The organism is Rhodocaloribacter sp. (assembly GCF_056451265.1).
Window position 1 is genome coordinate 1 of the sequence record NZ_JBWOPL010000011.1, and the last position, 57,671, is coordinate 57,671.

At 65.7% G+C, this 57,671-nt stretch carries 40 protein-coding genes and 2 tRNA genes (1 of these 42 running past the window's edge); 21 read left to right on the forward strand and 21 right to left on the reverse strand.

Annotation, left to right across the window (positions count from 1 at the left end; all coding sequences use genetic code 11):
- The 5 genes from AC1HIY_RS00960 to AC1HIY_RS00980 form a co-directional block, all read left to right on the forward strand.
- A partial coding sequence (locus AC1HIY_RS00960) for a spondin domain-containing protein (protein ID WP_479574828.1) occupies positions 1-1,512 on the forward strand: 1,512 nt, incomplete at its 5' end.
- A 153-nt stretch (positions 1,513-1,665) separates the two neighbouring features.
- A complete protein-coding gene (rodA, locus tag AC1HIY_RS00965) occupies positions 1,666-2,925 on the forward strand; it encodes a rod shape-determining protein RodA (RefSeq protein WP_479574829.1) in 1,260 nt (419 codons plus the stop codon).
- Complete coding sequence (locus AC1HIY_RS00970; RefSeq protein WP_479574830.1) at positions 2,900-4,354, forward strand: TldD/PmbA family protein; 1,455 nt, start codon at positions 2,900-2,902, stop codon at positions 4,352-4,354. The genes rodA and AC1HIY_RS00970 overlap by 26 nt, the downstream gene beginning before the upstream one ends.
- Before the next feature lie 200 nt (positions 4,355-4,554).
- A complete protein-coding gene (gene argS / locus AC1HIY_RS00975; protein WP_479574831.1) occupies positions 4,555-6,243 on the forward strand; it encodes an arginine--tRNA ligase in 1,689 nt (562 codons plus the stop codon).
- A gap of 54 nt (positions 6,244-6,297) precedes the next feature.
- Positions 6,298-7,845 (forward strand): lipopolysaccharide biosynthesis protein, encoded by a 1,548-nt coding sequence (locus AC1HIY_RS00980; protein WP_479574832.1) that lies wholly within the window; start codon positions 6,298-6,300, stop codon positions 7,843-7,845.
- Here the strand turns inward: AC1HIY_RS00980 and AC1HIY_RS00985 are convergent.
- Positions 7,820-8,143: a hypothetical protein gene (locus AC1HIY_RS00985; protein WP_479574833.1), complete on the reverse strand. Its 324-nt coding sequence runs from the start codon at positions 8,141-8,143 to the stop codon at positions 7,820-7,822. The two genes, AC1HIY_RS00980 and AC1HIY_RS00985, sit on opposite strands and share 26 nt — an antisense overlap.
- 314 nt (positions 8,144-8,457) lie before the next feature.
- Between AC1HIY_RS00985 and AC1HIY_RS00990 the strand changes: the two genes are divergently transcribed.
- From AC1HIY_RS00990 to AC1HIY_RS01000, 3 genes are all read left to right on the forward strand, one after another.
- Positions 8,458-10,884, forward strand: coding sequence for a T9SS type A sorting domain-containing protein (locus tag AC1HIY_RS00990; protein ID WP_479574834.1), 2,427 nt, complete (start codon positions 8,458-8,460; stop codon positions 10,882-10,884).
- A gap of 58 nt (positions 10,885-10,942) precedes the next feature.
- Positions 10,943-12,646 (forward strand): T9SS type A sorting domain-containing protein, encoded by a 1,704-nt coding sequence (locus AC1HIY_RS00995; RefSeq protein ID WP_479574835.1) that lies wholly within the window; start codon positions 10,943-10,945, stop codon positions 12,644-12,646.
- 116 nt (positions 12,647-12,762) lie between these two features.
- Entirely contained in the window at positions 12,763-13,197 is a 435-nt protein-coding gene (locus tag AC1HIY_RS01000; protein WP_479574836.1) for a hypothetical protein, read from the forward strand.
- Positions 13,198-13,331: 134 nt separating this feature from the next.
- Here the strand turns inward: AC1HIY_RS01000 and AC1HIY_RS01005 are convergent, their stop codons facing one another.
- A complete protein-coding gene (locus AC1HIY_RS01005) occupies positions 13,332-14,129 on the reverse strand; it encodes a hypothetical protein (RefSeq protein ID WP_479574837.1) in 798 nt (265 codons plus the stop codon).
- Between the two features lie 282 nt (positions 14,130-14,411).
- Between AC1HIY_RS01005 and AC1HIY_RS01010 the strand changes: the two genes are divergently transcribed.
- The 3 genes from AC1HIY_RS01010 to AC1HIY_RS01020 all read left to right on the forward strand — a co-directional run bounded on the left by AC1HIY_RS01010 (position 14,412) and on the right by AC1HIY_RS01020 (position 17,628).
- Positions 14,412-14,975 carry a YqgE/AlgH family protein gene (locus AC1HIY_RS01010; RefSeq protein WP_479574838.1) on the forward strand — a complete coding sequence of 188 codons (564 nt, stop codon included), beginning with the start codon at positions 14,412-14,414 and terminating at the stop codon, positions 14,973-14,975.
- 186 nt (positions 14,976-15,161) lie between these two features.
- Positions 15,162-16,235: a cysteine hydrolase family protein gene (locus tag AC1HIY_RS01015; protein ID WP_479574839.1), complete on the forward strand. Its 1,074-nt coding sequence runs from the start codon at positions 15,162-15,164 to the stop codon at positions 16,233-16,235.
- Positions 16,236-16,266: 31 nt separating this feature from the next.
- Positions 16,267-17,628 (forward strand): nicotinate phosphoribosyltransferase, encoded by a 1,362-nt coding sequence (locus AC1HIY_RS01020; RefSeq protein ID WP_479574840.1) that lies wholly within the window; start codon positions 16,267-16,269, stop codon positions 17,626-17,628.
- A gap of 62 nt (positions 17,629-17,690) precedes the next feature.
- Here the strand turns inward: AC1HIY_RS01020 and AC1HIY_RS01025 are convergent.
- Positions 17,691-17,764: transfer RNA gene (locus AC1HIY_RS01025), tRNA-Met, on the reverse strand.
- 203 nt (positions 17,765-17,967) lie between these two features.
- Between AC1HIY_RS01025 and AC1HIY_RS01030 the strand changes: the two genes are divergently transcribed.
- Both AC1HIY_RS01030 and AC1HIY_RS01035 read left to right on the forward strand, forming a co-directional pair.
- The gene (locus tag AC1HIY_RS01030) at positions 17,968-19,143 is read left to right on the forward strand and encodes a DNA polymerase III subunit (protein WP_479574841.1); all 1,176 of its coding nucleotides are present in this window, start codon (positions 17,968-17,970) and stop codon (positions 19,141-19,143) included.
- A 229-nt stretch (positions 19,144-19,372) separates the two neighbouring features.
- Complete coding sequence (locus tag AC1HIY_RS01035) at positions 19,373-20,371, forward strand: PSP1 domain-containing protein (protein ID WP_479574842.1); 999 nt, start codon at positions 19,373-19,375, stop codon at positions 20,369-20,371.
- A gap of 14 nt (positions 20,372-20,385) precedes the next feature.
- Here the strand turns inward: AC1HIY_RS01035 and AC1HIY_RS01040 are convergent, their stop codons facing one another.
- From AC1HIY_RS01040 to AC1HIY_RS01050, 3 genes are all read right to left on the reverse strand, one after another.
- Positions 20,386-20,775, reverse strand: coding sequence for a co-chaperone GroES (locus AC1HIY_RS01040; protein WP_479574843.1), 390 nt, complete (start codon positions 20,773-20,775; stop codon positions 20,386-20,388).
- A 674-nt stretch (positions 20,776-21,449) separates the two neighbouring features.
- The gene (locus AC1HIY_RS01045; RefSeq protein ID WP_479574868.1) at positions 21,450-22,481 is read right to left on the reverse strand and encodes a 2-oxoacid:ferredoxin oxidoreductase subunit beta; all 1,032 of its coding nucleotides are present in this window, start codon (positions 22,479-22,481) and stop codon (positions 21,450-21,452) included.
- A 241-nt stretch (positions 22,482-22,722) separates the two neighbouring features.
- On the reverse strand, positions 22,723-24,594 hold the full coding sequence (locus AC1HIY_RS01050) for a 2-oxoacid:acceptor oxidoreductase subunit alpha (protein WP_479574844.1): 1,872 nt from the start codon (positions 24,592-24,594) through the stop codon (positions 22,723-22,725).
- Between the two features lie 319 nt (positions 24,595-24,913).
- Between AC1HIY_RS01050 and AC1HIY_RS01055 the strand changes: the two genes are divergently transcribed.
- Entirely contained in the window at positions 24,914-25,756 is an 843-nt protein-coding gene (locus tag AC1HIY_RS01055; RefSeq protein ID WP_479574845.1) for a BtpA/SgcQ family protein, read from the forward strand.
- 140 nt (positions 25,757-25,896) lie between these two features.
- Complete coding sequence (apaG, locus tag AC1HIY_RS01060; protein WP_479574846.1) at positions 25,897-26,280, forward strand: Co2+/Mg2+ efflux protein ApaG; 384 nt, start codon at positions 25,897-25,899, stop codon at positions 26,278-26,280.
- A 9-nt stretch (positions 26,281-26,289) separates the two neighbouring features.
- Here the strand turns inward: apaG and AC1HIY_RS01065 are convergent, their stop codons facing one another.
- Positions 26,290-26,550, reverse strand: coding sequence for a hypothetical protein (locus AC1HIY_RS01065; protein WP_479574847.1), 261 nt, complete (start codon positions 26,548-26,550; stop codon positions 26,290-26,292).
- 159 nt (positions 26,551-26,709) lie between these two features.
- Here AC1HIY_RS01065 and AC1HIY_RS01070 point away from each other — a divergent pair, with 159 nt between their 5' ends.
- The 4 genes from AC1HIY_RS01070 to AC1HIY_RS01085 all read left to right on the forward strand — a co-directional run bounded on the left by AC1HIY_RS01070 (position 26,710) and on the right by AC1HIY_RS01085 (position 35,323).
- Positions 26,710-27,603 carry a thymidylate synthase gene (locus AC1HIY_RS01070; protein ID WP_479574848.1) on the forward strand — a complete coding sequence of 298 codons (894 nt, stop codon included), beginning with the start codon at positions 26,710-26,712 and terminating at the stop codon, positions 27,601-27,603.
- A 42-nt stretch (positions 27,604-27,645) separates the two neighbouring features.
- A complete protein-coding gene (locus tag AC1HIY_RS01075; RefSeq protein ID WP_479574849.1) occupies positions 27,646-28,194 on the forward strand; it encodes a dihydrofolate reductase in 549 nt (182 codons plus the stop codon).
- 563 nt (positions 28,195-28,757) lie between these two features.
- Positions 28,758-31,151 (forward strand): T9SS type A sorting domain-containing protein, encoded by a 2,394-nt coding sequence (locus AC1HIY_RS01080; protein ID WP_479574850.1) that lies wholly within the window; start codon positions 28,758-28,760, stop codon positions 31,149-31,151.
- Positions 31,152-31,525: 374 nt separating this feature from the next.
- On the forward strand, positions 31,526-35,323 hold the full coding sequence (locus tag AC1HIY_RS01085; RefSeq protein ID WP_479574851.1) for an FG-GAP-like repeat-containing protein: 3,798 nt from the start codon (positions 31,526-31,528) through the stop codon (positions 35,321-35,323).
- A 103-nt stretch (positions 35,324-35,426) separates the two neighbouring features.
- Here AC1HIY_RS01085 and AC1HIY_RS01090 read toward each other — a convergent pair whose 3' ends face one another.
- From AC1HIY_RS01090 to AC1HIY_RS01110, 5 genes are all read right to left on the reverse strand, one after another.
- Entirely contained in the window at positions 35,427-36,851 is a 1,425-nt protein-coding gene (locus AC1HIY_RS01090; RefSeq protein WP_479574852.1) for an endonuclease I family protein, read from the reverse strand.
- A 136-nt stretch (positions 36,852-36,987) separates the two neighbouring features.
- Positions 36,988-37,629, reverse strand: a complete 642-nt coding sequence (locus tag AC1HIY_RS01095; protein WP_479574853.1) for a class I SAM-dependent methyltransferase — start codon at positions 37,627-37,629, stop codon at positions 36,988-36,990.
- A gap of 127 nt (positions 37,630-37,756) precedes the next feature.
- A tRNA-Pro gene (locus AC1HIY_RS01100) sits at positions 37,757-37,830 on the reverse strand.
- Positions 37,831-37,971: 141 nt separating this feature from the next.
- The gene (locus AC1HIY_RS01105) at positions 37,972-39,861 is read right to left on the reverse strand and encodes an AMP-dependent synthetase/ligase (RefSeq protein ID WP_479574854.1); all 1,890 of its coding nucleotides are present in this window, start codon (positions 39,859-39,861) and stop codon (positions 37,972-37,974) included.
- 207 nt (positions 39,862-40,068) lie between these two features.
- Positions 40,069-41,169, reverse strand: a complete 1,101-nt coding sequence (locus AC1HIY_RS01110; protein ID WP_479574855.1) for a quinone-dependent dihydroorotate dehydrogenase — start codon at positions 41,167-41,169, stop codon at positions 40,069-40,071.
- A 118-nt stretch (positions 41,170-41,287) separates the two neighbouring features.
- On the opposite strand from AC1HIY_RS01110, the gene AC1HIY_RS01115 reads away from it, so the two are divergent.
- The gene (locus AC1HIY_RS01115; RefSeq protein ID WP_479574856.1) at positions 41,288-42,109 is read left to right on the forward strand and encodes a PhzF family phenazine biosynthesis protein; all 822 of its coding nucleotides are present in this window, start codon (positions 41,288-41,290) and stop codon (positions 42,107-42,109) included.
- A gap of 84 nt (positions 42,110-42,193) precedes the next feature.
- On the opposite strand, the gene AC1HIY_RS01120 is transcribed toward AC1HIY_RS01115, so the two are convergent.
- The 6 genes from AC1HIY_RS01120 to AC1HIY_RS01145 all read right to left on the reverse strand — a co-directional run bounded on the left by AC1HIY_RS01120 (position 42,194) and on the right by AC1HIY_RS01145 (position 53,194).
- Entirely contained in the window at positions 42,194-45,283 is a 3,090-nt protein-coding gene (locus tag AC1HIY_RS01120; protein WP_479574857.1) for a peptidase S9, read from the reverse strand.
- 744 nt (positions 45,284-46,027) lie between these two features.
- Complete coding sequence (locus AC1HIY_RS01125) at positions 46,028-48,175, reverse strand: alpha-ketoacid dehydrogenase subunit alpha/beta (RefSeq protein WP_479574858.1); 2,148 nt, start codon at positions 48,173-48,175, stop codon at positions 46,028-46,030.
- 273 nt (positions 48,176-48,448) lie between these two features.
- The gene (locus tag AC1HIY_RS01130; RefSeq protein ID WP_479574859.1) at positions 48,449-49,912 is read right to left on the reverse strand and encodes a sensor histidine kinase; all 1,464 of its coding nucleotides are present in this window, start codon (positions 49,910-49,912) and stop codon (positions 48,449-48,451) included.
- A 142-nt stretch (positions 49,913-50,054) separates the two neighbouring features.
- Complete coding sequence (locus AC1HIY_RS01135) at positions 50,055-50,765, reverse strand: response regulator (protein WP_479574860.1); 711 nt, start codon at positions 50,763-50,765, stop codon at positions 50,055-50,057.
- A gap of 93 nt (positions 50,766-50,858) precedes the next feature.
- Positions 50,859-52,013 (reverse strand): alanine racemase, encoded by a 1,155-nt coding sequence (gene alr / locus AC1HIY_RS01140; RefSeq protein ID WP_479574861.1) that lies wholly within the window; start codon positions 52,011-52,013, stop codon positions 50,859-50,861.
- Between the two features lie 29 nt (positions 52,014-52,042).
- A complete protein-coding gene (locus AC1HIY_RS01145) occupies positions 52,043-53,194 on the reverse strand; it encodes a porin (RefSeq protein WP_479574862.1) in 1,152 nt (383 codons plus the stop codon).
- 220 nt (positions 53,195-53,414) lie between these two features.
- On the opposite strand from AC1HIY_RS01145, the gene AC1HIY_RS01150 reads away from it, so the two are divergent.
- On the forward strand, positions 53,415-55,691 hold the full coding sequence (locus tag AC1HIY_RS01150; protein WP_479574863.1) for a S9 family peptidase: 2,277 nt from the start codon (positions 53,415-53,417) through the stop codon (positions 55,689-55,691).
- A gap of 88 nt (positions 55,692-55,779) precedes the next feature.
- On the opposite strand, the gene AC1HIY_RS01155 is transcribed toward AC1HIY_RS01150, so the two are convergent.
- The 3 genes from AC1HIY_RS01155 to AC1HIY_RS01165 all read right to left on the reverse strand — a co-directional run.
- Entirely contained in the window at positions 55,780-56,295 is a 516-nt protein-coding gene (locus AC1HIY_RS01155; RefSeq protein WP_479574864.1) for a carboxymuconolactone decarboxylase family protein, read from the reverse strand.
- Between the two features lie 45 nt (positions 56,296-56,340).
- On the reverse strand, positions 56,341-57,090 hold the full coding sequence (locus tag AC1HIY_RS01160; RefSeq protein WP_479574865.1) for a glucose 1-dehydrogenase: 750 nt from the start codon (positions 57,088-57,090) through the stop codon (positions 56,341-56,343).
- Between the two features lie 225 nt (positions 57,091-57,315).
- Positions 57,316-57,671, reverse strand: the 3' portion of a protein-coding gene (locus AC1HIY_RS01165) for a TetR/AcrR family transcriptional regulator (protein ID WP_479574866.1). 256 nt of this gene lie beyond the right edge of the window; the window shows 356 of its 612 coding nt (coding positions 257-612); its start codon lies off the right edge, out of view — the gene reads right to left on this strand; its stop codon occupies positions 57,316-57,318.

Sequence of the window (57,671 nt, forward strand, 5' to 3'; positions counted from 1 at the left end):
CTGCGCGCCGTGCCGCTCGCGCCGGGGCCGGGGGTGGCGCACGCCGGCACTGCGCCGCTCGACACCGACGGCGAGGCGGATCGCGGCGACGGGCTCGCAGCGGTGGCCGAGGACGGCGACCCCGGCGCGCTGGCGCACGCGCTGGCTCTCGACCCCGCGGCGACCGGCGCCGCTTTCCTCGTGCCCGACGGCGCCGAGGCCCCCGGACCGCTCACCCCCGGCGGCGCGTATACCTTCACCGTCGCCGCCATGCCCGGATCGAGCCTCTCGCTCGCGACGATGTTCGTGCAATCGAACGACCTCTTCGTCGCCCCCGACGAGATGGGCATCGCGCTGTGGGATGAGGCGGGCAATCCCCTCGACGGCGACGTGACCGATCAATTCATGCTGTGGGATGCGGGCACGGAAGTCAATGAGAAACCCGGCTTTGGCAGGGACCAGGCGCCGCGCCAGTCCGGGCCGAACACGGGCGAGGACGAGGGCGGCGTCGTGCGCCTGGTCGACGACGGCTTCACGTATCCGGCGGTGAACGAGATCGTTCGCATCACCGTCACACCCTTGCCGACGATGCCGTTCACGGTGCGCGTCGAGAACGTGTCCGAAGAAGGCACGCTCGTCACCTCGACGGGGCAGATGCTCGCCGTGCCGCTCGCGCCGGGGCCGTGGGTGGTGCACGCCGGCAATGCGCCGCTCTTCACCGACGGCGAGGCGGATCGCGGCGACGGGCTCGAAGCGGTGGCCGAGGACGGCGACCCCGGCGCGCTCGCGGGCTGGCTCGCGGGTAAGGCGGGCTATGAGAGCGGGGCCTTCACGACGCCCGTGGGCATGAACGACCCCGCCGCCATCGGACCCGGCGGCGCGTACGAGTTCACCTTCGACGCCGCTCCCGGCACAAGCCTCTCGCTCGCGACGATGTTCGTGCAGTCGAACGACCTCTTCTATGCGCCCGACGAAAACGGCATCGCGCTGTGGGATGAGGCGGGCAACCCCGTCGACGGCGACATGACGGACCGGTTCATGCTGTGGGATGCGGGCACGGAGGTCAACGAGGAGCCGGGCGAAGGCGCGAATCAGGCGCCGCGCCAGTCCGGGCCGAACACGGGCGAGGACGAGGGCGGCGTCGTGCGCCTGGTCGATGACGGCTTCACGTATCCTCCCACGGACGCCGTCATCCGCGTCACCGTCACGGCGGTCGTCACCGGCATCGAAGAGGCGGGGGCGGAAACTCTGCCGGATCGGTTCGCGCTTCGGCAGAATTACCCCAACCCCTTCAATCCCGAGACGGTCATCCCGTTCGAGCTTCGGGAGCCGGGCATCGTCTCGCTGAGCGTGTACAACGTGCTCGGGCAGAAGGTGGCGGACCTCGCGCAGGGGGCGCGTCCGGCGGGCGCATACACGGTGACGTGGCAGGGCCGCGACCAGAACGGCCAGGCCGTGGCGACCGGCGTGTATTTCTACCGCCTCACGGTTGGCGGCGCGAGCGTGACCCGGCAGATGGTGTTGCTCCGCTGAGGCGGCGCACCCCCGCTCCGGAAATCCCGAAAACATGGAACAAGCCCCGGCGTCCGCGTTAGAAGCGGCGTCGGGGTTTGGTCGCTGTATGGGTCGTTCGCCCCGGCTCGTGTCTCGGACAGGGGACCCCCCCACCCATCGCTCGGGCGTTTCATGCGCACCTGGTATCGAAATCTGGATTACGTCGCGCTTTTTCTCTGGATGGCCCTCGTTGCGGTCGGGCTTACGGCGATCTATAGCACCACGCACGGCCCGGCCTCGGAGTTTTTGCTCGAGAGCGTGCAGAAGAACTTCGAGCGTCAGATGGTGTGGGCCGGGATCAGCCTTTTCGGCATCGTCGTGGCGCTTTTGTTGCCCGTCCCGTTTTATCAGAAAGCCGCCTACCCGATCTATGCGCTGACGGTGCTTTTGCTGGTGGCGGCGCTCGTGGCCGGGCGCGAGGTCAACGGGGCGAAGTCGTGGTTGTACCTCGGGCCTATCGGACTTCAGGTCTCGGAGCTGGCAAAGGTGGGGACGGTGCTGGCCGTGGCGCAACTGCTCTCGTCGCGGCGGACGCAGACGCACAACGTGCGGTATGCCCTGTTTGCGGTGGCGCTCGTCGCGCTGCCCGCCGCGCTCATCGTGCTTCAGAACGACATGGGGACGGCGCTCGTCTTTTTCGGCCTCATGCCGATCTTGCTGTACTGGAGTGGGTTGCCGCTTCACACGCTCGTGCTCATGACCTCTCCGGCCCTCGCGGCCTATCTCGCCATCGTCTACTGGCCCGCCGCGATCGCCTTCGCGGTGCTCTTCACCCTGGGCATGCACTGGCAGATGCGCGAGCGGTACGTGACGGCGCTCGCGGCGCTGTTCACCGGCGGAACCGTCGCCGCCGTGTCGCTGGCGCTGACGAAAGTTTTGCAACCCTATCAGGTGGCGCGCATCCTCTCGTTCACGAACCCGGAAGCGAAGGAATTCCGGGACAACGTCGGGTTTCACCTCGTGCAGTCGAAGGCTGCCATCGGGTCGGGCGGATTGCTGGGCAAGGGGTTCATGGAGGGCACGCAGACGCAGGGCGCGTACGTGCCGGAGCAATCGACCGACTTCATTTTCAGCGTCATCGGGGAGGAGTGGGGCTTCATCGGGGCGATGGTCGTGCTGACCCTCTTCGCGCTGTTTCTCATCCGCCTCGTCGTGCTCGGCACGCAGATCAAGCATCCTTTCGGTGTGATGGTGGCCTCGGGGGCGGTCGGCATCTATCTCATCCACATCTTCATCAACGTCGGGATGGCGACGGGCTTGCTCCCGGTGATCGGCATCCCGCTGCCTTTCCTCTCGTACGGCGGCTCCGCGCTGCTGGCGAACACGGCTATGTTTGCCATCGCCCTGACGCTTCACATGCGGCGCGATGATTTCTCCATCTACGGATACTGACGCCCTTTTCCGGGCCGAAGCCGCGCGTCTGCTCGAAATCGCGCCCGCGCTCTTTCGCCGCGCCCTTCGCACCGGCGGCGCGTGGGCGGACCTCTTCGCCGAGCGCACCGTGCATCATCGCCTTTCGATGCGGGGAACAGCCTCGGGCGGGCGCGTGCGTTTCGGGAAGCCGGTCGTCGCGGCGGATCTCGTGGCCGGGACGGGGTTGCGCGTGGCGCGTGGCGCGGCGTTCGGGTATGCGTCGACGGAGACGGGCGAGCCGGCGGCGTGGCGCGCGATGGCCGAAGCCGCCGCCGCGCGCCTGAAGCCGGGTGCGGCGCGCGCGGAATGCGTCCCGTGCGAGATGCCGGATCTGCCGGACCTGCCGCCCGACGCGCCCGACGTCGTCGCCGTCTCGGAAAAGGCGGCCCTCCTCGAAGCCGCCCTCGAAGCGGCTTTCGCCCTCGACGACCGGGTGGTGAGCGTCTCGGCGGCCTACCACGACCGGACGCGGCGCACGGTCGTCTGCGCTTCGGAAGGCCATGCCTCGGCGACGGCGACGATGCTTCTCGGCCTTCGGGTGGAGGTGACGATGGCCGCGGCGGGACGAAGCGTGAGGGCCTTTGCCGTGACCGGCGGCGCGTACGGCTTCGGGCATTTCTTTGCGCATCCGGCGGAGGCGACGGCGCGTGAGGCCGTCGAGCGGGCGCGGAGGCTCCTCGATGCGCGGTCCCTCGCGCACGGCGCGATGCCGGTGGTGCTGGCGGGCGGATGGGGAGGCGTCTGGCTTCACGAAGCCGCCGGGCATCTCCTCGAAGCCGACCTCGTGGCGGCGGGCGCCTCGCCGTGGGGCGGACGCCTCGGCGAGACCGTGGCGGCTTCGTGCGTCACGCTCGCCGACGACGCCGCGCGGACGGGCGGGCGCGGCTCCGCACCCTTCGACGACGAAGGCACGCCCACGGCGCGGACGACGCTCGTCGAAGCCGGCGTGCTCCGGAGCTTTCTCACCGACCGACGGCACGCGGAACGCCTCGGCCTTCCGCGCACGGGCAACGCCCGCCGGCAAGATTACCGCCACGCCCCCGCGCCCCGCATGACGAACCTGACGCTGGCTCCCGGCGAGGCTTCGCCCGAGGAACTCATCGCCGGCGTCCGGGACGGGCTCTACGTGCGGACCGCCGGCAGCGGCGTCGTGCGGCCCGGAGAAGACCGCTTCTCGTTCGAAGTGATCGAAGGCCGGCGCATCGAGCGGGGACGGCTCACCCACCCCGTCGCCGACGTGCGGCTCGAAGGGGCGGCGACGGGCGCGCTCGCGGGCATCGCCGCCGTCGGGAACGACTTCCGCCTCGACACCGCGCGCGGCGTGTGCGAGAAGGACGGGCAAAGCGTCCCCGTCTCGGTCGGTATGCCGACGGTGCTCCTGGACGGGCTGACCGTCAGGGGCACGTAACGTTTGGAGGCGCAACCGCCCCGAAAGACGGCGAGCGCGGGGAGCCCCGGATTTTTCACGGAATTCGTCGGGCGAGCGATGGCGGCGGGCTCGTCTTTGCCAAGAAGGGAGTATCTTGCGCATCCCGCTTCGGGAAGCGTCGCGTCCGGCCCGGTTTCGCACGCGCGCCCCGTCCTGTGAAACCAAACGCCCGCGCATCGATGGAAGCGTACCTCGAAGAGCACCTCCGCGCCGTACTCGCCGACATGGGCGGTGTGCCGGACGACTTCGCCATCGCGTTCGAGAAGCCGAACAACCCCGAGCACGGCGACCTCGCCACGAACGTTGCGCTTCGGCTGGCGCGGCATTTCCGCCGCGCCCCGCGTCAGATCGCCGAGGAGATCGCCGCGCGTCTGACCGAGCGCGTGGATCCCGGGCGCGTGGCCGCCGTGGAGGTGGCCGGGCCGGGCTTTCTCAACTTCCGCTTCGCCGGAACCTACCTCACCGACCGCCTCGCCGACCTCCTGGCCGCCGGAGAAGACTACGGAAAGACCGATGAGGGGCGCGGCCGCCGCGCGCTCGTCGAGTTCGTCAGCGCCAATCCGACGGGGCCGCTCACGGTGGGTCACGGGCGCAACGCCGTCCTCGGAGACACCGTCGCCAACCTGCTCGAATGGACGGGATGGGCCGTCACGCGCGAATACTATTTCAACGATGCCGGGCGGCAGATGCGCGTCCTCGGCGAGAGCGTGCGCGCCCGCTACCGGGCCCTCGTCGATCCCGACCTGCCCGTGAAGCGGATCAAACGCGGCGAGGACGACTTCGTGGAGGTCCCCGAGTCGTTCCCGGACGACGGCTACCTCGGCGACTACATCATCGCCATCGCCGAGGCGCTCTATGCCGAGCACGGCGCTTCCCTCTCGGAGGAGGACGTGGAGCCGTTCAAAAAAGCCGCCGAGGAGGTCATCTTCGCCGACATCGCGGCCACGCTCCGGCGCCTCGGCATCGAGATGGACACCTTTTTCAACGAACACACGCTCTACGAGAACGGCAAGGTGTGGGCGGTCGTCGAGGCGCTCCGGGAGAAAGGGTACGTGTATGAGAAAGACGGCGCGGTGTGGTTCAAAACGACCGCGCTCGGCAAGGATCAGGACACCGTGCTCATCAAATCGAGCGGCGAGCCGACGTATCGCCTGCCCGACATCGCGTACCACGTCGACAAGTTCGAACGCGGCTTCGACCGGATGATCGACGTCTTCGGGGCGGACCACATCGCCACGTATCCGGACGTGCTGGCGGCCGTGCGCCTGCTCGGATACGATGCGGACCGGGTGGAGGTGATCCTCTATCAGTTCGTGACGCTCGTGCGCGGCGGCGCGCCGGTGAAGATGTCTACCCGGAAGGCCACGTACGTCACGCTCGACGAGCTCATGGACGAGGTGGGCGAGGACGTGACGCGCTTTTTCTTCCTCATGCGCTCGCCCCACACGCACCTCGAGTTCGACCTCGACCTGGCGAAGGAGGCGAGCGAGAAGAACCCGGTGTTTTATCTTCAGTACGCCCACGCCCGCATCTGTTCGATCCTGCGGAAGGCGGAGGAGGTGGGCTTCACGTTCGGGGAGACGCCGGACCTGAGCCTGCTCCGGCACGAGGCCGAGACGGGCCTGATGAAGACGCTCTTCGAACTGCCGGAGGTGCTCCGTCGGGCGGCCGCGGCGAAAGAGCCGCATCGCGTGGCGAACTACCTCCGCGAGGTGGCCGTCGCCTTTACGCAGTTTTACGGGCATTGCCGCATCATCGGTGAGGAGCGGGCGCTGGCGACGGCGCGGATGCACCTGGCGCAGGCGGCGCGGCACGTCCTCCGCAACGGCCTGACGGTGCTGGGCATCTCCGCCCCCGAACGCATGTGACCCGCCGGGCGCCCGAGCCACACGACGCCGCGCCTCCGATCTCCCCCGCATCCCATGAGTTTTTTCGTCCGGATCAAACAACTCGCCTCGGAGACCGCCGTCTACGGGGTCGCCTCCATCGTGGGCCGGATGATCGGGTATGCGCTCTTCCCGGTGTATTCGCACGTCTTCCTCCCGGATGAATACGGCATCGTCTCGGTAGTGTATACCGCGTTCATTTTTCTGAACGTGCTCTATCAGTACGGGATGGAGGCGGCGTACATGAAGTTTGCGGCGGACCGAGCGCCGGAGGAGCGGGGGACGACCTTCAGCACGGCGATGGGGTCGCTCTTCGGCACGTCGGTGATGCTTTCGGCGGCGATGCTCGTGGCGCGCCGTCCGGTGGGAGCGGTCGTCGGGCTGGAGGCGGACTGGCTGTTTCTGCTCTATTATGCCGCGCTCATCCTCGTGCTCGACACGCTGGCGGTGGTGCCTTTCGCCGAACTGCGCCTGCAGAACCGTCCCTGGCGTTTCGCCTCGATACGGCTTACGAGCGCCGTCGTCAACGTGGGGATGAACCTGTGGCTCATCTTTGGCCTGCGCATGGGGATCGAGGCCGTCTTCCTCGCCAACGTGGTCTCTTCGGCGACGGCGCTCCTTTTGCTCGCGCCCACGTTCGTCGGTTCGCTTCGCCTGCGCTTCGACCGGGTCCTGTGGCGGCGGATGCTCGGTTTCGCGCTGCCGTTCGTGCCGGGCGGGCTGGGCTATGCCGTCACCGAGCGGGTCAACATCTTCTTCCTCGAAAGCATGCCGCCGCACCGGGTGCTGGCGCTCTATGGCGACCGCCTGTCGCCGGAGACGCTCGCGGCCCTTGCCGCCGCCCCGGAAGGCGCCTACGGCGACTACGTGGTGGGGGTCTTCAGCGGTTGCCTGAAGCTGGCCGTCTTCATGATGCTCGTGACGCAGATGTTCCGGTATGCGTGGCAGCCGTTCTTCCTTCAGCACGCCCGCGACCCCGACGCCCGCCCGCTCTTCGCCCGCGTCTTCACGCTCTATACGGCGGTGGGCCTGTTCGTCTTCCTCGGCGTCTCGTTCTTTGCGCAGGAGCTGGTGGCGTTTCCGCTTCCGGGCGGGCGAAGGCTGGTGGCCGAGAGTTACTGGCTCGGATTGTTCATCGTGCCGCCCGCCCTGCTCGGCTATGTGTTTCAGGGGTGGTACTACAACTTCTCGGCGGGGGCGTACATCGAGAAACGGACGAAGTATTTCATCCACTGCACGGCGGCGGGCAGCGCGGCGGCGGTGGGGCTGAACCTGTGGCTGGTGCCCCGGTACGGGATGCTCGCCGCCGTCTGGGCCACCACGCTCTCGTACGCGATCATGGCCCTCATGCTGTATTTCATCGTGCGGCGCTTCTATCCGACGCCGTACGCCTGGCGTCCGGTGCTCGGCATGGGCGCGCTCGCGGCGACGATCTTCTTCCTCTGGGACGCCGTGCCCGCGCTCCGGCACTGGTGGGCGGAGGCGCTGTTGCTCGGCGGGTATCTCGTCGGGTTGCTCGCGCTCCGGATCGTCTCGCCGGAGGCGGCGCGGCGGGTGTTCACTCGATCCGCTCGACGCGCATGACGCGGAGATGCGCGAAAGGCCGACTGTTCCAGTCGTCTTTGTAGAGCCGTCCCGTGATGCGGTACCGGTACGACACCGAGAGCTTCGGCGCGGGCTGTTCATCGAAGGTGAGGATGTACAGGTTGTGCTCCGGAGTCTCGAGCATGAGGGCCGTGAACGGCACGTTGCCCCGGCGGCTGACGCTGCCCTCGACGGTGATGACCTCGCCGGGCGGCGGAGCCGTGGCGGCGCATCCGGCAAACAGCGCGAGAACCGGAACGGCAAGCGTGAGACGGAAGAGAAAAGACATCGCTTTCATGAGAAAAGAGGATGGGCGAAGGTGTGCGAAACGTCGGCCCCGGCACGCGCACGAAAACCGTGCGAGCGGCGGCGCTTTTGAAAGACGAGGCGAACTTCGTGCCTGAAACTAAATGATCCCTCCGGCCCGACGATACCGGTAAAATGGGGGAACGTCGGGAACGGGAATGATTTGTGCCTGTTTCTCTGAACTAAGATTTTTTTGATTTGCCACAGATTCCGGAACGACGGCGGCCTCGGCCCGCGACCTGCCGGGAGGATTCCTCCCTTCCCGGCGCTATCGTCACCCGCTCACGCATTCACAGGTGTCCATTGATGAAATATGCCGCCGCTTCGCTACTGCTGACGCTCTGCTTGTGCGCGCCCGCTCTGGCTCAGACGCCGGTGCAGGGACGCGCTCTACAGGCCCTCACCCGCCCTTCCGACGGGCAGGGACCGGCGCGACCGGTGCACATCACGGATGACCTCGTGTCCTCGCCGGAAGGGCAGGAGGCCCTGCGCGCCTTTCATGCGGCCAAAGCCGCCGGGCTGCTCCCCCGCCGCAAAACCACCGCCTCGACGTGCACCATCGGCGAGACGAAGAGCTTCAACGTGCTTACGAACCTGCTCTCCTCCGGCTCGACGTGGGTGGCGAAAGACTTCCAGTGTCAGGCCGCCAACGCCATCGCCAACGTGTGGGTGGAGACGAGCCAGCTCGGCGTGGTCCCGGAAGACGACATCGCGGCGCTCGACGATGCGCTCCTGACGAGCACCCCCGAAGGCTCCTTTAATCCCGACCAGGGCATCATCGCCAACGACAACGAGGTCTTCGGCGCTCCGCCCAACTTCGACGGCGACGGCATCACGGACGTGCTCATCTATGACGTGGACGAGGGGCCGGACGCCGAGGACGGCGTCTTCGTGCTCGGCTTTTTCTCCCCTGCGGACATCAACCCGAATGCGCCCCCGGGAACCGGCAATCAGGCCGACATCCTCTATCTCGACACCGACCCGCTCATCACCGATCCCGGTCGCTTCGGGCGCGACCAGAGCTTCGTTCAGATCACGGCGGCGCACGAGTATCAACACCTCATCCACGCCAACTACGACCTCCTCGAATCCTCTTTCGTGAACGAGGCACAGTCCGAGTGGGCCGAGTACATGAACGGCTATCAGGGACGCTTCATCACGTATCTCAACGACCCTGCCGAGCATAACCGCTCCTTCTTCAACTTCGATGACGGGGGCGGCCTCATCGACCGGCAGCGGGGCAGCCTGTTCCATAACTATCTGGCCGAACAGAAAGGCGTGCTCATGACCGGCTCGATCACGCGCGATCCGGGGCGCAATCAGGTCGGCTATGAAGATGTGTTCGGTGCGGCCGCATTGAAGGACCTCGTGGCGGATTTTCATACGGCCAATTATCTGAACGATCCTTCCCTCGATCCGCGTTTCGGCTATCAACGCGACAAGCTTCAGGGGATTCGGGCCACGCCGGCAGCGGTGGTGGACGGGCGTTCGGCGAATGAGACGCCTCCGGTGCAGTTCTCGTTGAACAAGGGCGGTGTGCGGTACCTGGCATGGGATGATGTGGGGGACTTCACGCTGAACGTGGACGCGGTCGACGACGGCACGGCGAGTATCGGGACGCTGCGTTCGTGGCTGCGCCCGCGCGTGGTGCTCGAACGCACCGACGGCACGGTCGAGGTCGTCTCGGCGCCGGCGCAGGCCGAAGCGCACACCTTCACCGGCCCCTTCGCGCGCGTGACGCTCATCGTGCCGCATATCGAACTGGGCGACATCGCCGCGCCGGTGCTCTTCTCGTACTCCGCCTCGTGGACGGCCTCGAGTGCGGGCCTGACGACCGTCGCCTTCCAGTTCGATGACGGCAACATCCATGCGAACGACGCCAACGGCAACGGACAACTGTTCTTCAGCGGAGCCGACGCCGACGGCGCGTTCGCCAACCGGTTCCTCGTGCCCGAAGGCGCCGTCGCGCTCGACAAGGTGTGGATCGCACCCTTCTTCGACAACCAGTTCTCCGGCTCGACGCAGCCCCCCGGCGCTCCCCGCGACGTGGCCGTGACCGTCTGGAGCGACGACGCCGGCCTCCCCGGCGACGAACTCTTCTCGACCGACGTGAACCTGGGGACGGGCTATTTCGCCATCGACCTCTCGTGCGACCTGAGCGACCCGTGTCCCATCACGAATTTTTTCGAGGTGGATCTCTCCGCGCACGCCAACGAGCTTTCGGATCTGCCGCCGGTGATCCACGTGGGGTACAAGGAGACGGGCACGGACACGAACTATCTGGTCGTCGCGCCTTCCGAGTACACCGTCGAGAACGTGTCGGCCATCGTGCTCTCGAACGGCGCGTGGACGCCGCTGTGGAATATCGGCCTGTCGAACGGGGCGGACCTGACGAACGCCTCGATCCCCATCCGCGCCGAGTTTCTCGTGGATACGGCCACGCCCGTGGAGGCGGCGGACGAGCTGCCGGCACGCGTGACGCTCGAGGCGAACTATCCGAACCCCTTCAACCCCGTCACCACGATCGCGTACGGCCTCGACCGCGCCGCCGAGGTGCGGCTGGCGGTGTACGACGTGCTGGGCCGCCACGTGGCCACGCTCGTCGACGGGCTGATGCCCGCGGGTCGGCACGCCGCCGTGTTCGACGCCGCCGGACAGGCGAGCGGCCTGTATTTCTATACGCTGGAGACCCCTGCCCGGAAGCTGACGCGGACGATGCTCTTGCTCAAATGATCGGCTCCTTGCCGTCGGCGTGCGCCGGCGACGGAACGACTCCCAACCCCCTGCTCCCGTGAAGTGGATCTCGACGCTTTTTCTGTGGACCCTCGTGGCCGTGGCGGGGGCGCAGCCCGGCCCGCACCCCGGCCCGCACTCCTATTGCGGCGTCGATCACGCGGCGGCGTTCTCGGGCGCGCAGGCGTTCGTGAAGGCGCGCGCCGGGGGGCGGCTGCCCGTCGCGCGGAAGAGCCTCTCTCCTCCCGAGATCGGCGACACGCGCACGTTCAACGTCTCCGAAGGAACCTGGGAAGCGCGCACCTTCACGCTGAAGGACAAGACCGACGCCTATTACCTGTGGGTCGAGAACGGCGAACTGGCGAACGGGCACGTCTCCGACGGTGAGATCGAGGCGCTCCGCTCGGCCATGTTCGAAGAGACGCCCCCGGCCTCCTTCGACCCCGACGCGGGCATCCTGGCAAACGACCACGCCGTCTTCGGCGCGCCCCCCGACTACGACGGCGACGGCCTCGTCGACATCCTCCTCTACGACATCGGCAATGCGGGCACGCTCGGCTACGTCTCCGGCGCGGATCTCGACCCGGACGCGCCCCCCGGCGTGGGCAATCAGGCCGACGTGCTCTACCTCGACGCCAACGAGGGCACGCGCGACATCACCACGCTCTCGGTCATCGCCGCGCACGAGTACACCCACCTCATTCATTTCAATTACGGGTTCGACAAGTTCACCTTCATCTCCGAAGGACTGGCCGAGTATGCGATGGTGATGAACGGCTATTTCTGGCGCGGCATCGACTATCTGAGCATCACCAGTGAGTATGCCCTGCCGCTCTTCGAATGGCGGGACGGCGGCGGGCCTGCCGCGCGCGACTATCAGCGGGGCGGGCTTTTCTTCACGTACATCGCCGCCCGCGTCGGGCCGCTCGCCACCGGCTCGATGGTGCGCACTCCCGCCGACCGGAAGGGCTCGGCGGGGCTCGACGACGTCCTCAGGGCGGAGGGACTCTCGCTCGCAGAGATCGTCGAGGGCTTTCACCTTGCCAACTACCTCAATGACGTCAACGTCGACGCGCGGTACGGCTATCCGATGCCGGAACGGCAGGGACTCCACGCGCCGCCTTCCCGGGTGATCAACGGACAGTTCAGCTTCAAATCGAAAAAAGACACCACCGAAGTGCAGGGCGGGTCGGTGCAGTACGTCGCATGGGAGCATGTGGCCGACTTCGTGCTCTCGGCGGACGCCGTCGGCGCGGACGTGCTGTTGCCGACGCTCCGGGCGCGGCTCCGCATGCAGGTCGTCCTCGAAGCGGAGGACGGGACGGTCGCGGTCGAAAGCATCGAGCCGGGAGCGGCGTTCCGGCTCTTCCGAGGCGCGTTCGACCGGGTGACGCTCATGACGGCGCACGTGGAGCCGGAGGTCGTCGTCACGAAGGTGGGATACGAGGCGGACTGGAGCGCGGAGGCGACGCCCGTCGAAGAGGCCGAGACGCTCCCGGCCCGCGCGACGCTCGAAGCCAACTACCCGAACCCGTTCAATCCGGCGACGACCATCGCGTTCAACCTGCCGACGGCGGGTCCGGCGCGCCTCACCGTGTACGACGCGCTCGGACGCCTCGTGGCGGCGCCGGCGGACGGGGTGTTTCCGGCCGGCCGTCACACGGTCGTCTTCGATGCCGAAGGGCTGGCCGGCGGGCTGTACCTCTATCGCCTGGAGACCTCCGGCCGCACGCTCGCGCGGACCATGCTCCTGCTCAAATGACGATTTTTTTTCTCCGGACGTTTGCGCTTGAAAATGCGGCTCCGCTAACTTGGCGCGGACGCCGGAGCCGCGAGAGCATCCGGCGGAGTGTAGGGATCGCGTAAACCGAAGAAGGGATGAGCCGGATCATCAGGACGGGATCGACGCCGGCCAAGCGCCGCCACGCCTACATGCGCTCGTGCGCCGAAGTGCTGCGTCTGCTCGCACAACGCCCGCGCATCGACGATGAAGCCAGGGACATGCTGGCGTTCCTCGTCTTCAACCTGCGCGACATCTATCGCACCATCGACGAGAGCGCGCACGCCTGGGACGAACGGAACTACTGGAAAAAAGCTGAAGCGCTCCGTGAGAAGTGGCGGTGGACGCGCACCGCCGCCGACCGGCTGGAAGCGCTGATCCATGCCGAGCGATGGAACGACGCGCCCGAAATGCTCCTCTCGCTCGTCCCGCATTTCCAGGGGGTCACCGTCACGAGCATCACCCGTGACGCCGACTGGTGGTGCGGCGCGCACCGGGCGCTGCAACGCCGGGCACAGAAGAAACAGGCCTGACCCTCGTTCGACCGCTCCCCCAAACGTTTCCGCGCACCCGTGAGAGCGGCGACATACCCTTGCGTGGGAGGCCCGCATCTCTCATGGGTGCGCGTGAAACGATCTCATGCGCGACCAGGGAACCGGCTGCGCGATTATGAACGCCAGGGCCACGACCAGCGTCGAGCGCCGTTGCTTTTCGTCTGGTCTTCTTCCGGCGATGAAGGAGCGTTTGCCGGAGCCGTCTCGTTCCTGTCGGAAGCCGTCGTCGAAGACTCGTCCTCCACGGTCGGCATGGGGATGGTCAGGGTGGGCATTACCTCGGAGGTCGGCTTTTCGTCCGAAGCGGGTGCGTCCGAAGCGGGTTCATTCGGTTCGGCGGCGGTGGGCCACATCGTCCCGGCGTTCGGTTCGTCGGACCGGGACATCTCGTGCGCGGCGGTTTCGGGTCCGTCTGCGTGGTCGTGCCGGGTGGTCTCTTCGGTCGTATCGGGGAGGCCGTCGTGCCAGAGCATTTCCTCCGGGGATGCGTCCGCGTGGTCGTGCCGGGCGGTCTCTTCGGTCGTGTCGGCGGCAGGGTCGTCTCGGTGCATCTCGACGTTCGGCACGTCCGTTCGGAACGTCTCGTACGCGACGGTTTCGGGTCCGTCCACGTCGTCGTTCCACGTCGTCTCGGCAGGCGTTTCGGGAGCGTCCTCGGGCGAGGTCGTGGCGGCGTCGTTGGCGCTCGCAGACGGAGCTTCTGCGGCAAGCGTCGCCGGGGGCCTGACGTACCGTCCGAGCGCGCGCGCCATGGCTTGCGGTCCGGCGGTGACGATCGAGACGTACTCGTCGAGCGAGAGCAGGGGGGGCGCCTCCGTGGGGCGGGTCGGAGGGGCGCTCGCGTGGTCGGAGGAACGGGGGCGACCGGGACGAGCGGCCGACCACGGAGTCGATGCGGAAGGATTGGGCATCATGTTCTATCGTCAGTTAAACAGGCTGTGAGGATGAAGGCGGTGAACAAAATGTTGCCTGATCCGTCAACGTTGTCCTTCATCCGGGGTGAGGGTCAAGGCCCGTCCGGTTCATCCGAAAGCTTTTGTGAGGATCTCGGGGAAATAAGAGACCGGTTGCCTCCGAAGGATCGGCTTGTCCGGCGTATAGTTTAATTTGGGCGTAAAATCGCAGGTGCGAGCGGGGGGAAGGCCGGGAGCGGCCGTGAAGACATCGAGGCCTGCCGAAGCAGACAAAGGGATATGATGCAGCCCGACATAAAGCCGGAACCCGGCGTTTTTCTGATTGCGCCGCCGATGTTGTCCGACCCGAACTTCCGGCGGACGGTGGTGCTATTGTGTGAGCACAATCCCGAGGGCAGCTTTGGCCTGATCCTCAACCGCCCCCTCTCGCTTCAGCTGGGAGAAGTGCTTGACGGGGTCGACGCCTATGCCGATCCGCTTTTCTTCGGAGGGCCGGTGCAGCCGAACACGCTCCACTTCCTCCACCGCTACGGAGACCTCGTGCCCGGCGCCGTCAGCGTCGGCGACGGGGTGGCGTGGGGCGGCGATTTCGAAGTGATGAAGACGCTCATCGAAGCCGAAAGGCCCACCGCGCGAGACCTCCGCTTCTTCCTCGGATACGCCGGGTGGTCGCCCGGACAACTCGACGAGGAGATCCGGCAGGGCGGGTGGTTCCTCTCCGAAGCGCTCGGCGAAGACGTCTTTTCGGAAGCGCCGGATCGCCTGTGGCGCTCGGTGCTCCGAAAGAAAGGCGGCGACTATGCAATCCTCGCCAACTTCCCGGACGATCCGCGCCTGAACTGAACGGGGCGTTTTCGGAGCATGGCGGGTCGGGCCGGATCATCTTTTCGGTACGTTCTTACATTGAGAGACCGATCTCCGGGTCGTGTGCGGCGGCCTCCGAGCGTTTGCCTGCGTGCGCATCGAGGCCCGCGACGGCGCCCGGAGGAGACCGTTTCCCGGCATATGTTCACCATCGTTTCGACGCTCATGAAACCGCAAGCATTACCGATCCCGGAGCACTTCGACCCCGGCGCGGTGGGCGCGGTGTGGCGGGTGGCCTATCAGGAGCGGGCCGCCGAGGCGCGCGCCTGGGCCGAGCGGCACGGCATTCCCCCGGCGAGCGAGGACGCTTTCCGCATCGCCCTCGTGCTCATCGATGTGCAGAATACGTTTTGCATCCCCGGCTTCGAGCTCTTCGTCGGCGGAAGCACGGGCACGGCGGCGGTGGACGACAACCGGCGGCTGTGCGCGTTCCTTTATCGCAACCTGCACCGCATCACGCGCATCACGGCGACGATGGACACCCACCGGGCGATGCAGATCTTCCACAGCCTCTTCTTCGTCGACGAGGCCGGCCGGCACCCCGAGCCGTTCACCGTGATCACGGTCGAGGACGTGACGGCGGGGCGGTGGCGCTTCAATCCCGCCGTCGCGCCTGAACTCGGCATCACGCCCGAGTACGGCCGGCGACACCTCGAACATTACGTGCGCCGCCTCGCCGAGCGTGGGAAATACGCGCTGACCGTGTGGCCGTATCATGCCATGCTCGGCGGCATCGGGCATGCGCTCGTGCCGGCGGTGGAGGAGGCCGTCTTCTTTCACACCGTCGCCCGGTATGCCCGGCCGGAGTTCGTGATGAAGGGCACGCACCCGCTGACGGAGCACTATTCGGCGCTCGCGCCCGAGGTGAACACCGGCCCCGACGGCGAGCGGCTCACGGAGCCGAACGAGGCGCTTGCTCGCCTCATCGAAGCCTTCGACGCGGTGGTCGTCGCGGGGCAGGCCAAAAGCCACTGCGTGGCATGGACCGTCGAGGATCTGCTTCGGGGGTTGCGCGATCCAGCGCTCGCGCGAAAGGTGTATCTCCTCGAAGATTGCACCTCGCCCATCGTCGCGCCCGGCGCGGATTTCACGGAGGCGGCCCGTGCGGCCTTCGAGCGCTTCGCCGGGGCGGGCGTGAACGTCGTCCGATCCACGGACCCGCTCGAAGCGTGGCCGGGCCTCCCGCGCGATCGTTCCCGGAAAACCGCGCCCGCGCAAACCGGGACGACCGGCGCATGAACCGACTTCCCCCTCGAAACCGGAGGCTTCCATGGCGACGACCTGGGTCAACGACGACAACGCGGCGCTGTTCACCGATCTGTATGAACTGACCATGCTCCAGGCGTATGTGCGCGAGGGCATGGACGAGGAAGCCGTCTTCGACCTGTTCGTCCGGCGCCTGAAACACCGGAATTTCCTTCTCGCCTGCGGGCTCGACACCGTGCTCCATTACCTCGAAACGCTCCGCTTCACGCCGGAAGCGCTCGACTACCTCGGCACGCTCGGACTTTTCGGAGACGATTTTCTCGAATACCTCGCGGGCTTCCGTTTCACCGGAGACGTGTACGCCGTCGCCGAAGGCACGCCCGTTTTTGCCGGCGAGCCGCTCCTCGAAGTCGTCGCTCCCATCGGGCAGGCGCAACTCATCGAGACGTTCGCGCTCAACCAGATGACGTTTCAGACGGGCGTGGCGTCGAAGGCGGCGCGTGTGGTGCGGGCCGCCGGGGATCGCGCCGTGGTGGACTTCGGCATGCGGCGGATGCACGGCGGCGACGCGGCGCTCAAGGCGGTGCGCGCCTATCACATCGCCGGGGTGCGGGCGACCTCGAACGTGCTCGGCGGGCGCGTCTTCGGCATGCCGGTCACGGGCACGATGGCGCACAGCTATGTGGAAGCGCACGACCACGAGGAGGACGCTTTCCGGGCCTTCGCCGAATGCTATCCGGAGACGACGCTCCTCGTCGATACGTACGACACGCTCGAAGGCGTCCGCAAGGTGGCGCGTATGGCGCGGGAGATGGGCGAGGCGTTCCGCGTGCGCGCCATCCGGCTCGACTCGGGCGACCTCGCCGCACTCGCCCGCGAAGCCCGGAAGATCCTCGACGACGCCGGGCTCGAACGGGTGCGGATCTTTGCTAGCAGCAGCCTCGACGAATACACCGTCGCCCGACTGCTGGCGCAGGGCGCCCCCATCGACGGCTTCGGGGTGGGCACACGTATGGGCACGATGGCAGATCAGCCCTACCTCGACTCCGCCTATAAGCTCGCGGGCTATGCGGGACGTCCCCGGATGAAACTTGCCGCCGGGAAGATGAACCTCCCGGGGCGAAAACAGGTGTTTCGCCGTTTCGAAGACGGGCGCGCCGCAGGCGACGTCATCGCCCGCGTGGACGAAGAGCTCGACGGGACGCCGTTGCTCGAATGCGTCATGCGCTCCGGGGTGCGGACGGAGGCCGGTCGTCGCTCGCTCGCCGACGCCCGCGCGCGGGCCGAGGCGGGGCTCGCCGCGCTGCCGGAACGTCTCCACGCGCTCGAAGCCGTCGAGCCGTATCCGGTCGAACTGAGCGAGGGGCTCCGCCGGCGGATCGAGGAGGTGCGGCAGACGCTTGCCGGAGAGGAGCGCCCGGCGTGAGGAGGGGGCGGACGTGGATAACATCCACAAAAAAAAGCCCGCCGCGTGGGCAGGCTTTTCGGTGGCGCGGGGCGGACTTGAACCGCCGACCTACGGGTTATGAATCCGTCGCTCTGACCTCCTGAGCTACCGCGCCGATCATGAACCGCCGAAGCTAAACCATTCGCGCGGGCAAAGCAATGTACCACCTGCCGCCGCCGGTGTTTCTACGGTTTTTTCACGGATCACGGGGCGGGCGGAAGGAAGGAGTTCCCGGCGAGGCGGGCGCTTTGATTTGCGTGTGGAATCGTTATCTTTCGCCCGGGTTCCGAAAGGGGAATGTTTGACCGGCAGACGCATATGTGGGATTCGATCATCGGACAAAAGCGTGTGGTGGAGGCGCTCCGGGGGGCGATTGCGCGGGGGCGTGTGGCGCACGCCTACCTCTTTTACGGTCCGGACGGTGTGGGCAAGCGGGCGGTGGCGCTTGCTTTCGCGCAGGCGCTCGAGTGTGAGCGCGGCGGCGACGAAGGCTGCGGCGCGTGCACGCCGTGCCGGAAGGTCCGGCGCATGCTCCATCCGGACGTGCACGTGCTCTTTCCCTACCCGAGCGATGCGGCGACCGAAGACGTGGCCGAGCGTCTGAAACGCCTCGGCGAAAACCCGTACGCCGCCATCGACTTCGTGCGGCGACCCTTCCTCGACGATCCGAAGAAGAAATCGAACAAACAGGCGCTCTATACGGTGGCCCGCATCAACGAGGACCTCCGGCGCGCCATGAGCTTCCGGCCCGTCGAAGGGCGGCACAAGGTGGCCGTGATGACCGACGCCGACCGCCTCCGCACCGAGGCCGCGAATGCCTTCCTCAAGCTCCTCGAAGAGCCGGGGCCGCAGACCCTCTTCATTCTCACCACCAGCCGCCCCGACCTCCTCCCGCCGACGATCCTCTCGCGGTGCCAGCGCTTCCGCTTCGATGCGCTGGGGGCGGAGGATATCGAGGCGGCGCTCATCGCGCGGGAGGCGATGGCGCAGGCGCCTGCCGCCACGCTCGCCCGCATGGCCGACGGCTCGTATGCGCGCGCGCTCGACCTCGCCGAGAACGAAGGGCTCATGGAAAGCCGGAACTTCGTCATCGACTTTTTCCGGCAGGCCTATACGCAGAACGTGGACAAACTGGCCGACCTCATCGAACGGATGGGGCGCATGGGACGGGAGCAGGTCAAGGGGGTGCTCGGGCTGATGCTGCGCTGGATGCGCGACCTCGTGCTCTATCGCGCGATGGGGGACGAGGCGCCGCTCGTCAACGTGGATCAGCGGGAGACCATCGCGCGGTTCTGCACAAACGTGCCGGCTGCCGACCTGGAGGCGATGGTCCGCCTCGTAGAAGAGGCCATCGAACTGGTCGAGCGCAACGTGCACGTGCCGCTGACCATGACGGCCCTGGCGCAGGCGCTCGGACGGGCCATGCGCGGGCCGCACAGCGGACGCCTCTATACCCCGCTTGCGGAGACGGACCCGGCGGTGTGGGCAGCCTGACGAACCTGCGACGTGCGCGGGCTTATAAGAAGCGATCCGTCGGAAGGAAGGCGCATGGGCTTCGGGTCTTCCACCGCGCATTTTTCTCATCGCACACGATGTTCGGATATAGATTATGGCTTGTGGATCAGGTAGTTGCGGAAGCGGCGGCTGCGGAAGCGGCGGCTGCGGAAGCGGTGGCTGCGGAAGCGGTGGCTGCGGAAGCAGCGGAGAACGTGGATGTCCGGCCTTGCACGTCTATGACTGGCTGACCGATCTCGGCATCGGCGGCGCGCCCGTCGTCTACGAGATCGTCGAGGTCGTGTTCAAAGGGGGACGGAAAGGGTTCTATCGAAACGTCCACGGCCTCGAACTTCACACGGGTGATTTCGTCATCGTGGAAGCCGACCGGGGCATCGATTTCGGGACGGTGCACATGGTGGGCGAACTCGTGCGGCTCCGGCTCAAGTCGAAAGGGCTCGATGAGCAGACCCTGTGCCCGAACATCGTGCGGCCCGCCACGCTCGACGACATCGAGCGGTGGGAGGCGAACAAGGAGAAAGAGACGGAGACGTTCCTCGTGGGGCGGCGCGCCATCGACCGGATGAACCTGCCGATGAAGCTCGTCGACGTCGAGTGGCAGTTCGATCACAAGAAGGTCACCTTCTATTTCACCGCAGACCACCGGGTGGATTTTCGCGCGCTCGTGCGCGATCTGGCCAAGCGGTTCCGCACACGGGTCGAACTCCGGCAGATCGGCGCACGCGACGAGGCGGCTCGCATCGGAGGCATCGGCTCGTGCGGGCGTGAGCTATGCTGTTCCACCTGGCTCCAGTCGTTCAAGCCCGTCTCCACGCAGGCGGCCAAGGCGCAGAACCTTCCCCTCAACCCGATGCGCCTCAGCGGTCAGTGTGGGCGGCTCAAGTGCTGCCTCAACTATGAACTGGAGCAGTACATGCAGGCGCTCGCCGCCTTCCCCGGCGTCAACACGCCGGTGGTGACGCCGTACGGACGCGGCACGGTTCAGAAGCTCGACATCTTCAAGGACCTCGTCTGGATCCAGTACGAAGACGGGACGTGGGAAGACCGACCGCTGGAGGAGATACGGGCGCTGGTCGGTGAAAAAGAAACGTCTACGCAGGCGACCGGGGCCAAGCCCGCCGGCGCCCGGCGCAACGCGCCCAAACGCAGCCGACGCCGGGGATCGAACCGACGGCGGGGCGGCAAGCCTCCGCGCCCGGAAGGGTGAGACGCGCGCAGGCGTCAGTCAATCAGGTCGTCGAGGTCGAGGGTGTCGAGCACGTCTTCGGGGCGCGGGCGGATCAGCGCGAGGATGGCGCTGTGCGGGAGGATGAGGTACGGCGCGTCCCGGTACGTGAGCGCGATGGCTTCGCTGCGGAGAAAGAAGGCGAAATCGCCCGGCTGCGCCTGCAGGGGGAGATAACGCGCGGCGTTGCGCGGGGCCCACGGTTCCCGCTCGTCGTATTCCGGGTTGGGCATGAGGTAGCCGGGTCCGACGCGCACCACCCGACCGCTCTGCACCCGGTCCTGATCCGTCACGGTGGCAGGCAGGTACAGCCCCGCCTTCGTCTGACGCTCTCCGTCGTCCGGGGCGATGAGCACCCGGTCGCCTACGATGATCAACTCCTCCATGCGCGTTCGGATAGAATGGTGCGGGCGCGGCCTCTGCGCGCGGGACGTGCCTATAAACCACCGTCGTCGCCGAAGGTTTTGGGGCATGCGCCCGAAGCAAAAAGCGTCCCGGGACCCCAAAAAGAAAACGCACACCCGTGGTGGCGGTTGTGCGTTTCGAGGAGCCTTCTTTCACACGCAGGTGGGATCGGTTCGTGTGAAGAGGCGGGTTGTAGGGTGGGGAGGGAGGATTACAGCATCTGGAAGACGACGAACATGATCAGCCCGACAAGGCCGGCCCCGACCGTCATCGCCCGAATCGCCAGGTCGATACGGTTGTACATAACTGCAAGGTTGGTGGGTTGGTGGGAAAACGCTGCCTGATTTCGGGGGGACCCCAAAGTAACACGGCAGGTGGCATACGCAAGACATGACCCAATCGCAGACACACTAATATAAGATATTCACAACTTATTAACAATGTGAATATCCGGCATCATAAAAAAATATGCACCCCCGATCGGAGGTGCATAACGGGATCGTTCGGGGCGGTTTGACCGTCGGCGGGTGAGCGCGGAGGCATCCCGGGCCGGGGAGCCCTGCCCTCCAACGCACAGCCCCTTTGAGAAACGTGCGGCCCGTCAGGACCGAAGCTCCGTTCCTCCGGAAAGCGGCAAGAACCGACGGCGACAGATTCAGTGGATCTCCCAGGTTTCCGCCGCGCGGAGCAGGGCTTCAAGGTCGCCGGGCCCTTTCCGGCGGGTGATATTTTCGATCTGCCCCTGAAGGAGTTCGTCATAGGTGGGACGAAGCTCGCGGTAGAACACTCCGAACGGACGCGGCAGCCCGGGTTGTTGAAACAGTCGGCCGAGGATGGTTGCCTGTTCGCGGCTCGTCTCATCGTGCACGAGGCAGTCGTCCACGGACCATGCGCCGTCCGTCAGGTCGATGACTTCGAGTTGGAGGCCGTTGAGTCGGATGCCTTTCCGTCCCCTACTGAAGGTCATCGGCTTCCCGTGTTCGAGGAAAATCGTAGTGTCCGGCTTGGAGTCTTTTTCGGTGAATTGGAAGAAGGCGCCGTCGTTGAAAATATTGCAGTTCTGATAGATCTCGACGAAGGACGCGCCCCTGTGATTGTGCGCCTGTTGGAGGACGCCCTTCATGTGTTTCGGATCGCGGTCCATCGTTCGGGCCACGAACGTGGCTTCGGCGCCGAGCACGAGGCTGATGGGATTGAAGGGATAGTCGATGGAGCCGTAGGGCGAGCTTTTGGTGACTTTCCCAAACTCGGAGGTGGGGCTGTATTGTCCTTTGGTGAGGCCGTAGATCTGATTGTTGAAAAGCAAGAGTTGCACGTCCACGTTCCGGCGCATGAGGTGGATCAGGTGGTTGCCGCCGATGGAGAGCCCGTCGCCGTCGCCGGTGATGATCCACACGTCGAGGTCGGGGCGGCTGGCTTTGAGGCCGGTGGCGATGGTGGGCGCGCGCCCGTGGATGGAGTGCATCCCGTATGTGTTCATGTAGTACGGGAAGCGGCTGGAGCACCCGATGCCGCTGATAAAGACGACGTTTTCACGCGGTACGCCGAGTTCGGGCATGAGGCGCTGCACCGTGGCGAGGATGGCATAGTCGCCGCAGCCGGGGCACCACCGCACGTCCTGGTCCGTGGCAAAATCCTGGCGGGTCAGGCCGCGGGGGGCGCCGTCGCCGCCGCCGGGGGGCGGCATGGCGGGTTTCTTGCCGGGCGGCATGGCGGGCTTGACGCCGGGCGGCATGGCGGGCTTGACGCCTTTCGGTCCGGCGGGTTTGGCGCCGGGCGGCATGGCGGGCTTGACGCCTTTCGGTCCGGCGGGTTTGGCGCCGGGCGGCATGGCGGGCTTGACGCCTTTGGGCTTCGGGTCTTTCGGGTTCTGGTTGGCCATGGGATCGGAATACGCGGGAGGAAACGTGGGGGACACGCTTCTCGCCTCAGGTGAGCATTTCGTCGATTTTGGCGGTGATCTCGCTCGTTTTGAAGGGGAGCCCCTGGACCTTGTTGAGCGGAACGAACGGCAACAGGAAGCGGTCGCGGAGGATGCGGACGAACTGTCCGTTGTTGAGCTCGGGCACGAGCAGGCGCTCGAAGCGGCTGAAAATTTCGCCGAGGTCGGGCGGCAGCGGGTTGAGATAACGCACGTGGAGGCTGCTCACCTTTTGTCCGCGTTTCCGGGCCGATTCCACGGCGGCTTCGATGGAGCCGCGCGTCGACCCCCATCCGATGACGAGGAGGTCGCCTTCGGGATCGCCGTTGATCTCCGTCGGCGGGAATTCACGGGCCACGCGTTCGACCTTTTCGGCGCGGAGCCGGGTCATGAGCTGGTGGTTGTCCGGGTCGTACGAGACGTTGCCGGTCTCATGCTGTTTTTCGAGACCGCCGATGCGGTGTTCGAGGTTCGGCGTGCCCGGTTTGGCCCAGGGGCGCGCCAGCGTCTCCGGGTCGCGGGCGTACGGGAGGAACGCTTCATGGCCGTTGCCCTCGTGGTTGGGGCGGGCGACGAAGGGCGGCCGGAACGGGATGAGCCGGTCGAGGTCGGGGATGAGCCAGGGTTCGGCGCCGTTGGCGAGGTAGCCGTCGGCCAGGAGAATCACCGGCGTCATGTGCGTGGCGGCGATCCGGCAGGCTTCATAGGCCGCTTCGAAGCAGTCGCCCGGCGTGGAGGCGGCCACGATGGGCAGCGGGGCATCGCCGTTGCGACCGTACATGGCCTGGAGCAGGTCGCTCTGTTCGGTCTTCGTCGGGAGGCCGGTGGAGGGGCCGCCGCGCTGCATGTTGACCACCACGAGGGGCAGTTCGAGCATCAGCGCCAGGCCGATGGCTTCGGTCTTGAGCGCCACCCCCGGGCCGCTGGTGCCGGTGATGCCGAGGTTCCCGCCGAAGCTTGCCCCGATGGCTGCGCCCACCGCCGCGATCTCGTCTTCGGCCTGAAACGTCATCACGCCGAAGTTTTTGAGGCGGCTCAGTTCGTGGAGCAGGTCCGAGGCGGGCGTGATCGGATACGAGCCGTAGAAGAGGGGCAGGCCGCTCTTCTGGCCGGCGGCGAGCAGGCCGAGCGCCAGCGCCTCCGCCCCCCGGATGGCGCGGTAGGTGCCGGGCTTGAGTTTCGCCGGAGGCACCTGATAACGCACGGCAAACTGCTCCGTCGTCTCGCCGTAATGGTAGCCCTTCTTGAGCACCTGAAGGTTGGCCTCGCGCACGGCGGGCTTCTTCGCAAACTTTCTGCTCAGCCATTCGATGGCCGGCTCGATGGGACGTGAATAAAGCCACAACGCCAGCCCGAGCGCGAACATGTTCTTCGAGCGGTCGATCTCTTTCTGGTTGAGGCCGCTGTCCTTGAGCGCCTCACGCGTGAGCTTCGTCAACTCGATCGGGATCACGTGATAGCCTTTGAGCGAGCCGTCTTCGAGCGGGTTGCTTTCATAGCCGGCCAGCTTCAGGTTCTTCTCCTCGAAAGCATCGACGTTGACGATGATCGCGCCGCCGCGGCGCACCCGCCGAAGGTTGACCTTGAGCGCGGCGGGGTTCATCGCCACGAGCAGGTCCACCTCGTCGCCGGGGGTGCGGATATGGACCGAGCCGAAGTGAAGCTGAAAGCCGCTGACTCCGTAGGTGGTCCCCGCCGGAGCGCGAATCTCCGCCGGGAAATCGGGGAGCGTGGCCAGGTCGTTCATGGCGTAGGCCGTGGCCAGCGTGAATTGCGAGCCGGTCAACTGCATTCCGTCGCCCGAATCGCCCGCAAACAAGATAGTCGCTTCCGGAAGGTCTTCGACGTGCGTTTCCGGGGCCTGTGGATGGTCGCTCATGCGAAAGCGTGGTCAGAGAGAATGAGGATGAAAAGGCGCGCAAGACCGGCGGGAGACGGAGGTGCGCTGCACAACAGCAAGGATCCAACGCCGTAAGGTACGACTTGATTCGGAAAGATCACGCGGGCGCGGGAAGGGAGCGTTTCTGAAGCGGGGCCGCTCCCGGAATTGGCCGGATTTTTACCGAAAGCGCGGGGCGACGTTGCCGGAACTGATGCTTCCCGGTCCGGTTCATCCCTGAGCGCGCGTGCGGGGCGGCATCTTCCGCCCTCGCGTGCGCCGTTTCGAAAACGTTCCGTCCGAGTCTTCGCTGCCCGTCATGCCGGTTGCCTTTTCCGATCTCTTTGCCCGGTCCCGGCCGCTCATCGCCATGATCCACACCGGGCCGAGCCCGGGCGTGCCCGGCTTCATCTGCATGGAAAGCGTGGTCGAACGGGCCGTGGCCGAAGCCGAAGTGTATCTCCGCGCCGACGTCGACGGCATCCTCGTGGAGAACATGCACGATTTTCCCTGTGTGCACGAGCGCGAGATGGGGCCGGAGGTGGCCGCTTTCATGACGCGCGTGGCCTATGCGGTCAAGCGCCGGGCGGGCCGCACGCCGGTCGGGGTGCAGGTTCTTTTTCAGGGCAACCGCACGGCGCTCGCGGTCGCGCTCGCTGCCGGGTGTGACTTTGTACGCGCGGAGGGGTGGACGTACGCCCACGTCTCGGACAAGGGCCTTGCCGAGGCCACGGCGGGCGTCGTCACGCGCTATCGCCACTCCATCGGGGCCGGCCACCTCCCGGTCTTCGCCGACGTGAAAAAGAAGCACGCCGCCCACGCGCTCACGGCGGACCTCGACATCGCCGACGTGGCGCGCGGCATGGCGCTCCACCGCGCCGACGCCGTCATCGTCACCGGAGGCCATACCGGCGCGCCCCCGGCCCCCGGCGACCTCGAAGCCGTCCGCGACGCCACCGCGCTGCCCGTGCTCATCGGCAGCGGCGTCACCGCCGACAACGTGAGCGACCTCTATGCCCGCGCCGATGGGTTCATCGTGGGGAGCGCGCTCAAAGAAGGGGGGGTGTGGGACGCCCCGGTCTCGGAGACCCGCGTGCAGGCGCTCGTCGGAGCGCTCGAACGGGCCCGCACCGCCCATCGTGGGCGGCTCATGGAAAACTGAGAAACCACTGGGACTCCAGGGATGCATCCCTGCCGCGGAAACGCTCTTTTCGAGCCGTTCGTCCAAAGAACAAATCACCCGCGCCGCTCGTTACTGAGTCGTCAAAAAGAGATCGCCCCAACAGGCGTTTTTGAGAAGAAATGGTCGCATACATCGCCACAACCTCCGACATCACCGTCACCGTCCGACCGGTTTATCTCGACGGACAGTCCGATTTCCTGAACCGCAAGTTCGTTTTCGGCTACTTCGTTCGGATCGAGAACCACGGAGTGGAGGAGGTGCAGCTTTTGCGTCGCCACTGGTTCATCCGCGACGGCCGGGGTCGGGTTCGTGAGGTGGAAGGCCGGGGAGTGATCGGGAAACAGCCGATCATTGCCTCGGGCGCGTCTTATGAGTACAACAGCTTTTCCGTGCTCGAAACGTTCGAGGGCAGCATGGAGGGCACCTATCTGCTCGAACGGGCCGCCGGGGAGCGGTTCCGCGTGGCCATCCCCCGTTTCGACCTCTGCGCCGCGGCCAACTGAGGTCCTCGTTCACATCTGCGTCACCGCGATCACGTAGTCGGCCGTCGTCAGTTCGATGACGGTGTTGTCTTCGGTGAGGCGGTAGTCTGCGATGGCTTCGGGGAGCATCTCTTTCGGCGTGTGCATGTGGAAGAGCGTGTCCGCCACCACGTGCCAGTCTTCCACCGTCAGGTGAACGGTGGCCTTGCCGTCCTCGGCCACGAACGGCGCGTATCCCAGCACCCGGTTCAGGTGCGTGATGCCCATTTTCTGATGCAGGTTCGGATCCATGACTCCTTTATTGGCAGGTGATTTCGTCGTAGATTGGGCCGTCGCGTCGGGCAGGGGGCTGCGCGACGGTGAGCGATGAACGGCGTCTTCGCGCGCCGCGTTCCGGCGGAACCGGAGGCCGCCGACGAATTTCGCTCGAACGTTCAAGGCCGCACTTCCATGAAGCAATACCTCGACCTTCTTCGCCACGTCCGAACGAACGGCATCCGCAAAGGCGACCGCACCGGCACGGGCACGCGCAGCGTCTTCGGCTATCAGATGCGCTTCGACCTCCGCAACGGCTTTCCTCTGGCGACGACCAAGCGCGTCTGGTTTCGCGGGCTGGCGCAGGAAATGTTGTGGTTCCTCTCCGGCGCGACGAACATCCGCCCGCTCGTCGAGGTCGGCGTCTCGATCTGGACCGACTGGCCGTTGAAACGTTACCTCGAAGCCACGGGGCAGGTCGTTCCGCCCTCTGACTCCGAGGCGTGGCATACCCTGAAGAAGGACTTCGAGGCCCGTATCCGCGCCGACGCCGCCTTCGCGGCGCGATACGGCGAACTCGGGCCGGTCTACGGGCGGCAGTGGCGCAACTTCGGCGGGGTGGATCAGATGGCCCGCGTCGTCGAGGCGTTGCGCGCCAACCCGGACGGCCGCCGCCACATCGTCAACGCATGGAACGCCGCCGAGATCGACCGGATGGCGCTGCCGCCGTGTCACATGATGTTTCAGTTCTACGTGGGCGAGGGAAGGCTCTCGTGCCAGCTCTACGTCCGCTCGAACGACCTCTTCCTCGGCGCGCCGTTCAATATCGCGCAGTATGCCCTGCTCCTGCACCTCGTGGCGCATCAGTGCGACCTCGAACCCGGCGAGCTGATCTATACCATCGGCGATGCGCACATCTATGAGAACCATCTCGACCAGGTGGACGAGCAACTCGGCCGCACGCCGTATCCGCTGCCCACGCTTCGCCTCACGCGTCGCCCGGACGCCCTCTTCGGGTATCGAATCGACGATTTCGAATTGATCGATTACCGGCATCATCCGGCCATCAAAGCTCCCGTCGCCGTATAACGTATGAAACCGGAAGCCGAACCCGCGAATTCCTCTACCGAAATGCGTCCTTCGCTCGTGCGAAAGCCGGAGATCGTTCTCATCGCCGCCGTGGCGGAGAAGAACCGGGTCATCGGGCGCGGCAAAGATTTGCCGTGGCGCATCCCCGAGGATCTCAAACGCTTCAAACGGCTGACGCTCGGGCATCCGCTCGTGATGGGGCGAAAGACGTTCGAATCCGTGCTTCACCAGTTCGGGGGGCCGTTGCCGAAGCGGCGCAACGTGGTCGTCTCGAGGACCATGCGCCGACCCGGGTATCCGGAGGTCGAGGTATACGGCTCGCTCGCCGATGCGCTGGCGGCGCTCGCGGACAGCCCGGTCGTCTTCATTGGAGGCGGCGGCACGATCTATGAACAATGCCTCCCCTTTGCCGACCGCCTCGAACTGACGCTCGTCTCCGGCGACTATGAGGGCGACGCCTTCTTCCCTCCGTTCGAACACCTCGTGGGCACGGTCTTCGACGTTGCCGCCGAGGAAGCGCGCGAGGGCTATCGCTTCGTCACGTACGTGCGGAAAGGCTCCGACGCGCCCGACGCCGAAGGCGCCTCCTGAGACCGCGCGCCCTCACAGGGCTGAGCGCTGCCGGGACCTTCGGAGACGCACATGGAGGTCTCCGCTATGATGCATTGTTTACGGCGATGTGACACTTTTGTGATGGACTGGTGCTTGCTTTGGCCGTTATTGAACTTTCTGAAGGCGCGGGGCGCGATGTATCAATAACAGATTTTTTGTCTCGCACCGAGATCGTGTCCGGAACAGTCTGGGGCGAACGTTCGGGGAATCGAGAAGAGGGAGCATAAAATGCGGGAGAAAGGCGGCAAGTTGTGAAATTGTTGTTTCGAGACCGCCAATCAACACTATTTGGTAGTAAGTTCGCTTTTATAGAGGTTGTGGGGCAATCAGTATTCGCGAAGGGGCTGGAACAGAGTCTTCGTAAGCCCTAGATTCCCTGCTGATGTTTTGCCACCTGTCGGCTGTGGGGGAAGGGGCAGGGTCATGCCTCGTTGATCTTTCACAGAGACCCTCCGGTTCGGCTTTGCCGCGGGCCCTTTTGGCTTTTCCTAACGATCAGGTATATCATGGACGTATCGATACAAACCCTTACCTCAAGCGCGATGACTGCACGAATCACACGTATGCATCTCGGAGCCACCACACTGGCCTTTGTTTTTCTGATGGCCTGGAGCGGAAGCGCCCGTGCACAGCTTTTTACTCCGGTAGAATCTACCGCCGGTGTCTCGTTCACACACAACGAAGGGTACAAGTTCGGGGATGACGCTGCGGATGACGTCATGATGAACGTCGGCACCGGAGCCGCCTGGTTCGACTTTGACAACGACGGCGACCTCGACCTCTACGTGACCCAGCGCAGGAACGCTTCCGGCACGTTGAGCAACCTCCTCTACCAGAACGACGGCAGCGGCAACTTCACCGAAGTGGCCGCCACGTTCGGGGCCGAAGATTCCGGCAATCAGGGGTGCGGGGTCGCCGTGGCGGATTATGACAACGACGGCGACGAGGACCTCTATCTCGCCAACTGCACCGAGGACGTGCTCCTCAAGAACCAGCTGACGGAAACCGGCACGGCGAACTTCGTCGATGCCACCACCGAAGCGTTCGGCACGTCGGCGTTCCTTCCGCAGCGTGGCCATTCGGCTTCCTGGGGCGATTATGACGCCGACGGATGTCTCGACCTCTACGTCGCCAACCACATGCCCATCGATCCCGATGCCGGCGCGGTGACGGACGGGGCGTCGAGCCAGGACTTCCTTTTCCACAACAACTGTGAGTCCGCCGTCGGCGGCACGACGACCTTCACCGACATGTCGAGCCTGCTCAACGGCGACGCCGACGACATCGACGCCGACGGCACCCCCGACGGCGACGGCGTGAACGACCTCGAGGGCTTCGGCTTCATCGCCGCATGGACCGACATCGATCTCGACGGCGACCTCGACCTCTACCTGATGAACGACTGTCCCTTCGGCATTGCCCAGGGCTTCGGACGCACGGAGGACAACAAGTTGTGGCGCAACAACGGTGACAACACCTTCACCGAGATCAGCGACACCTTCGGCCCGCTCACGACCACGGGTAAGGACGCCAACGAGGGCGACGGCAACAAACCGGACTGCCAGAACGCGATGGGCATCGCCATCGGTGATCCCGACCGGGACGGCGACATGGACTATTTCTATACCAACCTCGAAGGCGACGCGACGCCCGCCCCGGGCGACCAGAGCGCCACCATGATCGAAAACATGCGGACGTCCTTCGACGACGTGACCGCCGCCGCCGGTTTGTTCCAGGCCAAAGTGCCGCCGGACGAAAGCCTCGGGCGCATCACGTGGGGCGCGGTCTTCCTCGACTATGACCTCGACATGCTTCAGGATCTGGCCGTGGCTTCGGGAGCCATCTTCGATGACAAGAACCTCCCCAACATGCTTTATCATAACGCCAACACGGGGAGTGCGCCGGATTTCTCGGACGGCACCTCGTTCACGGATGTCTCGACCGGAAGCGGCATCGAGGATGACTTCCTCGGCGGCACCAAGACCATCGTGATGGGCGACTACGACGGCGACGGCGACCCGGATCTCTTCGGCGTCAGCTTCGGCGAGCAGAGCCGCCTCTACCGCAACGACAACAGCAACGGCAACAACTGGCTGATCATCGACGTCGAGGGCGACGGCCCGGCGCTCGGGGGCGCCAACAAGGACGGGATCGGCACGCGCATCCGCGTCCGCACGCCGGACGGCGTGAACCAGTTCTACGAGGTGCGCAGCGGCTCCAGCCTCGGCGGCGGCGACGACATGGGCGCCTACTTCGGCCTGGGCAGCAACACGGAAGCCGATGTGATCATCCAGTTCCTGGGGCAACCGGTGCTGCCGTCGTTCACCGTGGCGGCCAACAACCGCATCCTCGTCAAAGAGGACGGCGTGCCGCTGCCGGTGGAACTGGCGAAGTTCGAGCCGGTGCGCAACGGCGACCGCGTGACGCTGCGCTGGGAAACCGTGTCCGAGGCGAGCAATGCCGGCTTCGAAGTGCAGCACAAAGGCCCGGACGGCGTCTTCTCGTCGATGGCCTTCGTCGAAGGCGCCGGCACCACCACGGAGGCGCAGAGCTATGCGTACGAGGTGGCGGGTCTGGAGCCGGGCACGCATACCTTCCGCCTGAAGCAGAAAGACTTCAACGGATGGTACTTCTACAGCGAAGAAGTGGAAGTCTTCGTCGAACTGCCCGAGGCGTATCTTCTGACGGCGCCCTACCCGAACCCCTTCAACCCGCAGACGCAGTTCTCGCTGGCGGTCCAGCAGTCGCAGCAGGTGCGCGTGGCGGTCTATGACGTGCTCGGGCGCGAGGTGGCGCAGCTCTTCAACGGTGTGTTGCCTGCTAACGAGACCCGTCAGTTCACCATCGACGGCTCGGGTTTCTCCAGCGGGCTCTACCTCGTGCAGGTGATCGGCGAACAGTTCTCGACGACCCGGCAGGTGACCCTCCTGAAATAAACGCCATGTGTGGCTTAATACATATCGGTAGATAACCTCGGCGAACGGCCCCTCCACCAGGGTGTGAGGGGCCGTTCTGTCTATCGGAACGACCCGATGAAAGCGATGGTAAATACCGTCTAGATCTGGGATACTCGGACGCGCGAGCGACCTGCGCCAACCTCTGTATTTATTAGGTAGTTTTTGGGCCGGGTCTGAAGTATGAGCGAGCGCCGTGTGACGTTTCTTTTTCCCCTTGCCCTATTTCCATCACTGGCTCCTTGAGATCAATGAACAGAATATTCCTTTCGAAGGGTGGAGCGGCAACCCTCTTCTTGTGCGCTGTCTTCTGCATGGGCCGCACCGCGGCAGCCCAGCCTTTCATCTTCGAAGACGTGACCCTCGCTGCCGGCGTCAACGTCGTCCACGACGGTCCCGGCGGCGGCAATGACATGCGTATGGGCACGGGCGCCGTATGGTTTGATTATGACAAAGACGGCGACCTCGACCTCTTCATGACGGTGCGCACCGGTTCCAACCGCCTCTTCGAGAACAATGGCGACGGGACGTTCACCGACGTGGCCGTGGCGCGCGGCGTCGACTTCCCGAACAGCGACGCCGCCGGCGCCGTAGCGGCCGATTACGACAACGACGGCGACCGGGACCTCTACCTGGCCAACTCCGACGGCGACGCGTTGCTCCGCAACAACCTCGTTGAGACCGGCACCCCCGATTTCACCGACGTGACGGCCTCGGCTTTCCCGGGAGAGACGATGCCGCTGCTCGAAGCGCGCGGCACCTCCGCCTCGTGGGGCGACTATGACAACGATGGCCACCTCGACCTCTACGTCAGCCACCACCTCTTCGTCGGAGCCGACCGCTTCGACTATACCGCCGACAGCCAGGACCGGCTTTATCACAACAACGGCGACGGCACCTTCACCGACGTCTCCGATCTGATCCGGGGGCCGGACGACGCCGACGGCAACGACGACCTCGACGGCTACGGCTTCATCGCCGGATGGACCGACTACGACGACGACGGCGACATTGACATTTTCATGATGAACGACTGTCCCTTCGGCACGAAGGGCAACAAGCTCTGGCGCAACGACGGCGGAACCGACCCGCTGGCGTGGACCTTCACCGAGGTCAGCGCTTCGATAGGGCTGACGAGTGAATCGCTCTGCGTCAATGCCATGGGCATCGCCTGGGGCGACTATAACCGCGACGGACTCTGGGATTATTTCTATACCGACATCGGCACGGCTACGCTCATCCGAAACGACGGCGGCGGTATGTTCACCGACGTGACCGTCGAGGCGGGGGTCTTCGAAGACGTCGTGCCCGGCACCAGTCCTCCCATCAACCGCGTCACCTGGGGCGCCGTCTTTCTCGACTATGACCTCGACGGTTTCCAGGACATCGCCGTGGCCGCAGGCACCCTCGGCTCCGATTCCGGAGTAAGCCCGCAGCCGAACCTGCTTTATCACAACGAAGGCGACAATACCTTCGCGAACGTGTCGACGGAGGCATGGCTCGAAGACGAACGGCGGGGGCGCACCATCGTCATGGGCGATTACGACGGCGACGGCGACCCCGACCTCATGCTCGTCAATTACGATCAGGGAAACGTGCTGCTTCAAAACACGACCCCGGTCGGAAATAACTGGCTCATCCTCGACCTCGTCGGCTCCGTGAGCAACCGCGACGGCCTCGGCGCGAAGGTGAAGGTCACCTCGTCGGACGGCGTCGTGCAGCACTATGAAGTCCGGAGCGGCTCCAACCTTGGCGGCGGCGACGACATCGCAGCGTATTTCGGCTTCGGCGACGTCAGCGTCGATCCGCTCGTCGACGTTGAGATCACCTGGCCCTCGGGCATCGTGCAGACACTCACCGGGGTCGATCTGACGGACGAAGGCGGCACGGGCAAACGCATGACGGTCTACGAACCGAGCTTCACTGCCGTGGCGACCGAAACCGGCCTGCAGTTCAACCACGACGGTCAGACGTCCATCGACAACGGCGACATGGGCATCGGCACCGGAGCCGCATGGTTCGACTGCGAGGGCGACGGCGACCTCGACCTCTACGTGACCATGCGCAACGGCGCCAACCGGCTCTTCCAGAACGACGGCTCCGGCAACTTCGTCAACATCGCTTCGGGGGATGCCCGCGACAGCGCGCACGACGGCGCCGGCGTCGCCGTGGCCGACTTCGACAACGACGGCGACAAGGACCTCTACCTCGCCAACTCGGATGCCGACGTGCTCCTGCTCAACGACGGCAACTGCGGCTTCACCGACGGCACCGCTTCGGCGTTCCCCGACGAGCCCATCCCCTTCCTCGAAGCGCGCGGCACCTCCGCCTCGTGGGGCGACTATGACAACGACGGAAACCTCGACCTCTACGTCGCCAATCACCTCAACATGAACGCGACCGGCCCGGACGACTATGCCGCCGACAGCCAGGACCGCCTCTATCACAACAACGGCGACGGCACCTTCACCGACGTCTCCGATCTGATCCGCGGGCTGGACGACGCCGACGGCAACGACGACCTCGACGGCTACGGCTTCATCGCCGGATGGACCGACTACGATGACGACGGCGACCTCGATATCTTCCTCATGAACGATTGCCCGTTCGGTCCGAAGGGCAACAAACTCTGGCGCAACGACGGTGGAGAAGGGCCGCTCGTCTGGAATTTCGTCGAGGTGAGCGCCACCGCAGGCGCCGATCAGTGCCAGAACGCCATGGGCATCGGCTGGGGCGACTATGACCGCGACGGCCTCTGGGATTATTATTTTTCAAACGTCGGAAGCGCAACCTTCCTCGACAACGACGGCGACGGGACCTTCACCGATGCCACGGTGACGGCCGGTCTTTTTGAAGACACCGTGCCGGGCGCCGATCCGGCCGTGGATCGCAAGACCTGGGGCTCCGTTTTCTTCGATCTCGACCTCGACGGCTACCAGGACCTGGCGGTCGCCGCCGGCGTCATCAGCGACCTCAGCTCCGTGGAGCCGCAGCCGAACATGCTGTATCGGAACAACGGCAACGGCGCCTTCACGAACATTTCCGACGGCAGCGGCTTCGAGAGCCCGCGACGCACCCGGACGGTCGTGAGGGGGGATTATAACGCGGACGGCGCGCCGGACCTGTTCATGGTCAACTTCGGCGAGGCGGTTTCCCTCGTCAGGAACGAGTATGGCGGGCGCACGAGCAACCACTGGCTGATCATCGACGTCGAAGGCGCCGGCCCGCTTGCCGGCGGCTCGAACAAGGACGGCGTGGGGGCGAAGGTGAAAGTGACCACGCCCGACGGCGTCGTGCAACATTTCGAGGTTCGCAGCGGCTCCAGCCTTGGCGGCGGCGACGACGTAGCCGCGTATTTCGGTCTCGGCCTGAACACGACCGCCGACGTCGAGGTCGCCTGGCCCTCGGGCGTCGTACAAACGCTCACGGGGGTGTCTGCCGACCAGCGCCTGAACGTCGTGGAAGACGTGCCCGATCTCGTGGTGCGCGCCACCCCGCTCAACCCGCCCATCGTGATTGACGCCGCCGGCGGCAGCTTCGATTACGATCTCTTCGTGGCCAACAATGCGGCGGCCTCGCAATCGCCCCAGGTGTGGATCGTGATCAGTGGGCCGGGGGTGTCGATCACGCGCGGCCCCGTCGTGGTAACGGTCGACTCGGGCAGTTTTCTGTTGAAGACGCTCACCCAGGACGTGCCGGCAGGCACGCCGGCAGGCACGTATACCGTGACCGGATCGGTGGGCTCTTTCCCGATCGCGGATGCTTCCGACAGCTTCACCTTCGAGAAGTCGGCAGCCAAGGGAAGCGCGCGTCCGGTGGTGGAAGACTGGCGCTCGACGCTCGATGAGATCGCCGACGGCCACGCGGAGGCGGCGCTGGAGACGACGCCGGAACGCTTCGAACTCGGTGCGAATTATCCCAATCCGTTCAATCCGACGACGATGATCACGTATGCGCTTCCGGAGGCGCGCTCGGTGACGTTGCGGGTGTACAACATGCTCGGGCAGGAGGTCGCGCGCATCCACGAAGGCGTTCGGGAAGCCGGACGACATCAGGTTCGCTTCGATGCCTCACGGCTGAGCGCCGGCGTATACGTCTATACGCTCGAAGCCGGCGACTTCAAGGCGATGCGCCGGATGGTGTTGTTCAAATAAGCGATCCCGTCAAACGGTTCGATGGGCGCTCCCCGACGGTCCCTCCCTCGCACCGGGAGGGACCGTTTTGTATATGAGCCGCGCCGTGCGTTCGAGGCGGGGGTCATTTGAGCAGGGTGACGGGACGGGTGGCGGAGAAGTGCTCGCCGGAGGCATGGATGAGGTACAGCCCGCCCGGCAGGCGGGCGGCGTCGAAGCGGAGCGACCGAGGCGCGCCGGGGGCGAGCATGCCGTCGAACAGCGTGGCGACGCGGCGGCCCAGCACGTCGTACACGGCCACGCGCACACGCTGGGAACGGCGCACGGCGAGCGTGAAGCGGGTCTGCGGGTTGAAGGGATTCGGATACGGCGTCGAGAGGCGATACGCGCCCGGCGCCTCCACGGCCGCGCGCACCGTCGGCCCAAAGGCGAACGCCCCGTCGAAGTCGACCTGGCGAAGGCGGAAGAGGTGGACGCCGGGGGCGAGGTCCCCGGCGGAATAGGCATACGAACCGGGCGTGGTCGAGGAGCCCTGTCCCTCGATGAAGGCCAGTCGCTCCCACGTCGTCTCCGCATGCTCCGGGCGGTGTTCCACGAAGAAGCCGGCATTGTTCGTCTCCGACGCCGTCGTCCAGCGCAGGTGCACGACCGGGCCGTCGGCGATGGCCTCGAACGACGTCAGCTCGACGGGCAGAGGCGCGGCGAAGAAGGCGCGCTCGACCAGCGTCGGGTCGAGGACGTACGGGTTCTCCTTGCCGTCTTGATACGCGGCGATGGCCTGCGAGCGCGCCCGCTCGGCGGCGTCGGGCGGGTCGGCCTCGTGCCAGGCGAGCAGGGTGTTTTTCTGCATCTCGAAGAAATCCGTGCCGCTTAGCCCCGTATTCGTGGCGACGGCGGCGTCCGCTTCGGATCGGTACATCGTGTAGAAATAAAACATTGCGCGGGCAAGGTCGCCTTTGCGCGCATCGCGCGGCTCGAAGACGTCGGCCTCGGTGTCGAACTCGGAATACTCACTCTGATGTGCCTCAGGGGGGGTTGTGAGGGTGGTTCCGAGGCGAAACCACTTGTCGGTGTCGGCCGCGTCGATGTCGGCGAAAGGATGGTTGTTGCGGGTGCTGTTGACGTCGGCGCGGGCAGGGAAGAGGTGATGCATGTTCGCCCTGGGCGCGCCGCTCGCGGCGCCGTACGACTGGGGCCACGCGTGCTCCGTGTTGATGTTCAGGCTGCCGTTGCACGAGCTCGCGTTGTCGTCTCCGTCGCCGTTGCAGGCCTCTTTGGTGGGGTCTTTGGCCGGGTCGAGGTAGAGGGCGTAACCGGTATAGACGCCCCGGAGCGAGTCGTCGCCGGCGTTCTCGATGCGGGCGAAGAGGGTGTCGCGGGCCTGATCGTAGGTGAGCGTCGCGGCGGGCTTGTATTGCGCCACGAGACTGTCGCGGAGAGCAGCGTCGGTGAGGCCGGGGAAGATCGTCTGTGCGTGAGCGGCGAAGGCCGGCAGCCACACGAGGGCAACCAGCGCGAGCCGTCGGCGCATCCGAGGCGCATGCCACATGGGCTTCTGGTGTCTGAACCAATGAAAAAGCCGTCTCCCGGCGCGATGCCGGGCGGCCTTTCATTCATCGTCCCGGAAGCGGAGAATCTTTAGAGGCCGGGTGCATTGGGAAGAGCGACGCGCGCGGAGCTTCCGCTCACCGGGTGTAGAGCCGCACTTGCCAGAGGAGACTGTGCCGGTGGGTGCGTAGGGAGAAGCCGCGCGCGCGGACGAGCGCATCTACGGCCTCGGGCGGGTGAAGGAAGACGCGGAAAGCGGAACGGCGGAAGCGGAGGAAGGCGTTGAGCACGCGGAAGCCGAACCGCGTAAACGGCGTGACTCGTGGAAAGACGAGGCCGTAGATCCGCTTTGCCTTCTCCGACGAGCGCGTGACGAGCTGCTCCATGTCGTCGAAACAGCAGATGACCCGGTCGAGCGTGACCACGTCCACGGCCGGGACCTCGCCGGCGACGTCGACGAAGTTGCCCTGGAGGTAGCGCACCTTCTCGGCGTAGCCCCGGCGCTCGGCTTCTTCCCGCGCCGTCTCGAGGTAGGCGGGCGAGGCGTCCACGTCGAGGCCCTGCGCGAGCACGCCCTCGCCTATGAGCGCGTGCTGGATGGCCCCGATGCCGCCGCCGATGTCGAGAAGCGACTCGGCTTCTCCGGCCTCGGCACGAACCGCGTCGATGAGCATCTGTGTGGTCTTGTGCGGCCCGCGCTTCCGGTACTTTCGGAGTTCACGCGCGGCCACCTTTGCGTCGAAGAAAGAAGCGATACCTTTACACTGCGTGCACGACATGGGGCAGGGGGTGAGGGGGGAGCTAAAAGGACGGCTGGAGGAGATACGGCGGCTTCACGCTTCGGGTTTCTCCGCGCCGGGGCATAAAAAAACGGCCCTCGCCGTGAAGCGAAAGCCGTCTTTCCTGTCGGGGTGGCGGGATTTGAACCCACGACCTCTTCGTCCCGAACGAAGCGCGCTACCGGGCTGCGCCACACCCCGTTGAGATCGCCTTCAACGCGAAGGCTTCGAAAAAGGATCCGAAAAGTACGAAGGCTCCCCGCGCCGATCCACGCGGAATGCAAAGTTCAAGTTTTATCCACAATTCGGGGCGTGAATGAGCGGGAAAGGGGATCCGGGCGCTCATACCACCGCCGCGTACATCTCGTCGATCAGGTCGGCGTAATGCTTTTCGATGGCGCGGCGGCGGAGCTTCATCGTCGGCGTCATCATGCCGTTGTCGACCGTGAAAGGCTCGGTGATGAACCGGAAGTCGCGGATCTTCTCGGGAGCCGCCGCATGGCGTGAGTACCGGCGGAAGACGTCCTCGAAGAGCTTCCGAATCGGCTCCTGTTCGAGCATCTCCTCGACCTGTCCATACGCGAGGTCGTGCTCTTTCGCATAGGCCTGAAGCGCTTCGAAATCAGGCACGACGAGCGCCGTGAGAAATTCTCTCCCTTCGCCGACCACCATGATCTGATCGATCCACGGCACGGTCTTGAACTGCTCCTCGATGGGGCCGGGATAGATGTTCTTTCCGCCCTTCGAGACGATCATGTGTTTGATGCGGTCGGTGATCATGAGGTAGCCCTCGTCGAAGCGGCCCACGTCGCCGGTGTGATACCAGCCCTGGGAGTCGATGGCTTCGCGGGTGGCTTGCTCATCCTTCCAATAGCCTTTCATCACGTTCGGCCCCTTGACGATGATTTCTCCCTCCTCGGTGGTCAGGTCCGACGGGTAGTCGTCCCCCGAGAGTTTACCGATGATCTCGCCGTCGCTCAGGCGTTGAATACCGACGGTGACGCCCGGCAGGATATGGCCGACGGTGCCGTAGCGCGGCGCGTCGACGGGGTTGACGGCGAGCACCGGGGACGTCTCGGTCAGCCCGTAGCCTTCGATGATGATCACGCCGGCGGCCTGGAAGAACTCGCCGATGGCGCGCGGAAGCGCCGCGCCGCCGGAGACGGCAAAGCGCAGGTTGCCGCCGAGCTTTTCGTGAAGCTTTGAAAAGACGAGCCGGTGGGCCAGACGTTTTTTCAGACGGAGGAGCGGGCCGATGCGTTTGCCCTTGCCGCGCACCCGAGCCGCCTGCTTGCCCGCTTCCACGGACCAGTCGAAGATGCGCTTTTTGAGCGGCGGTCCCTCATCGACGGACTTGCTGATGACGTTGAAGACGCGCTCGAACAGGCGCGGCACGGAGATCATCACCGTGGGATGCACTTCGAGCAGGTTGCGGCTGACGGTGTCGATGCTCTCGGCGTACGAGATCTTCGCGCCGCAGGCGAGGACGGCGGTGTAGCCGGCCGTGCGCTCGAACGAGTGGCACAACGGGAGAAACGAGAGATGGTGGTCCGCCGGACCGAAGGGAACCGTGGCGAGCGCGCTCGTGACGTTCGAGCAGAAGTTGCAGTGCGTCAGCATGACGCCCTTGGGGTTGCCGGTGGTGCCGCTCGTATAGATGAGCGCCGAGAGGTCCTCGGGCGAGACGGCGTCGGCGAGCGGCGCGAGTTCGGCGGCGTGCTCCGACCAGTAGTCCGCACCCTCGGCCATCGCGTCGCTCCACGCATGCACGTAAGCCGGGTGTTCCTTCCGCATCGCGCTCATCGTGACGACCCGCTTGAGGTCTTCGCATGCGTCAAAGATTTTCTCGGCTTTCTTGAGCTGGATGCCGGTGGAGACGACGAAGAGCTTCGCGCCGGAGTCTCGAATGATGTATTTGACCTGATCGGCGGGAAGCGAGGTGTAGAGCGCCACGTTGACGCCGCCGAGCATCTGGGTCGCCAGGTCGGTGATGGCCCACTCGGGGCGGTTCTCCGAAAGGATCGCGACGCGGTCGCCGGGGCGGACGCCGTGCTTGTGGAGGTATCCGGCCATCGCCTGGATGCGCCTCAGCAATTCTTCCCACGGGATGTCTACCCACGCCTTGGTCTTCTTGTCCTTGTACCGAAGCGCGGTGTGGTTCTGTCCCTCGAAGTGTGCCGCCAGACGCAAAACAAGCTGGGGAATGGTCTCGAACTCGACGATGGCCGGCATAGTCAATCCTTGGTTTCTGGGGCGATGCGCAAACAGCGAAATCTAATCCCTCGTCGCTCGAAAGGCAATTCGCCGCCGGGAGAATGTTCCGTCAAGGGTTCGCCGTTCGGCTCGCAACATTGGGGAGTAGATTGTGAAGACCGATGACGGCGCGGAGCGCCTCCTGACGCGCCGGAGGCGCAAAGGACGGCGAGCCCAGGGGCCCCCTCACACGTCCACGCCCACGGCGTCGCGGAGCCGGGCGAAGCCGTCGCGTTCAAGGCGTTCGACGAGGCCTTCCTTGATCTTTCGGACGAGGCCGGGGCCTTCGTACACGAGGCCCGTATAGAGCTGCACGAGCGACGCCCCGGCGCGGATCTTGGCATAGGCGGTGTCGGCGGAGCGCACGCCGCCGACGCCGATGATGGGTGTCTCGCCGCCGGTCTTGTCGAAGAGGTACCGCACGAGCCGGGTGGCGCGGCGTTCGAGCGGAGCGCCGCTGAGGCCGCCCCGCCCGATGGCGCGAAGCACGGGCTCCGGCGTGACGAGCCCCGTGCGGTCCGAAGCCGTGTTCGTGGCGATGAAGCCGTGCACGCCGTGCGCCCGCGCCACCACGAGAAGCTCATCGACGAGGCTGTCGAGCACGATCCGCTCGGAGACGGGCGGCGAGAGCTTGACGAGCACGGGCACGTCGAGGCGAAGCGCCGCGCGCTCGGCAAAGACGGCGCGGAGCAGGTCGTCGAGCGCGTTCGGGTCCTCGAAAGTCTTGCCTTCGGTGGTGTTCGGGCAAGAGACGTTCAGCGCGACGTAGGCCGCCCACGGCGCCAGGAGCCGGAAACTCTCGCGGAAATCCTCGACGGCGGCTGCTCCCATGATGCGCGGGTCGTGGGTCTTGGCGAGGTTGACCCCGATGGGGAGGTGCACCTTCCCGACGGCTTTCCGGAGCCGCCCGGCCACCTTCTTTGCGCCGTCGTTGTTCAACCCCATCCGGTTGATGAGGGCGCGGTCCGCCGGCAGGCGAAACAGCCGGGGGCGCGGGTTGCCCCGGGCCTTCCGCGCGCTCACCGAGCCGACTTCCGCGAAGCCGAAGCCGAGCGCCTCCCAGAACGGGATCAGCTTCGCGTTCTTGTCGAAGCCCGCCGCGAGCCCGACGGGGTTCGCGAAGTCGAGGCCCCACAAGGTCTGTCGCAGGGCCTCGTGCTCGAAGGCAAACGTCCTGGCCACGAGCGACGGCGCGGCGGCCTGGGCCAGACGGGCGGCGCCCGCGCTCAGACGGTGCGCCCGCTCGGCATCGACGTGGAAAAGCAGAGAGCGGAAAGGGGCATACATTGCAACATGGGCCGGTGAGCAGTCGTCGGAGAATAGAAGTTCTGCGTATTATGCGCCAGGTTTCATGGTATTTTGTCGGAACGTCCGACGTCCTTCCCCCTCCAGCCCTTTTGTGCTCATGTCTTTGCCGCTCTTTCAGGTCGATGCTTTCGCCGACCGTCCCTTTTCCGGAAACCCTGCCGCCGTGTGCCTGCTCGATGCGCCGCGTGAGGAAGCGTGGATGCAACGTGTGGCCGCCGAGATGAACCTGTCCGAGACCGCTTTCCTCGTGCGTCGCGCCGGGACGCCCGTATACGATCTGCGCTGGTTTACGCCTCGCGCCGAGGTGGATCTGTGCGGGCACGCCACGCTCGCTTCCGCCCACGTTCTGTGGGAGCGCGGCCTGCTGCCGCCCGCCGAACCGGCGCTGTTCGATACGCGGAGTGGGCGGCTGACCGCGCGCCGACGCCCGGACGGCTGGATCGAGATGGACTTCCCGGCCGATCCGGAAGAAGAGATCGACGCGCCGGAGGGGCTGCTCGAGGGGCTCGGCGTCGCGCCGGTGTACGTGGGGAGGAGCCGTGAGGATTACCTCGTCCTGCTTGCGGATGCCGGGGCCGTGCGCGCGCTTCGCCCGGACATGTCGCGCCTGGAGGCCGTCGAGACGCGCGGCGTCCTCGTGACGGCTGCCGACGACGGGCCGTACGACTTCGTGTCCCGCTTTTTTGCGCCGCGCCTGGGCATCCCGGAAGACCCCGTGACGGGTTCGGCGCACTGCTGCCTCGGCCCCTTCTGGCAGGCGCGGCTGGGCAAGTCGGAAATGACGGGTTTCCAGGCCTCGGAGCGCGGCGGCGTGGTCCGCGTGCGCGTCGGGACGGAGCGGGTGGAGGTCGCCGGGCGGGCCGTCACGGTGATGGAGGCGCGCCTGCTGGCGGATGAAGCGCTCGTCTCACCCGCGTGACGGCCGGCGCGGGGCAATAAATCGGGGTTCAAAACGCGGATGCTCGTTCCGTGCTTTGAACCCCGATTCCGGAAGGCACAGGGTTTACCAGCCCGGAACGATCTGGAAGCCGAAGTGGGCGCCCTTCAGCGGCCGCTGGAACGGCTTGGCGTAAAAGATCTCGAGCACGGTATAGCCGAAGAGATTGAACCGCGTCGAGACGCCCGCGCTAAAGACCGGCACGCGTTCCGCTGAAGTGCGCTTGAACTTGAGGACCGGCGCTTCGTCGGCCGTCCAGGCCACGCCGCCGTCGGCGAAGAAGGCGACCTCGGTGGGCAGGTACGGGAAGTTGAGCAGGCCGAACGTATCGTTGCCCAGGAGCGGGATCCGTAGCTCGACGCTCGCCACGGCGATGCGCGAACCCAGCAGCCGGTCGAACTCGGCGCAGGTGCCTTGCTCCGTCGCCGTACATTCGCTGCCGTCGAAAGAGGTGAAGCTGTAGCCGCGCACGAAGCTGAGGCTGTTCGCGTAGCCGAGATATTCCTGGGTGAAGAGTTGCTCGGTCCGGTCGTTCGTCTCCTTGGCCCCGTAGTTGCCGACGTGGAGGCCGCGCACGGCAAACGTGACCGGATTGAGGAAGATATATCTCCGCCAGTCGGCCAGTACGCGGACGAAGCTCTGCGTGCCCACGAAGGGCGAGACGTCGAAACGGGACCGTCCGCCGCGCACCGGCGAGGTGAAGCCGAAGGTCGAGTAGTCGGTTATGAAAGCGACCCCACCCTGAGCGAAGTAGATGGGGTCGGGCGCCGTGAGGTTGTCGCGCTCCCGTCGGATCTGAAACGAGGTGATAAAGTATCGGTCCACCTCGATGTCGAAGCCGTACCGGGTGAAGCCGGCAGAGAGCTCGAAGCGGCGCGTCGTCGAGAGGGGATAGGAGGCCAGCCCTTCGACCTGATCGATGAAGATGCGCTGGCGGATCTGCTCGACGATCTGAGCTTGCTGTCCGCTCTGGGGATCTGTGCCGAAGCCTGCGCGGGTGCCGCCGATGAGGTAGGGGATGTGCGCCGCCGAACCGCCGTAGTTGAGCCGGTGTTTGCGATTGAGATAGGACACCTGTCCGCCAATGTCCTTGAAGGTGCCGTTGGCCTGCGCAATGACGACGAGGTTCTGGTCGCCGAGCATGTCGCTGAAGAAGAGGCCGATGCCGCCGACGAGCGCCGTGCCGAAGGGGCCGCCCGCCGCCACGCCGATGGTCGGCGGCGCGACGTAGTCGAGCTTGAGACGGGCGCTGTATTCGCTCACCTCGTAGTCCTGATCTTCGGGCAGTCCGGAGAGCGGATCGTTGAGATAACTGCTCACGAGCCCCTGATCCACCGCGCGGAACGGCGGCAGGATGCCCGCCAGCGCTTCGCCTTCGTCCAGGCGCGGCACGGGGACGCCCCGAAGCTCCTCCGGCTCCAGCGAGAACACGTTGTACTGATTGCCCGTGAAGACGGAGAACATCATCCGCCCGCTCTGGATGGCCACGGACATGGCCGGCGAGAGCGCCGTGATGCCGCTGACGCCCGTCTGCAAGCGCGTGATCTGGAAAACCTCGCCCGTATCGAGGGCGATGCGGTAGATGTCTTTGAAACCGTTGTGGTCCGAGAGGAAATACAGGTTGCGTCCGTCCGGCGAGAACTGCGGGTTCGTGTGCATGGCGTGCTCGAAGGGAATCACCACGCGGATCTCTTCCGTCTCCACGTTGATCAGACCGAGGCGCTCCTTGGCGTACTTGAGCGTCTCGAAGTCGGTGCCGCCGGGGCCTCGGTCGGTCACGAAGGCGATCGTTTCGCCGTCGGGCGACCAGGCGGGCTGGAGGTCGGCATACCGGTCGTTGGTGAGTTGCTGCACGACGTTCGTGCGGAGATCGAGCACGTAGAGGTCGCTGATGCCGCCGTCCATCCCCGAGAAGGCCAGCCGCCGACCGTCGGGCGACCAGGCCAGGTTCGTGATGGCCGTCACGCCGTCGACGGCGATGCGTCGCTCGATGTCGCCCGAGTTCCAGTCGAGGATGGAGATCTCGTTGTCCCCTTCGACGAACGTGATGAAGGCGAACTTTTTGCCGTCGGGCGACCACGAGCCTGCCGAGGCGATGAACCGGATCGCGTCGAAGTGGGGGTTCGAGTTGGTGCCCTTGAGCTTTTTGACCACCTTGCCGGTGTTGGCGTCGGCGATGAACAGGTTGATGTTGAAGATGTCGCGCTCGGAGAGGAAGGCGACGTATTGCCCGTCCGGACTGACCACGGGCGAGATGTTGAGTTCGCCGCCGTCTTTGTCCTTCGAGAGCACGAGCCGCCCCGCCTCATCGGCAGGCGTGCGCCCTTCCGCCAGCGGCAAGTAGGCGTCCTTGACGGCCTGTTGCCACTCCGTCGAGAGCGAGTCCGCCGTGATGCCAAGCGTGTAGACGAAGGCCGAGTCCAATCCGACGAGCCCGCCGAGTTTGTACAGGTTGGCGACGGCGGCGTCGCCGTATTTGCCGCCGATGTAGGCAAGGTAGGCCTGTCCGTAGCGATAGGGGAAATACTTGAAACCGGTGGTGATCTGTTCGATGGTGGGCAGGTCGTCGCGGAGGGCGGCGTCGCGCATCCACATGGCCGTGTGCGGGTCCTCGCGCCCGAGCGAGAAGTATTCCGCCATGCCCTCGACGAGCCACAGCGGAAGCAGCGCCAGCGAAAAGCTCGAACTGTCGGTGCTGTTGAGGCCGATGTCGTACTGGAACGAGTGGACGAGTTCGTGCCCGAGCACGTGATCCGTCTCACGGTAGATGCCCGTCAGCGGCATGATGACGCGCTCCTTGATGGACTCCGTCACACCGCCCGTGCCCTGGCCAAGCGAGCCGCTGATGGCGTTCGTCTGCTGAAAGTCGGCATCGTTGGCGTAAAAAATGATCGGCTTCCGCTCACGAAACTCCCGCAGAAACGTGCGCGAATGCCGGGTATACCATCGCTCGGCCATGCGCGCCGCATCATGGACGGCCTGTTTCTCTTCCGGATAGAAGTAGATCTCGAAGTGATCCGTCTTGAAGACCTTAAAGTCAAAGTCGTCGTACTGGACCTTGTTGCGCCCGAAGTACTGGGCGGAGGCCGGAGCGACCGGAAGGAGGAAGGCGATCAGCGCGACGGTCAGGCCGAAAAGACGAACGAGATTACGCATGGCGTTCGGGCAGTGGGTGGAGAAAATGTTTATCTAACAACGATCTCGACGCAGGGTTGCGAAGGCGTCGCGTACCCCCGTTGGCGGCCGAGGGAGGACGCGTGCGGCAGGCTTACAACAAGAAGCACGCCGAGTCAGGTCTAAAAAACCATCAACGGGGCCGCCGCCGGACCGACCCGTCGGAGTCGGCGGCTCAATGGGAGCGCGCATGCCGAATCTCATGAACCGGCGGCATCGGGCAACGGAAAGTGACCACCTCGGGACGTTCCTCCGACAAAGAAACGATACAGTCGGTGTAATGCAAGTCTCTTCCGGAGACATGCATTCGGGGCGCACATTTCGGGCAAAACACGCGCGCGCCCGTTCTTGTGGTCAACGCTCGGAGGGCATCCGTTACGCGAGGCGAACGACGGCGGCGGTCTCTTTGCACGCGTCTCCAATAGTACACGCGAGAAGCGGGATCACCGTATCGGGCGCGTGCTTCATGGACAGATTGGTCGGAAGGCCCCAAATACGGGAAGCCGGCCCGCATTGCATCGGTCCGGCTTCGAGGCCCTCGTTCGAACCGTGATCGTTGGTTTCCCGCCGATCCGGTTTCTCCGACCCTTTCGGGCCGTCGCCACACGGAGGGGGGCGCGTGTGACGTTCTGAGGCCAGGATACGAAAAACCGCGGCCCCTGTCTGTAGGGCAATCTCGCAAACGAACGTGAGGGATTCCTTGCGCGGGATCCTTCACCGGAAGCTTTAGAAGGTGAGGACCTCTCGGGCGGCCGTGAGGATGTCGTCGTCGCTTGGGAGGACGGCTTTCTCGAGCGGGTCGGCGAAGGGGATGGGCGAGAAAGCGCCCGCCACCCGGCGTACAGGGGCGTCGAGGTGGGTGAAGGTGAGGTCGCCGATCTGGGCGCACAACTCGGCCCCGAAGCCGGCGAACTCGTGGTCCTCATACACGACGAGCGCCCGGTTCGTCTTCCGGACCGAGGCGAGGACCGTCTCCGCATCGAGCGGGACGATGGTGCGCAGGTCGACGATTTCCACGGAGACGCCCTCTTTCTCCAGCATCCGCGCCACGTTCATCGACTTGTGGACCATCATGCCGTAGGTGACGATGGTCAGGTCCGTGCCTTCGCGGGCGAGGCGGGCCTTGCCGAAGGGCAGGAGGTAGTCGGCGTCCGGCTCGGGCGAGCGGGCGGCGGCGGATCGGTAGAGGGCCTTGTGTTCGAGGAAGAGGACGGGGTCCTCCATGCGGATGGCGCTCTTGAGCAGCCCCTTGGCGTCGGCGGCGGTCGAAGGCAGGGCAATCTTGAAGCCCGGCATGTGGCCGAAGCACGCTTCGATGTTCTGCGAGTGGCACAGGCCGCCGTGGATGTAGCCGCCCACCGGCACGCGGATGACCATCGGGCAACCCCACGCGCCGTTCGAACGGTAGCGGAACGAGGCCACCTGGTTGCGGAGCATCTGCATCGCCGGCCAGATGTAGTCGCCGAACTGGATCTCGACGACGGGCTTGTAGCCGCAGGCACTGAAGCCCACCGCCGTGCCGACGATGGAGGCCTCGGCCAGCGGCGCGTTGAAGCACCGGTCCTTGCCGAAGCGGTCGGTCAGGCCCTTCGTGGCCGTGAAGACGCCGCCCTTGCCGCCGGCCACGTCTTCGCCAAAGACGATCACGCGCTCGTTGCGCGCCATCTCTTCGTGCAGGGCGTGGTTGATGGCGTCGACCATCACGGCGGGGTCTCCCGAAGGCTGTGTGGCTTCGTACGTCAGGTCGAGGTCGCCTTCATAGAAGACGTGCTTCGTGGCGGTGGCGGGGTCGGGGTCCGGGCGGGCGTCGGCCCACACGGCGGCGGCATCCACCTCGGCGCCCACCGCTTCACGGGTGCGCGTGATGGTCTCGTCGTCGAGGAGGCCGGCTTCGCGGAGCTGCACCTCGAAGCGCACGATGGGGTCGATCTTGCGGTCGGCTTCGAGTTCCTCGGCGGTGCGATACTTCCGGTGGTCGTCCGAGGAGGAGTGGGGCAACAGGCGCACCACGTCGGAGACGAGGCAGACGGGGCCGTGGCCGCCGCGGATGTGCTCGAGCGCGGCGCGCGCGGCCGCATAGGCCTTGAAGAAATCCGTGCCGTCGACGTGGATGCGTCGGAGGCCCTCGTAGCCCCGGGCGAGCTTGTAGGCGCTGCCGCCCGCCGTCTGCTCGGAGACGGGCACCGAGATGGCGTACTTGTTGTCCTGAATGTGAAAGAGCACGGGCGCCTTGGCGCGCGCGGCCCAGTTGAGCGCCTCGTGGAAGTCGCCCTGCGAAGTCGCTCCGTCGCCGGAGGAGCAGTAGACGTAGGCGTCGGTCTCTTCTCGGATCAGGCTCAGCCCCACGCCCACCGCCGGCAGGTACTGCGAGCCGACCGACGAGGAGATCGGCAGGATGTGGCGCTCGCGGTTGCTGTAATGCTCGGACATCTGCCGCCCGCCGCTGTTCGGATCCTCGGCTTTGGCCAGGTGCAGCAACATCACTTCCTCGGGCGTGCCGCCGAGGCTGAGGTACATCGTCAGGTCGCGGTAATAGAAGCTGAACCAGTCGTGCCCGGCGCGGGAGAGCAGCCCGACGGCCGCCTGCGCGGCTTCGTGCCCGGCGCATCCAATGTGGAAGAAGCCCTTGCCCTGCTTGAGCAGCGTGAGCATCTTCTCGTCGAGACGGCGCGAGGTGAGCATCCGGCGATAGACGGCCAGCAGCGTCTCCGCGTCAAATTCTTCCGGCCCGACCGGCGTCACGGGCAGGTCGCCCTCGATGTCGGTTTCGCGGGCGGACGTCGGGACCCCGTTCTGGTCCGCGACGCCGATGACTTCCTCGGCCGGAAGCGCTTCCTGACCGCGAGGCTTCCGCGTGCTCTTTCCTTTTGCCATATCTATGTCAACGTTTGACTCCCTCGCGAGGGAGAGACTGCGGGATGACGTCCGGCGGAGGGGCCCGGTGGGGGAGGCTCACAGGCCGGCTCGCTCGTGATACCCTTGATATGCTGTCCCTTCCGGGCGCGTTCCGTCCGCCGCCTCGATCAAGTATTCCAACGAAGGAAATAACGAAATTCTTCGTTCCGACGGAAACGGGACGTATGTATCCTTTGCAAAGAATGGCGAACGGCGCCCGGAGCGGCTCGCCGAGGCGAAGCAAGGCAAGGCTCAGCCTCGTGCCTGGACCGGCTCCGGTTCCGGGGCATAGGGAAGGTCGAACCAGAAACGGGCGCCCCGGCCCTGGGTGCTCTCGACGTGGATGCTCTCGCCGTGGGCGTGGAGGATCTGCTTGACGATGCTCAGCCCGAGGCCGGTGCCTCCACTCTTGCGCGAGCGGTCCGGATCGACGCGGTAGAAACGCTCGAAAATGCGTTCGAGGTGCTCCTCGGGAATGCCCTTGCCCGTGTCGATGACCTCGACGCGGATCTTGTCGAGGCGGCGGCGCAGGCGGACGCGGACCGTCCCGGCGTCCGAATAGGCGATGGCGTTGTCGACCAGGTTGGTGAGCACCTGCCGGATGCGGTTGCGGTCGGCATAGACGGGCGTCGGCGGGTTCTCGATCTCGAGCGAGATGCCCTTTTCTTCGGCTTTGGGCTGAAGGATCTCGGCCACCTCCTCGACGAGATCCTGGAGGTCGAACACCTCGGGTCTGATGAGATCCTCCCGGTATTCGAGGCGGGCGATCTCGATGAGGTCGTTGAACAGGTTGTGCAGCCGCTGGAGGTTGGCCAGGCCCTTCTCCGCGTAAAACTGGCGCTGCGCGGGGGTGAGGTTGGAGGAACCGAGTGCTTCGAGGTAGCCCCCGACGGCGAAGATGGGATTGCGGACCTCGTGCGAGACGTTGCCGATGAACTCGTTTTGCAGCCGCGCCAGCCGTTGCAACTCGTTGATCTTCTCGCGGAAGCTGTCGGACATGCGGTTGAGGCTCTTGGCCAGATCCTGAAACTCGGCGGCGCGGGAGTCCACCTGGATCTTCTCGTCAAAGTCGCCCTCGCTGATGCTTCGGGCGCTGTTGCGGATGGCGATGAGCGGGCGGGTGACCTGCCGGGCGGCGACCCAGCTTCCGAAGAGGGCCAGCAGGAAGGCCAGCGCCATGGCGAAGATGAGGATCACCTCCATCCGTCGGATCAGGGCGAAGAGCGGGGGCTCCGGCTGCCCGACGCGCACGACGAGGCCGGAGACGGGCCGCCGGAGCGCGACGTAGTGGACGAGCCGTCCGTCGGGGCCGGGGCGCCTGGCATAATGCGGTTGTCCGTCTTCGAGCACGGCCATCTCCGGGCGGGTGCGGAGAGCCCCGTCGCTCAGGAGTCGGTCCCCGAGCACGTCGATGAGGACGGAGTCGCCTTCGATGACGGTGAGGTGGAGGTTCGAGAGGCGGGACAACTCGCGCGTGATGCGGATGCGCTCGGAGATGGTGGGCGTCTCTTCGATGAGGGCGGCCACGCGCTCGGCCTGTTGCCGCAAGGTGCGCCGGATCGTGCCGTCGATCTCGCCCCGGAGCACGAACGTCATGTAGAGCCCCACCACGACCATGGCGACGCCGACGAACAGCGTGAACGTCAGGATCATCCACGTCTGTGTGGCGGCGCGGGCCGGCAGGATGCGGGATCGGAGTTGTTTGAACGGGCGCATCATAACCCGGCGTGTGGGGGAAGGAAGAACCGGCGTCTGTGAGACGGTAAGGCCCGAACGCGCACAGGCAAGACGCCGGCGCGCGCTCGCATGCGTTCGATCCAGGGTGCGCCCGGCGTCGTGGGGCGCGCCGGCGGGCGCATCATTCCAGCGCCGACTCGTCCTCGACGAAGCGGTAGCCGACGCCGCGCACGGTCTGGATGTGGCGGGCAAAGTCGCCGAGCTTCTCGCGCAGGTTCTTGATGTGCGCGTCCACGGTGCGCTCGGTCACCATCATGGCGTCTTTCCAGATCGTCTCGAGCAACTGCTGGCGCGTGAAGGCTTTGCGCGGATGCCGCACGAGGTACCGCAACAGTTCGAACTCCGTCAGCGTCAGCCCGAGGTCCTTGCCGTCGAGCGAGGCGCGGTACTCGTCTTCGTAAATCGTAAGGTTTTTGACCTGAAGCGTCCGGCTCTCCTCGATGCCGGAGCGCCGGAGCACGGCCTTCACGTTCGCCAGGATCACCTGGGGTGCGACCGGCTTGGTCAGATAGGCGTCGCCGCCCACCATCAACCCTTTGACCTGGTCCTCCTCCTCGGTCTTGGCGCTCAGGAAGATGATCGGGATGGTCTCCGTTTCCACCCGCGAGCGCAGGCGACGGCAGACTTCGTAGCCGTCCAGCCCCGGCAACATGATGTCGAGGATGATCAGGTCGATGTCGGGGGTGGCCTTGCTCAGGGCTTCCTCGCCGTCATAAGCCTTGTGAACGGTGAAGCCTTCTTGCGATAGAAAATGGCTGATTATTTCGACCACATCTTCTTCGTCGTCTACCACGAGGATGTTAATGTCGGCGGGATCGTAAGTGGTTGCCATTTAGGTAGCAGTTTTGGTTCGAAGTGGGGCGGCGGCGGTGCATCCTCCGGAATATAAGATTTCCTGGGCATTATGAAAGAAAAGAGACGGCGTTTACGCATTTTGCGAGGGAAGCGGCGTTTCGTCGTGATAGATACGGGGAACGCGAGCGGCGATGCCGGTGCAGATCTCGTACGTGATGGTCTGCGCCCAGTGCGCCACTTCGAAGGCCGAAGGGCCGCCTTCTCCGAAGAGCACGACCGGGTCGCCGAGGTCCACCGTGGCCGCCGGGCCGTCGGGCGGGCCGAGGTCGACCATGAACATGTCCATGCATACCGTGCCCACGACGGGGAAGCGTCGCCCGTGAAGGCCCACCTCGGCGCGGTTCGAGAGCCGGCGCGGGTAGCCGTCGGCATAGCCCGCTCCGACGGTGGCGATGCGGGTGCGCCGGGGGGCCGTCCACGTCCGGTCGTACGAGATCGACGTGCCGGGGGCGACCGTCTTGAGGTGCGTCACGTGCGCGCGCAGACGCATCACGGGGCGCAGGGGGGCGATGTGTGGCGAGAGGCCGTCGTAGATCCCGTAGAGCGCCACGCCCATGCGGACGAGGCTCGCGCCGGTGAGGCTGAAGTGCTCGGGCGGCGAGAGGAGCGCGCCGCTGTTGGCCGTATGCACCGGAAGCGCGCCGCCGAGCCGCCGGACGACGGCTTCGAAGCGGGCCGCCTGCTCCGCCACGAAGTCGTCGCCGATGGTGGCGAAGTGGGTCCACAGGCCGGCCACCGTCACGCCCGGCGCGCGTTCGAGCATGCGCACGACGGCGGGCGTCTCGGAGGGCGAGAGGCCGAGGCGGCCCATGCCGGTGTCTACCTTCACGTGGGCGCGAAGCGGGCCGACGGCGCGCGCCGTGGCGATGACGGCTTCGGCCACCTTGCGCGAGGAGACGGTCACGTCGAGGGCATGCCGGGCATAGACGGGCAACTGGGCGGGAAGCGGAGCGGAGAAGACGAGGATCGCCTCGTCGATGCCGGCCCGGCGCAGCCGCACGGCTTCCGCCGCCGTGGCGACGGCGAAGTGGCGCACGCCTTCCTCGCGGAGCGCCTGCGCCACGCGCACCGCGCCATGCCCGTAGGCGTCGGCCTTCACCACCCCCATCACGTCGGCGTCGCCCGCGCGGGCCATGAGCACCCGCGCATTGTGCCGCAGATGCGTCAGGTTGATCTCGGCCGCCGTCGGCGAGAGGAGGGCGTCGTGCGTGGAGCGTGTATCCATGCCGGAAGAGCGGGGCCGGGGCCCGGCGCTTAAAAGACGAGCTGTGCCTGAAGGATGACGAGATGTTCGCGGGCGTTGCTTCCGTCGGGCGAGAAGAGGCTGTAGCCGAGGGTGAGACGCTCGCGGTGATACGGCTTGCCCCGGAGCGCACTCAGGCTGAGGCTGGCTCCGCCGGTGACGTACGTGTCGCCCGAGCCGGCGCGGTTCGTGTCCGGATCGTACTGTTCGATGCGGGCGAAGACCTCGGCGGCCCGGTGGAGGCGCGCCGCGCCGAGGATCGCCACGCCGAGGGTGTGCTGCCGGTCCTCGAAGCGGGAAGGCGCTTCGTAGAGGATGCCGAGCGCGTCGACCTTGAGGCGGAACGGCCGGCTGCCGGGCCGGGCGCCCCAGTACACGTGCGCGCCGTACGTGACGTAGTTGCGCCCCCGGTCGCTTCCGGAGGGGCGCGTGTTCGGGTTGCGGCTGCCGTTGAGGCCCGCGAAGCCGCCCACCTCGAGCGCGTTCGACCCCATCGGGCGGAACACGGCGGACGCCGTCACGGCAAGCCCCTGCGTCTCGACGCCGCGCGTGGCATCGCCGCCGCTGGGCTGCTCGCGAAAATTCCCCCGGAGGCGGTCCGGGTTGCCGTCGCCGTTGTGGAGCGCGACCGAGAGTTCCCCCCGTTCGAGGGCATACCGGACGTCGAAGCCGAAGTCGCGCCCGTCCGAGCCGATGGTGTTTCGCGCCCACCGTTCGGCGATGGCGGCGCGGTCGATGGCGTCGATCTGTGCGCCGGAGGTCAGGAGCATGGCGCGGGGCTGCGCCACGGCGAAGCGCCCGAGCCGCACGCGCACGCGCTTGCCGAGGCGATAGCTCGCGGAATAGTCGAGCAGCTTCACCGTGCCGCTCGCGCCGTCGAGTTGCATGAAGGCCCCGGCGCGGCCCACGGCGGCGCGCATCCGGAAGCGGGCGCGCCGAAGGCCGAAGCCGTATCGCTCCACCTGCGCATCCCCGCTCGAAGCCGACGGGTCGGAAAGGCCGTAGCTCATGCGCGGCTGAAAAATGACGCCGAAGGTGAGGCGGGTGTCGTCGTCCGCCGTCGTCACGGTCGGAGCGTCGCCGGCGGGCTGTGCGAGAGCAGGCTTCGCCGCGAGGCCGAGAAGCACGAAGAGGAGGAGCGGCGCAAAGGGGAGGCGGTTCACGGGGAGGCTCCGGCTGATGAGAAGAGCGAAGGGTCCGAAATCTCCCATGAAAGCGTCTCCCGACGCGAGTTGTTTCGTCAAAAAGGCGCGAAGGAGGTGCGGGGGAAAGGGTGGATAAATGCGGGCCGCTCCCGTACTTTGGGAACGATCGCTTCGGCTCCGGGCAGCCCCCGCCGCGCGACCCGCTCATTCCCGCGTACGACCAAGCAGAGAACAGACCATGCGAGCACGAACAAGCTTTTGGATCCTCCTGATCATCGCGCTGACGACCGCGCTCCCGACCACGCTGCGGGCGCAGGAAGCCGCCCGCCCCCACCTCACGCTCGAAGACATTCACGCCTCGCGCAAATTCTCCGGCGCGTTCTTCCGGGGCGGGCGCTGGGCCGAAGCCGGGCCGGTCATCACCTTCATCGAGGCGGACCGGGAGAGCGGCGCCACCGACCTGATCCGCTATGACCTCGAAAAAGAGGAACGCACCCGCCTCATCGACGGCGCGAAGCTCATGGCCCCCGACGTGGACCGCCTCATCGCCATCGAAGGCTATCAGTACAGCGAAGACGGCACGAAGGTGCTCCTCTATACCGACTCCGAACGCGTCTGGCGGCAGAACACGAAAGGCTATTATTACGTCTTCGACCTCGCCTCCGAGACGCTCACTCCCATCTCCGACCGCGCCCGGGGCTTCCAGATGTTCGCCAAGCTCAACCCGGCGGGCGACAAGGTGGCCTTCGTGCGCGACCGCAACCTGTTCCTCGTCGATCTCGCCACGATGGAGGAGACGCGGCTCACCGACGACGGCTCCGAGGGCGGCATCATCAACGGCACCTTCGACTGGGTCTATGAAGAGGAGTTCGGTCTCCGCGACGGATGGACCTGGAGCCCCGACGGCGCGCGGATCGCTTTCTTCAAGCTCGACGAAAGTCACACACATGACTTCTTCATGACCGACCTGCGTAAGCTCTATCCGGAAGCCGTGCATTTCCGCTATCCGAAGGCGGGCGAGGTCAACAGCGAGATCCAGATCGGCGTCATCGACGTGGCGACGGGCGGCATCTCGTACTTCGACACGGACACGTGGTATGCGGGCGGCGACCGGCACGAGTACCTCGCTCGCATGGGCTGGACGCCCGCCATCGACGGCGCGAACAAGGTCTGGATGTTTCGCCTCGACCGCGATCAGAACGACCTCGACCTGCTCTACGGCGATCCCGCTACGGGCGAGGTCACGGTCGTTCTCGACGAGCACGAGCCGACGTGGATCGACGTGGAGACGAGCAAGCTCACCTATCTCGACGACGGCGAGCACTTCGTCTGGCGGAGCGAGGTCGACGGCTATGACCACCTCTATCTGTATGAGAACGACGGCGACCTCGTCGCGCCGATCACCACGGGGCCGTGGGACGTGACGGCCTTCCACGGCATCGACGAGGCGACGGGCACGGCGTATTTCACCGCCGCCCTCGACAGCCCGCTCGAACGCCACCTCTACCGCGTCCCGGTTCGCGCCGGCAGCGACGGCGGCGCGACGCCGGTGAAGATCACCGAGGCGCCGGGCTGGCACCGCATCAACATGTCCGCCGACCTGCGGTATTACATCGACTCGCATTCGAGCGCCACCCAGCCGACGGTCGTCACGCTCCACCGCCGCGACGGCGCGCCGGTGAAGACGCTCGAAGGCAACGAGACGCTCATCGAGACGCTGGCGGCCTACGACCTGCCCGCACCGGAGTTCATGACCGTTCCGGGCGCCGACGGCGCCTCGCTGAACGCCTACCTCATCAAGCCCCGCGACTTCGACCCGAACCGGACGTACCCGCTCCTGATGTACGTCTACGGCGGGCCGGGCTCGCAGACGGTGCAGAACGCATGGGGCGGCTCGCGCTATCTGTGGCACGCCTACCTCGCCGATGAACTCGGCATCCTCGTCGCCAGCGTGGACAACCGGGGCACGGGCGCGCGCGGCAAGGCGTTCAAGAGCGTCACCTACAAAAAGCTCGGCGTCCTCGAAGCCGAGGACCAGCAGGCCGCCGCGAAGCACTTCGCCGCCCTGCCCTACGTCGACGCCGGGCGCGTCGGCATCTGGGGCTGGAGCTACGGCGGCTTCATGACGCTCATGTCGATGCTCTACGACGACGGGCCGAACGTCTTCAAACTCGGCGTCTCCGTCGCTCCCGTCACCGACTGGCGGCTCTACGACACGATCTATACCGAACGGTACATGTCCACCCCGCAAAAGAACCAGGAGGGCTATCGGATGGGCGCGCCGCAAACCTATGCCGACCGCCTCGGCGACCACCAGAAGCTCCTCATGGCCCACGGCGACTTCGACGACAACGTGCACTTCCAGAATTCGGTGCAGATGATCGACAAGTTCGAGGCGGCCAACCGGCAGTTCCGCTTCATGATGTATCCGGGCCGCAACCACGGCATCTTCGGCGGCAAGACGCGCCTCCACCTCTTCCGCATGGCCACGGACTTCATCCACGAAAACCTGTGACGGCCGCAAGGCCCCCAACCAACACGGCGTCCGGAATGCATTCTCCGGACGCCGTGTGGCTTTCGGCCGTTGCTTCATACCGCGCGCTTTACCGGAACTGGGGGTCTACCTCCGTGTGGGCGATGTGGTTGATGTAATTGGTGATCGTTTTGATGCCGATCAGGGCGATGATCTCGTAGACTTGCCCGCGGGAGATGTCCCTGGAGGCCAGCGCTTCGAGGTCGTCGTCGCTGAGCCAGCCCCGCTTGTCGAGGATGCGGCGCGTGGCCGCGACGAGGTGGCGGAGACGTTCATTCCGGGGCAGGTCGCCGCTCAGGATGGCGTCGATCTCGGTTTCGGGCAGCCCCACCATCTTGCCGACGGTGCTGTGGGCCTTCGTGCAATAGTGACAGTCGTTGTACGCCGAGACGGCGAGTATGACGGCCTGCGTCTCCTGCGGAGTGAGCGAGGCGCCTTCGAAACGTTCGTTGGCCTTGAGGTAGATCTCCGCCACCGCAGGGCTGTGCTCGGCGATCTCCCGGTACACATTGGGAACGAAGCCGTAGGCGCTCATGACCTGGTCGAGGACTGCGCGCGTTCGGGATTCTTTCGTGTGTATTTCCATGACGTGATGAAAGGTTGGATAGAGGTTGAAGGTTGCCGGGGATCGTCAGACCTGCGTCAGCCCGCCGTCGGCGACGAGTTCCGTGCCCACGACGTACGAGGCGTCGTCGGAGGCGAGGAAGAGGGCGGCCTTGGCCATCTCCTGCGGCTTCCCGAACCGCCCCACGGGGATTTGCCGGGTGAGCGTCTCGCCGAAGGCTTCGACGGTTTCCGGCGGCAGGCCCATCTTCTCGAAGAGCGGCGTCTCGATGGGGCCGGGACTGAGCGCGTTCACACGGATGCCGCGTTCGGCGAGTTCGGTGGAGAAGGAACGCGCGAGCGAGCGGAGCGCCGCCTTCGTTGCGGCGTAAACCGAGAAGCCCGGCAACCCTTTCCGGTTCGCGCCCGAGGTGATGAGGAGGATCGAGGCGCCGTCGTTGAGGTGCGCGAGCGCACGCTGTACGGTGAAAAAAGCGCCCTTGAAATTCACGCCGGAGATCAGGTCGAAGTTCGACTCGTCGATGTGTTCGACCGGGAGCGGCCGGGCGATCCCGGCATTGGCGACGAGCACGTCGACTTTGCCGAAACGCTCGGCAGTGCGGACAAAGAGGCGGTCGAGGTCGGCGAGGTTCGTCACGTCTCCCTGTACGGCGAGGGCCTGGTCGCCGAGCATGCGGAGGGCGTCGGCGAGCCGCTCGCCGTTGCGCCCGAAGATGACGACGCGAGCGCCCTGACGGGCAAATTCCGTGGCGATGCCGAGTCCGATCCCGCTGTTGCCGCCGGTGACGACGGCGACCTTTCCATCAAGCTTTCCCATGAGAATGTCTCCGTGGTTGGTAGGTGGAGTGAAACTCAATAGTTGAGTGATCATCTACCAACCTCAGACGCGCCTGCTTCGAAAAGGTTACGGGAGAGGTAGCATCCTTTCCCGACAGCCTCGGGAAGGCGCCCTTCGCGAGAAGCGTTCGGGATCAACGGCGGGGATGGGGTGGAGAGGGGCTGGGTGTATGGGAGGGCAATGGCGGTGAACGCAGTGAGCCCCTCACGTTTCCGAGGCGGCGCGCTCGATTCCGAGAAGACGGAAGGCTTCGGGCGTAAGCGCCTCGATCACGTCCGGGTCGTTGTACGTGTGCGCCAGCATCTGCATTCCCTGGAGCATTGCCAGCAGGGCGCGGGCTTTGGACGACACGTCTGCGACCGGGATCAGGCGCCGGTCCCGGGCCTCTCGGAGGATCGTCTCGAAAAAAGCTATTTGCCGGTCGAACATCTCCCGGAGCTTGTCCCGAATCGCCTCGTCGAGCGCCTGAAGTTCGCCGCTCATGTTTCCGAAGGGGCAGCCGCCTACATGCCCGGTCGTCTGATGCGCTTCCCGGAAGGAACGGTGCAACTCGGAGAAAA

What these genes read in the sequence shown, in the direction of transcription:
- apaG (WP_479574846.1), top strand. Translation starts at nt 25,897, where the DNA reads ATGGTCGCATACATCGCCACAACCTCCGACATCACCGTCACCGTCCGA.
- AC1HIY_RS01015 (WP_479574839.1), top strand. Translation starts at nt 15,162, where the DNA reads ATGAAACCGCAAGCATTACCGATCCCGGAGCACTTCGACCCCGGCGCG.
- rodA (WP_479574829.1), top strand. Translation starts at nt 1,666, where the DNA reads ATGCGCACCTGGTATCGAAATCTGGATTACGTCGCGCTTTTTCTCTGG.
- AC1HIY_RS01120 (WP_479574857.1), bottom strand. Translation starts at nt 45,283, where the DNA reads ATGCGTAATCTCGTTCGTCTTTTCGGCCTGACCGTCGCGCTGATCGCC.
- AC1HIY_RS01125 (WP_479574858.1), bottom strand. Translation starts at nt 48,175, where the DNA reads ATGGCAAAAGGAAAGAGCACGCGGAAGCCTCGCGGTCAGGAAGCGCTT.
- AC1HIY_RS01005 (WP_479574837.1), bottom strand. Translation starts at nt 14,129, where the DNA reads ATGCCCAATCCTTCCGCATCGACTCCGTGGTCGGCCGCTCGTCCCGGT.
- AC1HIY_RS01070 (WP_479574848.1), top strand. Translation starts at nt 26,710, where the DNA reads ATGAAGCAATACCTCGACCTTCTTCGCCACGTCCGAACGAACGGCATC.
- AC1HIY_RS01080 (WP_479574850.1), top strand. Translation starts at nt 28,758, where the DNA reads ATGACTGCACGAATCACACGTATGCATCTCGGAGCCACCACACTGGCC.
- AC1HIY_RS01090 (WP_479574852.1), bottom strand. Translation starts at nt 36,851, where the DNA reads ATGTGGCATGCGCCTCGGATGCGCCGACGGCTCGCGCTGGTTGCCCTC.
- AC1HIY_RS01160 (WP_479574865.1), bottom strand. Translation starts at nt 57,090, where the DNA reads ATGGGAAAGCTTGATGGAAAGGTCGCCGTCGTCACCGGCGGCAACAGC.
- AC1HIY_RS01065 (WP_479574847.1), bottom strand. Translation starts at nt 26,550, where the DNA reads ATGGATCCGAACCTGCATCAGAAAATGGGCATCACGCACCTGAACCGG.
- AC1HIY_RS01020 (WP_479574840.1), top strand. Translation starts at nt 16,267, where the DNA reads ATGGCGACGACCTGGGTCAACGACGACAACGCGGCGCTGTTCACCGAT.
- AC1HIY_RS01055 (WP_479574845.1), top strand. Translation starts at nt 24,914, where the DNA reads ATGCCGGTTGCCTTTTCCGATCTCTTTGCCCGGTCCCGGCCGCTCATC.
- AC1HIY_RS00985 (WP_479574833.1), bottom strand. Translation starts at nt 8,143, where the DNA reads ATGAAAGCGATGTCTTTTCTCTTCCGTCTCACGCTTGCCGTTCCGGTT.
- AC1HIY_RS00970 (WP_479574830.1), top strand. Translation starts at nt 2,900, where the DNA reads ATGATTTCTCCATCTACGGATACTGACGCCCTTTTCCGGGCCGAAGCC.
- AC1HIY_RS01095 (WP_479574853.1), bottom strand. Translation starts at nt 37,629, where the DNA reads ATGTCGTGCACGCAGTGTAAAGGTATCGCTTCTTTCTTCGACGCAAAG.
- AC1HIY_RS01050 (WP_479574844.1), bottom strand. Translation starts at nt 24,594, where the DNA reads ATGAGCGACCATCCACAGGCCCCGGAAACGCACGTCGAAGACCTTCCG.
- alr (WP_479574861.1), bottom strand. Translation starts at nt 52,013, where the DNA reads ATGGATACACGCTCCACGCACGACGCCCTCCTCTCGCCGACGGCGGCC.
- AC1HIY_RS01040 (WP_479574843.1), bottom strand. Translation starts at nt 20,775, where the DNA reads ATGGAGGAGTTGATCATCGTAGGCGACCGGGTGCTCATCGCCCCGGAC.
- argS (WP_479574831.1), top strand. Translation starts at nt 4,555, where the DNA reads ATGGAAGCGTACCTCGAAGAGCACCTCCGCGCCGTACTCGCCGACATG.
- AC1HIY_RS01030 (WP_479574841.1), top strand. Translation starts at nt 17,968, where the DNA reads ATGTGGGATTCGATCATCGGACAAAAGCGTGTGGTGGAGGCGCTCCGG.
- AC1HIY_RS00990 (WP_479574834.1), top strand. Translation starts at nt 8,458, where the DNA reads ATGAAATATGCCGCCGCTTCGCTACTGCTGACGCTCTGCTTGTGCGCG.
- AC1HIY_RS01135 (WP_479574860.1), bottom strand. Translation starts at nt 50,765, where the DNA reads ATGGCAACCACTTACGATCCCGCCGACATTAACATCCTCGTGGTAGAC.
- AC1HIY_RS00980 (WP_479574832.1), top strand. Translation starts at nt 6,298, where the DNA reads ATGAGTTTTTTCGTCCGGATCAAACAACTCGCCTCGGAGACCGCCGTC.
- AC1HIY_RS01075 (WP_479574849.1), top strand. Translation starts at nt 27,646, where the DNA reads ATGCGTCCTTCGCTCGTGCGAAAGCCGGAGATCGTTCTCATCGCCGCC.
- AC1HIY_RS01115 (WP_479574856.1), top strand. Translation starts at nt 41,288, where the DNA reads ATGTCTTTGCCGCTCTTTCAGGTCGATGCTTTCGCCGACCGTCCCTTT.
- AC1HIY_RS01010 (WP_479574838.1), top strand. Translation starts at nt 14,412, where the DNA reads ATGATGCAGCCCGACATAAAGCCGGAACCCGGCGTTTTTCTGATTGCG.
- AC1HIY_RS01150 (WP_479574863.1), top strand. Translation starts at nt 53,415, where the DNA reads ATGCGAGCACGAACAAGCTTTTGGATCCTCCTGATCATCGCGCTGACG.
- AC1HIY_RS01130 (WP_479574859.1), bottom strand. Translation starts at nt 49,912, where the DNA reads ATGCGCCCGTTCAAACAACTCCGATCCCGCATCCTGCCGGCCCGCGCC.
- AC1HIY_RS01110 (WP_479574855.1), bottom strand. Translation starts at nt 41,169, where the DNA reads ATGTATGCCCCTTTCCGCTCTCTGCTTTTCCACGTCGATGCCGAGCGG.
- AC1HIY_RS01155 (WP_479574864.1), bottom strand. Translation starts at nt 56,295, where the DNA reads ATGGAAATACACACGAAAGAATCCCGAACGCGCGCAGTCCTCGACCAG.
- AC1HIY_RS01105 (WP_479574854.1), bottom strand. Translation starts at nt 39,861, where the DNA reads ATGCCGGCCATCGTCGAGTTCGAGACCATTCCCCAGCTTGTTTTGCGT.
- AC1HIY_RS01045 (WP_479574868.1), bottom strand. Translation starts at nt 22,481, where the DNA reads ATGCCGCCCCCCGGCGGCGGCGACGGCGCCCCCCGCGGCCTGACCCGC.
- AC1HIY_RS01000 (WP_479574836.1), top strand. Translation starts at nt 12,763, where the DNA reads ATGAGCCGGATCATCAGGACGGGATCGACGCCGGCCAAGCGCCGCCAC.